This window comes from Oerskovia sp. NPDC060338 (assembly GCF_042726295.1).
GTDB classification, from domain to species: domain Bacteria; phylum Actinomycetota; class Actinomycetes; order Actinomycetales; family Cellulomonadaceae; genus Oerskovia; species Oerskovia merdavium.
The window spans coordinates 1-56,949 of the sequence record NZ_JBHXCQ010000019.1 but is presented as its reverse complement, the minus strand read 5'-3'; the positions used below and the strand labels follow the sequence as shown (position 1 = coordinate 56,949).

Sequence of the window (56,949 nt, the reverse complement as noted above, 5' to 3'; positions counted from 1 at the left end):
GTCTTCGCGAACTACCCCATGGCTCTGGCCGCAGGCCTCGGCCTCAACGCGGTCGTCGCGTTCACGATCGCCACGATCCCCGACGTCACGTGGGCCGACGCGATGGGCATCGTGGTCATCGAGGGCCTCATCATCCTCGTGCTCGTCCTCACGGGCTTCCGGGAGGCCGTGTTCCGCGCCGTCCCGGTCGAGCTCAAGACCGCGATCAGCGTCGGTATCGGCCTGTTCATCGCGCTCGTCGGCCTGGTCAACGCGGGCTTCGTCGCCTCGGGCGGCGGGACGCCGCTCCAGCTCGGTGCGACCGGGTCGCTCGCGGGCTGGCCCATCCTCGTCTTCGTGGTGGGCCTGGTCCTCATGATCGTCCTGTGGGTCCGCAAGGTCCGGGGCGCGATCCTCATCTCGATCCTCGCTGCGACGGTTCTCGCGGTGGTCATCCAGGCGATCGCGGGCGTCGGCACCAAGGGCGCCGGTGCGGCGAACGGCTGGAGCCTGAACGCCCCGGCCCTCGACGGCAGCCCGGTCTCCGTGCCGGACTTCGGCCTGCTCGGCCAGTTCTCGCTGCTGGGCTCGATCGAGAAGGTCGGCGTCGTCACGGTCGTGCTGCTCGTCTTCTCGCTGCTCCTCGCGGACTTCTTCGACACCATGGGCACCATGGTCGCCGTGGGGTCGGAGGGCGGCCTGCTCGACGAGACGGGCAACCCGCCCAAGTCGCGCGCGATCCTCGTCGTCGACTCGATCGCGGCCGCTGCCGGCGGCGCTGCGAGCGTCTCGTCCAACACGAGCTACGTGGAGTCGACGACCGGCGTGGGCGAGGGGGCTCGCACGGGCCTCTCGGCCGTCGTGACCGGTATCGCCTTCCTCCTGGCGACCTTCCTGTCGCCGCTCGTCGCCCTGGTCCCGAGCGAGGCGGCGGCGCCCGCCCTGGTCCTCGTCGGCTTCCTCATGATGACCCAGATCACGGGCATCAAGTGGAACAACGTCGAGGTCGCGATCCCCGCGTTCCTCACGATCGCGCTCATGCCGTTCACGTACTCGATCACGGCCGGGATCGGTGCGGGCTTCCTGGCGTTCGTGGTCATCAAGCTGGCGCTGGGCAAGGTCAAGGCGATCCACCCGCTCATGTGGGTGGCCGCGGCAGCGTTCGTCATCTACTTCACCCTCGACCCGATCAGCGACGCCCTGGGCGTCTGACGTACGCTCGCTGGCGATGACCTCGCCGATCCTGCACCTGACGCCCACGCTCCAGTCCTACGACTGGGGTTCGAGGAGTGCCCTGCACTCCCTGCTGGGGCTGGAGCAGGACGGAGGTCCCCTCGCCGAGATGTGGATGGGCGCACACCCGAAGGGCCCGTCGTCTGCTTCGGCCGACGGCGGGCCTTCGGCGTCCTTGGCGGACCTGATCCACTCCGACCCGGTCGCGATGCTCGGGCAGCGTGTGCTGGACGAGTACGGTCCCCGTCTGCCGTACCTGCTCAAGGTGCTCGCGGCGGACCGCGCGCTGTCGCTGCAGGTCCACCCGCAGCCGCACCGTGCGCGGGCCGGGTTCAACCGTGAGAACCGGGCGGGCATCCCCCGGGGGTCGGCGGAGCGCAGCTTCCACGACGACCAGCACAAGCCGGAGATGGTCGTCGCGATCAGCCGCTTCGAGGGGCTCTCGGGGTTCCGTCGACCGGCACGGGTGCTGGAGCTGCTCGACGGGCTCCGGGGGGACCTGGTCGCCCGGATGCGGGCAGCGCTCGCGGCGCGCCCTTCCGCGGCCGGGTTGCAGGAGGCGTTCACGCTCGCGCTGCACGCGAGGACCCTGCCCGACGTCGCAGCGGACCTGGCCGTGACCGTCGCCGACGTGGCTTCTCGTCTGGGCGCCGGCACCACGTCGCCGCGCGCCGACGCGACGGTGGTGGCTCTCGCGGAGCAGCACCCGGGGGATCCCGGGGCGATCGTGTCGATGATGCTCAACCGCGTCACGCTCGAACCGGGGGAGTCGATGTTCGTGCCGGCAGGGCACGTGCACGCGTACCTGTCGGGGTGCGCGGTCGAGGTCATGTCGAGCTCGGACAACGTGCTGCGCGCCGGACTCACCACCAAGCGGGTCGACGTCGAGGCGCTGCTGGCGTGCGTCGTGTACTCGCCGGGGCCCGCCGCGCGCCCACGGGTCCGGCCGCTCGGGACGGGGCGCGGGGCCGGACGTCGTGGCGCGCTCGCTGAGGGGGGCGGGCTGCTCGAGTACCGGGCGGCGATCCCGGAGTTCGCGCTCGTCATGGGTGAGCTGTCGGCCGACGACGGAGCCGTGACGGTGCGGGCCGAGGGCCCCCGGATCGTCCTCGTCCTCGATGGGCAGATCGAGACGCTTTGTCCTGCTGTCGGTAGCGACCGGTCGGGTGAATCTCTGCGGGCAGTGGTGCGTGCGGGAGAGTCGGTCTTCGTCCCGCACGCTGCAGGAATCCTGGCGTTGCGTGGGTCGGGCCTGACGGTCGTCGCCTACGTGCCCTGAGGTCGTCGTCCGCGACGCGCGCGCACTCTGTCGACGCATGGACGGTCCGTGATCTCGCTCACGATCCATTTCATTACTTAAGGTAATGAGTTAGGGTAAAGAGATGCCTGCTGCGGAACCGACCACGCCCTCGTCCCCCACGAAGGCGCAGTGTCGGCCCGCGACGCTCGGCGGCGACCTGCGTGTCGCCCTGACCCGCGTCTCGCGCGCACTGCGCTCGCAGCGCGGCGGCGCCGACCTCCCCGAGGGCCAGTTCGGGGTCCTGACCGTGCTCCACAAGCACGGCGGCATGACCCCCGGTGCGCTGGCCACGCACGAGCGCATCCGGCCGCCCTCCATGACGCGCACGGTCAACGCGCTCGTCGAGCTCGGCCTGGTCCACAAGGTCGAGCACCCCACTGACGGGCGCCAGGTCGTCGTCGCGCTGACCGACGCCGGCGTGCTCGAGGTCAAGGAGACCCGGCGCCGCCGCGACGCGTGGCTCACCCAGCAGCTGACCACCTTGACCCGCGAAGAAAGAGAGACCTTGGCCCGCGCCAGTGACCTGTTGACCCGGATCGCCGCACGATGAGCGCGACGTTCTCCTCCCTCAAGTACTACAACTACCGCCTGTGGTTCGGCTCCGCCCTCGTCGCGAACGTCGGGACCTGGATGCAGCGCATCGCCCAGGACTGGCTCGTCCTGACGGTGCTCACTGCGAACTCCGGCGTCGCCGTCGGTGTCATCACGGCCCTGCAGTTCGCGCCCGTCCTCGCGCTCTCCGCATGGGCGGGCGTCCTGGCGGACCGTCTGCCGCGCCGCAAGATGCTCATGGCCACGCAGGGCGCCTCGGGCCTCCTCGCGCTCGGGCTCGGCGCCCTGGTGCTCTCGGGGCACGTCGAGCTGTGGCACGTCTACGGGTTCGCGCTCGCGCTCGGGTGCGTGTCCGCGCTCGACGGCCCTGTGCGTCAGACCTTCGTCGCCGAGATGGTGCCGAGCGACAAGCTCTCGAACGCCGTCGGCCTCAACAGCGCGTCGTTCAACGCGGCCCGTCTGATCGGCCCCGGCGTCGCGGGCCTGCTGATCGCCGCGGTGGGCACGGGCTGGGTGTTCATCATCAACGGCATCAGCTTCGGCGCGACCATCTTCGCGCTGTCCCGCATGCGCACGCGCGAGATGCACAAGCTGCCCAGCGCGTCGCGCGAGAAGGGGCAGATCCGCGAGGGCATCCGCTACGTGCGGGGGCGCTCCGACATCATCGTCATCATGGTGGTGCTGAGCGTCGTGTCGACGTTCGGGCTCAACTTCCAGCTCACGTCGGCCATGATGGCGCGCGTCGAGTTCGGCATGGGCGCGGGCGAGTACGGGATGCTCGGGTCGATCCTCGCGATCGGCTCGCTGACCGGCGCGCTCATGGCAGCACGCCGCGAACGGCCGCGCGTGCGGCTCGTGATCGGGTCGGCGTTCGGCTTCGCGGTCGCCACGGGGGTCATGGCGCTCATGCCGAGCTACACGACGTTCGCGCTCGCGTGCATCCCCGTCGGCTTCGCGTCGCTGACCATGATGACGGCGGCCAACACGACCATCCAGATGACGACCGATCCCGTGATGCGCGGGCGCGTCATGTCCCTGTACATGATCGTGTTCCTCGGGGCGACGCCCGTCGGCGCGCCGATCGTCGGCTGGATCGCGGAGGCCTACGGGCCTCGCTGGGCGATCGGGATCGGCTCCATCACGGCGCTGCTGGTCTCGGTGGGGGCGGCGATCTGGGCCATGCGGAACTGGAAGTTCACGGTCAGCTACCGTGTGACGCAGCGCCCGCACCTCCTGGTGACCTACCCCGTGGGCGGTGCGGCCCGGCGTGCGAGCCGCAGCGACACGCGCGGGCAGCTGGGCCTCGACGACGCGCAGGACGTGGCCGAGGCGGCCTGACCTCGCTCGGCCGCAGGCCGAGCGGACGCGTCGAGCAGACGCGCCGAGCGGGCGCACACGCAGAAGCGGCCCGCCCCGGGAGCCCGGGGCGGGCCGCTTCGTGTCTCAGGTCTCAGGCCAGCGCGTCGACCACGAAGTCGATGCTCTGCGTGAGCAGCTCGACGTCCGTGGGCTCGATCGCGGGGAACATCCCGATGCGCAGCTGGTTGCGGCCCAGCTTGCGGTACGGGAACACGTCGAGGATGCCGTTGGCACGCAGCGCCGCGATGACCTGGGTCGCGTCGATCGACTCGTCCAGGTCGATGGTCCCGACGACGGTGGACCGGTCCTCGGGGCGCGTCACGAACGGCGTGGCCCACTCGCGCGACTCGGCCCACGCGTAGAGCGTGCGTGCCGAGGTCGCCGAGCGGGCGCTCGACCACGCGAGGCCGCCCTGCTCGTTGAGCCAGTCGACCTGCTCGGCGAACGTCACGAGCGTCGAGACCGACGGCGTGTTGAGCGTCTGGTCCTGGCGCGAGTTCGTCAGTGCGGCCTGGAGCGAGAGGAACTCGGGGACCCACCGGTCGCCGGACTCGATCTCCTCGAGGCGCGCGACGGCGTCGGGCGACAGGATCGCGACCCAGAGCCCGCCGTCGGACCCGAAGACCTTCTGCGGCGCGAAGTAGTAGACGTCGGTCTCGGCGAGGTCGACCGGGAGGGCGCCCGCGCCCGACGTCGCGTCCACGAGGGTCAGCGCACCCTGCTCGCGCGACCCCTGGACGCGGCGCACGGGGGCCATGGCCCCCGTCGAGGTCTCGTTGTGGGGCCAGGCGTAGACGTCGACGCCGTCCGCGAGCTGCGGAACCGCGACCGACCCCGGGGGAGCGGTGATGACCTGCGAGGGCTCGAGGAACGGTGCGCGCGTGGTCGCTGTCGCGAACTTGGCGCCGAACTCGCCGAACGCGGCGTGCTGGGCGCGCTCGCGCACCAGGCACAGCGTCGCGACGTCCCAGAATGCCGACGAGCCGCCGTTGCCGAGCACGACCTCGTACCCCTCGGGGGCGTCGAACAGGTCCGTGAGGCCCGAGCGGATCCGGCGGACCAGGGACTTGACCGGCGCCTGGCGGTGGGACGTGCCGAGCACGGACGTGCCGGCCTCGACGAGCGCGCGCACCTGTGCGTCGCGGACCTTGGAGGGGCCGCAGCCGAAGCGGCCGTCGCTGGGCAGCAGGTGCGGGGGGACGGTGATCTGGGTGGGCTCAGGCACAGGGCAACGATAGTCCGGCCTGGCGCGAACACCGTCGGGCGTCCACAATGTCGGTGGCTCGGACCTAAACTAGGGTCAGCGGCCCGCCGGTGCGGCAGGTGCCCCCAAGCCCTCAAGCGACAGGAGCGCGACGTGACCGACCTGATCGACACCACCGAGATGTATCTGAAGACCATCTACGAGCTCGACGAGGAGGGCATCGTCCCCCTGCGTGCGCGCATCGCAGAGCGACTCGGACACTCGGGACCCACCGTCTCCCAGACGGTGGCCCGCATGGAGCGGGACGGTCTCGTCGTCGTGACGGGGGACCGTCACCTCGAGCTCACCCCGGACGGCCACTCCAAGGCCCAGCGCGTCATGCGCAAGCACCGCCTCGCGGAGCGCCTGCTGACGGACGTCATCAAGCTCGACTGGGAGTTCGTGCACGTCGAGGCCTGCCGGTGGGAGCACGTCATGAGCGAGCTCGTCGAGAAGCGCCTCATCGGCCTGCTCGACCACCCGCACTACGACCCGTACGGCAACCCCATCCCGGGGCTCTCGGAGCTGGGTGAGGACATCCAGGAGATCGAGTACCTCGACGGCGTGGTCTCCCTGCCCGCGTACGTGGCCGCCGCGGACCGTGCGGGGCGCGAGCCCGGCGGGCTGCGCGTCGTCGTGCAGCGCATCGCGGAGCCGCTCCAGACGGACACGGACCTGCTGGCCCGCATCGCGGCCGCGGGCATCCTGCCGCGTCAGGAGGTCACGGTCACGCCGGAGGCGGGGTCGTTCACGGTGTCCGCGGAAGGCGCGGAGACGGTCCTCGACCTGCCCGACGACGTCGCTCGCCACATCTTCGTCACCGCGCCCTGAGCGCAGCGCACGCCGCGTCCTACCACCGCCCCGCACTCCCGTCGTGGGGTGCGGGGCGGGGTGCGTCCGGGCCGTTCGCGGGGTGCCCGGGGCAACGATCCTGTGGTGGTTCGTCCTGCTATACCAGGCTTTTCCAGGGCGTCGTGACGGGAACGTGACATTCACCCGGAGGTCGTGTACGTTCGGTTCTGCTTCACGGATGAATCGTCCGTCGAGGCCCTCACGCGGAACGCCGAACCCTGTCACCGCGAGAGGAGCACCACGACCCGATGACAGGGACGGGGGACCCAAATTCGGGTACCGGAAACGGTGCCCTTGGGGTGAAGCCAGACGGACCTCGGTCCTGACGGCCGGGTGATTCTCCCACCCGAACCCGACAGCTGACCTCGCAGGCGTCCAGGAGAGGTATCCAGTGAACGCAGTCACGACCGGCGCACGCCACCGTGCAGCGCGACGCCCGCTTTCCACACTTGCTTCGGCGGCGACGGCTTCCTCCGTCGGCCGCCGCACCGCTGTCGTCGCTGCCTCGTCGGGACTGATCGTCTCGATGCTCGGCGCGATGCCCGCCACCGCTGCGCCCGTCGACCACGACACGGCCAAGCTCAACACCGTCGACCTGAACGCACTCACGACGCAGGCCCGCGCCGCGCTCGAGTCCGCTCCGTCCGTCACGGTCGCCGCTGAGGCCGGCTTCACGATCGAGAGCGCGGCCGTCGCCGTGACCCCCGCTCCTGAGCCCGAGCCCGAGCCGGTCGTCGAGCGTGCCACGCAGGCCACCTCGCGTTCCGCGGCCCGCACCGCGACCACCTCTGCCACGACCTCCACGACCGAGAAGGCGGCTTCGGTCTCCGTCCCGGCCTCGGCCAACGGCAGCGCGATCGTCTCGATCGCCAGCCGCTACGTGGGCGTCCCGTACGTCTACGGGGGCACCACCCCGGACGGCTTCGACTGCTCCGGCTTCACGAGCTACGTCTTCGCACAGGTCGGCATCACGCTGCCTCGCCAGTCGAGCGCCCAGGGCAACGTCGGCACCAAGGTGTCGCGCGCCGACGCCCAGCCCGGCGACCTGATCTGGACCCCCGGCCACATCTCGATCTACGCCGGTGACAACATGCAGATCGACGCGCCGCGCCCCGGCAAGACGATCCAGTTCCGTCAGATCTGGCAGTCGAACCCCACGTTCATCCGCGTCGCCTGAGAACCCGCAAGGTCCTCTGAGCGGCTCGCTCGCACAGAACCCCGTCGCCCCGCCTCGTGCGGGACGGCGGGGTTCTGTCGTCGGCCCCGGTGGTCAGCACCGGCGGAGTGCTGCGAGGCCCCTCCTGCGCCAGGAGGCGACCGTCTCGGGAGCTGTTCCGGCGCCGGGGACACGGAGGAGGGCGGGCATCAGGGGTGCTGACACCGCGATGACGCACGACAGGAACGAACCCTGTGCCTCGGTGGACTTTGCCTGTTCTTTCGATAGGTTTGTCTCAGGATGGTGCTTCGCCATCGGGAGGAGATGAAACCATGACTCGTGCAGAGATCGTGCTCGTCGGGGTCGACGGTTCGGCGCCCAGCCTGCACGCCCTGGACTGGGCTGCTGCGTACGCGCGACAGGTCGGCTGGCCCCTGCACGTCGTGTGTTCGTACTCGCTCCCGTCGTTCACCGCGGCCTCGCTCGACGGCGGCTACGCGGCCCTGGACGACACCGCGATCCAGGAGGGCGCCAAGGCCGTCCTGGCCGAGGCCACCCAGCGTGCCGAGGCGGCGGGCGTCAGGACGACCGCCGCGATAGCGACCGGTGACGCAGCAGGCGTCCTGGTCGAGCTCTCCAAGGACTACGGCCTCGTGGTCGTCGGGACACGGGGCCGTGGTGGGTTCACCGAGCGTCTGCTCGGCACCGTCTCGTCGGCGCTGCCTGCGCACTCGCGGTGCCCCACGGTCGTCGTCCCGCTCAAGTCGGGCGGGGACGACGGTGACCTCCCGGCGATCCAGCCGCTCAAGCGGATCGTGGTCGGCGTCGACGGCTCGCCGTCCGCGGACATCGCGCTGCGGCACGCCATCAGGCAGGCCAGGGCGTGGGACGCCGAGCTCGTCGCGGTCGCCGGGGTGCCCGTGGGGGCCGGTGCGGGGCTGCTCGCGTGGCTGCCGGCCTCGATCGACCACCAGCAGGTCCTCGACGACATCACCGAGGGCCTCAACGTCATCGTGGACCGGCACGAGGCCGAGAACCCCGACGTCCCCATCAAGCGGATCGTCCTCGACGGCACGGGCGCCGAGCTCCTCACGGAGTTCTCGACGGCCTCGGACCTCGTCGTGGTCGGGTCGCGCGGGCGCGGAGGGTTCACGGGCCTGCTCCTGGGATCGACGAGCCAGGCCGTCCTGCACCACTCGGCCTGCCCGGTCATGGTCGTGACCAAGCGCTGCGAGGACGAGAAGCCCCCCGCGGCGAAGGACGCGACGACGGACTGAGGTCGCCCGCCCCCATGAGCACGCTCGAGCGGGCGTGACCCTCGAGGTCACGCCCGCTCTGACGTGCCGACGGTCTGGCGGGATCAGTTGCGGGTGCGGTACAGGTGCATCGTGATCGGCGCGAAGACGGCCGTGAGCAGTACCGAGGCCAGCAGCACCCAGCCGATCTGGTCGAACGTCGCGGTGCCCGCCATGAGTGCGCGGACCGCAGTCGCGAGGTGGCTCACGGGGTTGATCTCGGCCCAGGCGCGCAGCGCGGAGGGCATGGTGTCCGGGTTGACGAAGATGTTCGACGCGAAGGTCAACGGCATGAGGACCAGCATCGAGACGCCCATGACCGCGTTGGGGGTGCGCATCACGAGCCCCAGGATCGTGAAGATCCAGCTGATCGCGAACGCGAAGACCAGCAGCAGGGCCACGGCCAGCAGGACGCCGACCACCCCGCCGGCGGGCCGGAACCCGATCGCGAGTCCCAGACCCACCGTGATGGCCGACGCGATCGTGTACCTGACCGTGTCTCCCATGAGCGCGCCGACGATCGGGGCGGGACGCCAGATCGGCAATGACCGGGACGTGCTTGATCTTGAGAAGTGCCCGCCACGCGAACGTCAGGGTGTTGGCGAGCGGCGAGGGTCGGGTCGGGTGCTGGTCGATCGCGATGGCCTCGCGCAGGGTCTGTGCCTCCGGGGTGGTGATCACCTCGGTCTGGGTCGCGGCCATCAGGCCACCTCCTCAGCGTCGTTCGCCGTGTCGCGGTCGTTCGCCGTGCCGCGGTCGTTCGCCGTGCCGCGGTCGTTCCTGATGCCGCTGCCGTTCGCAGGGTCGTCCTGGTCCTCCTCGTCGACCGGCTGGCCCGTGAGTGCCAGGAACACCTCGTCGAGGCTCGGCTGCCCGAGCGTGAACTCCGGTACCCCGATGCCCGCGTCCGCGAGTGCGGGCAGGAGCTGTGCTGCCAGGTCCGCGCCGTCGTCGGGCACGCGCGCCGAGAACGCGTACGGGTCCGGCGCGAGCACGACCTCCGCGCGCAGCACGCGCTCGACGATCTCCGCGGCCCGGAGCCGGTCGCCCGAGTCCGCGAGCCGCAGGCTCACCGACCCCTCGCCGACCGAGCGCTTGAGCTCGGTCGCGGTGCCCTCGGCGATGACCTTGCCGTGGTCGATCACGGCGATGCGGTCCGCGAGCTGGTCGGCCTCCTCGAGGTACTGGGTCGTGAGCAGCACGGTCGCGCCGTCGGCCACGAGCACGCGCACGATGTCCCACACCTGGTTGCGGCTGCGCGGGTCGAGCCCCGTGGTCGGTTCGTCGAGGAACAGCACCCGCGGGCTCATGACGAGGCTCGCCGCGAGGTCGATGCGGCGGCGCATGCCGCCCGAGTACGTCTTGACGGGCCGGTTCGCGGCCTCGGCGATGCCGAACGCCTCCATGAGGTCCATGCCCCGGCGCCTGGCTGCGGGCTTCGAGAACCCGTAGAGGCGCGCGATGACGATGAGGTTCTCCGCGCCGGTCAGGTCCTCGTCGACCGACGCGTACTGGCCCGTGAGGCCCACGAGCGAGCGGACGGCGTCGGGCTGGGCCAGGACGTCGTGCCCCAGGACGTGGGCCGTGCCTGCGTCGGGGCGCAGGAGGGTCGTGAGCATGCGGACGGCCGTGGTCTTGCCCGCGCCGTTGGGACCGAGGACCCCGTAGACCGTGCCGGTCGGTACGGCGAGGTCGATCCCGTCGACGGCCCGGGTCTCCTTGAAGTGCTTGACGAGGCCATGGGCCTCGATCGCGAGATCTGGTGCGCTGGTCATACGTGCTCCCTGTGTCGTGGGTGGTGCACGGGTCTGTCCAGGGTCGACCTGCGGCGGCGCGAGAACTCATCGGTGCCGCTCGGCCGAGATCTCCATCATGCGACGACGGGCGGCCCCGGACCAGGGGTCCGGGGCCGCCCGTCGGGTGCGGTGCAGGTCAGGCGTCCGCTGCGGCCTTCTCCGCCGCGGCGAGCAGGACGCACGTCGCGACGCCGTCGATCGCGACGCGGACCTCGTCGAGCGGGGGCAGCGTCGGGGCCAGACGGATGTTGGCGTCCTGCGGGTCCTTGCCGTACGGGAACGTGGCACCCGCGGGTGTCAGGGCGATGCCCGCCTCCTTGGCGAGCTGGACCACGCGCGCCGCGGTGCCCGGCACGACGTCGAGCGACACGAAGTACCCGCCGAGCGGCGCGGTCCAGGACGCGACGCCGTCCGTGCCGAGGCGCTCGCGCAGGATCGTGTCGACCGCCTCGAACTTGGGTGCGATCACGTCGCGATGCTTGCGCATGTGGGCGCGCACGCCCTCCGCGTCGCCGAAGAACTCGGCGTGCCGGAGCTGGTTGACCTTGTCCGGGCCGATCGACTGGGCTGCGAGGTGCTTCTTGTACCAGGAGATGTTGGCCGGAGAAGAGCCCAGGAACGCGACCCCCGCACCGGGGAACGTGATCTTGGAGGTCGAGGCGTAGAGCAGCACACGGTCCGGGTTGCCGGCCTCTGCGGCCAGGGCCAGCGCGGGCGCGGACTCGGTCTCGACGTCCGTGAGGTGGTGCACCGCGTACGCGTTGTCCCACATGATGCGGAAGTCGGGGGCTGCGGCCGGCATCGAGACGAGACGCTGGGCGACCTCGCGCGAGACGACCGAGCCGTCCGGGTTCGCGTAGGTGGGCACGACCCACATGCCCTTGATGCTCGGGTCGTCCGCGACGAGCGCGGCGACGGCCTCGGCGTCGGGACCGTCGGGCGTCATGGGGACGGTCACCATCTCGATGCCGAACGCCTCGCACAGCGTGAAGTGGCGGTCGTAGCCCGGGACCGGGCACACGAACCGGACCTTCTCCTCGCGCGACCAGGGGCGCTCGGAGCCGGGCAGGCTGAACAGCATCGCGAACGCGAGCGTGTCGTGCATGAGCGTGAGGCTCGCGTTGCCGCCCGCGAGGAGCTGGTCGACGGGGACGTCGAGCAGCTCGGCGAAGATGCGGCGGATCTGCGGCAGGCCGTCGAGCCCGCCGTAGTTGCGCACGTCGGTGCCGTCGGCGTCGGTGACCGTTCCTGCGCCCGGCAGTGCCAGGAGGGCGTCGGAGAGGTCGAGCTGCTCGGCGGAGGGCTTGCCGCGCGTCAGGTCGAGCTTCAGGCCGAGGGACTGCAGGTCAGCGTAGGCCTGCTGCCACTCGGCGAGGCGGGTGGAGGTGTCAGAGGCAGGAGTGGTCACCCTCCGGACTCTACCGATCTGCGGCGAGCTGCGTCAGGGCGTCACGCAGAGCGGCCATCCCGAGGTCGAGGTCTGGACGTTCGATCACGAGCGGGGGCGCCAGCCGGATGGTCGAGCCGTGCGTGTCCTTGGCCAGGACGCCGCGCGCGAGCAGGGCTTCGCACAGGTCGCGGCCCGTCCCGCGGGCCGGGTCGAGGTCGATCCCGGCCCACAGCCCCACGCCCCGCACTCCGGTCAGCAGCCCCTCGTCGACGAGGCCCGCGAGGCGTTCGTGCAGGTGCTCGCCCAGGTCGCGGGTGCGGGCCTGGAGCTCGCCCGTCTCGAGGAGCCCGACGACCGCGAGGCCGACGGCGCACGCGAGCGGGTTGCCGCCGAACGTCGACCCGTGCGTCCCGGGCGTCAGCACGTCGAGGATCTCGTGCCTCCCGACGACCGCCGAGACCGGTACGACGCCGCCGCCCAGGGCCTTGCCGAGCGTCACGAGGTCCGGCTTCACGTCCCACAGCTCGCACGCGAGCGTGGTCCCGGTCCTGCCCAGGCCGGACTGGATCTCGTCCGCGATCAGCAGGACGTCTCGCTCGTCGCACACGCGGCGCAGCGCGGGCCAGTAGTCGTCCGGGGGCACGACGACGCCCGACTCTCCCTGGATCGGCTCCATGAGGACGGCGACCGTGGTCTCGTCGATCGCGTCCGCGACGGCGCGCGCGTCGCCGTACGGCACGAGGCGGAAACCAGGTGTGAACGGGTCGTACCCGTCGCGCGCGTCGGGGTCGTCGGAGAACGACACGATGGTCGTGGTCCGTCCGTGGAAGTTCCCGTGCCCGACGACGATGCTCGCCCGCCCGGCCGGCACGCCCTTGACCTCGTAGCCCCACTTGCGGGCGATCTTGATCGCGGTCTCGACGGCCTCGGCGCCCGTGTTCATGGGCACCATCACGGCGCTGCCGCCGTCGCCGGGACGGCCCCCGTCACCTGCTCGCCCGGCCGACGTGCCCGGGGCGGCGCCCTGGACGAGCGGCCCGACCAGGCGCGTGAGCCGGTCCGCGAACGGGTGCAGCAGGTCGTGGTCGAACGCGCGCGACGTGAGCGTGACGCGCCCGAGCTGCTCGGTCGCGGCAGCGATCAGCCCGGGGTGGCGGTGCCCGAAGTTCAGGGCCGAGTACCCCGCGAGCAGGTCGAGGTAGCGGCGGCCCGCGACGTCGGTGACCCAGGCGCCGTCGCCCGTCGCGATCGTCACGGGCAACGGGTGGTAGTTGTGCGCGAGCGAGTCGTGGCGTCGGCTTCCGGTGCCCGACGGCGCTGCTCCCGTCGTGCGGGCCGGTGCGGCGTCGGCGGTGGTGCCCGGGCTGGGTGCGGGGGCGGGGACCGCCTGGCTCTGGGCGCTCACGGCCGGATCTCCAGGGTGCAGCACTTGGACCCGCCGCCACCGCGCAGCAGCTCCGATGTGTCGACCCCGATGGTCTCGTAGCCCCGCTCGGCCAGCGCCGCGGCGAAGCGGGTCGCCGCCGGGGTGTGGATCACGTGCAGCCCGTCGCTCACGGCGTTGAGGCCCAGGACCAGCGCGTCGTCCTCGGTCGCGTGATGGGCGTCGGGGTAGCGCTCGGCCAGGAGCTCCTGGGACGCGGGGGAGAAGGCCGGCGGGTAGTAGGCGACGTCGACCGGCGCCTCGGCGCGAGCACGCGTGAGGTGCGCCGCGTCGCGCGAGGGAGCCGCGCCGTCGGGCAGGGGGGAGAGGAGAGGTGGCGGCGTGCCGTCCGGCACGACGCGCGCAGTGCCCGCGCCGCTGCTGCCCTCGCTGCCGCGCAGGACCACGAGCGCGGTGTCGAGGTGGTAGAAGCGCGGGTCGACGAGCTCGAGCGTGAGGACCTCGCGGCCCCACAGGTCGGCCGCCTCCTGGTGGGCGCTGACCTCGGTGCGGAATCCCGTCCCGGCCAGGACGACGTCGCCCGCGACGAGCAGGTCTCCCTCGCCCTCGTTGACGTGGTCGGCCGAGTGGGTCACGTAGCCGCGGTCCGCGAACCATTTGAGGTACGCGGGCCCCTCGGGGGCGCGTTCGGGGTGCCGGAAGAGCGCCGAGTAGACCAGGCCGTCGACGACGGTCGCGCCGTTGGCCGCGTAGACCATGTCGGGCAGGCCGGGTTCCGGCTCGATGAGGTCGACCTGGTGCCCGAGGTCGAGGTACACGTCGCGCAGGCGCTCCCACTGGGAGACGGCGAGCGCGGTGTCGACGGGGCGGGCGCGGTCCATCCAGGGGTTGATCTCGTAGCTGACCGTGAAGTACGTGGGGCGGCACATCAGGAAGTACCGCGGGGTCTGCGTGGGACCCGGGGTGCTGGTCGTCATCTGCGCCTCTGTCGTGGTCTCGGTGGGCGTGGGACGTGCGACGGTGCGGGGTGTGCGTCGTTGCACGGTGACTGCTGCGGTCCCGGGTCGCGAGCCGGTCCGGGGCCTTCAGGTCACTGTACGACCTGGACGGTGTCTTGGGTGGTCGGCCGGCGGCCGGCAGCTGTCTCGACACTCGATCGAGATCAGGGGTTGACTATCGATACGTCAGCGATATATCTTTAACTCATCGACGCAGAGGGTGCGGAACAGCGCACCGCGTCGAGGACCCGGATGTCAGGCCGAGGGCCCGTCGCAGAACCGACGAGAACCCGCCGGCACCCGCCACCCGAGCCCAGCGCTCGGGCCGCCCCGCAGAGGGGCTCCACAGACAGAACAGACTCATCACAGGAGACACCACATGCGTACCCCCCACCAGCACCCAGAATCTTCCCGTCCGCCCCGCGACCGTTCCGGCCGCGCAGGCGCATTCGACTCCTTCGAGGGCCGACCCCGTCGCCGACGCGACGACTTCCCCGAGTCCGGAGATGGCTTCGGCCCGGACTTCGGCGCCGACTTCGGCGGGCCCCGCGGTCGCCGTGGCGGCCGACCCGACGGCTCCGGCCGCGGTGAGCCCGGTCGCGGACCCGAGGGGTCGGGCCGACCGGGGCGTGGCCCCGACGGCCACCACGGTCACCCGGGTCACCACGACCATCACGAGCACGGCGGATCCGACGAGCGCTTCGACGACCGGTTCGAAGGACGCGGGCCCCGCGGGCACCGTGGCGGACCCGGTGGTGGCCCTCGCGGGCACCGCGGCCCTGGCGGCCGTGGCCCCGGCGGTCGTGCCGGGCGCGGTGACATCCGCGCCGCGGTCCTGCTCCTCCTGACCGAGGCGCCCATGCACGGGTACCAGATCATCCAGGAGATCGGCGAGCGCACCTCGGGTGCGTGGCGTCCGAGCCCCGGCGCGATCTACCCGGCACTGAGCCTGCTCGAGGACGAGGGCCTCGTGACCATCACGGCCGAGGGCGGGCGCAAGCTCGCGAGCCTCACCGACGACGGTCGCACCTACGTCACCGAGCACGCCGACGAGCTCGGCTCTCCCTGGCAGGACGCGGCCGACGGCGGCGTCCGCCCGGCGCGGCAGCTCCGAGGTTCGCTCCAGCAGGTCGCCGAGGCGCTCCGGCAGGTCGCCCGGTCGGGCTCGGACGAGCAGGTGGCCCAGGCCGTCGCGCTCCTCGAGCGCACGCGCCGCGAGCTCTACCTGATCCTCGCGGGACCGTCGGAGACGCCGGTCGCCGCAGCGACGGGTTCGGGGGCTCCGTCCGACGCCGACCCCACGATCGCCGACGCGGCCGAGGACGGCAGCCCGGAGCCCACCGACGGCACCGAGGACGCGCCGCAGGCGTGAAGCTCGGCAGGTCGTGACCGTCGCCGAGCATGCGCTTGGCGTCAGGAACCCGCTGGTTCCGAACGACGACCGCATGGTCGACGAACGACGACCGCATGGTCGACGAACGACGACCGCATGGTCGGCTCGGCGACGAGCCGATGACCGACCGGTGACCCACCGGTCACCCAGGCCCCTGGGGGCGTGCAGGCATGATGCCGGCGCGGACCCCAGGGGCCGTTCGTCGTGCACGGCAGCGGGGCCACGCCCGCCGCCGAGCATGCGCTTGGCGTCAGGAATCGGCTGGTTCCGCGCGACGACCGCATGCTCGACGAACGACGACCGCATGGTCGGCAGGGGGGCACACGGCTCTCGGCGCCGGCCGAGGGGCGACGGGGCCGAGAGCCGACGGGGCCGAGGGGCGACGGGGTGCCGGCGTCAGAGCCCGCGCGCGACGATCCGGTCCAGACGGCGCAGCGACAGCCGGATCATGAGGTCCAGCACGCGCGCGGCGAGCGGGGCGGTCACGGCCCGAGGCAGAGGGCCCGCGAGGTACACGTCCTCCCACCACGTCACGGCGCAGCGCGCGACGGGCTCGCGCGGGGTCGCCGCGGGCAGGTGATGGGCCGCGAGCGGCACGACGACGATCCCCGCCTCCCCGAGCAGCGCGGGCCCGAGCTTCAGGTACGTCGCGTGCCCGGCCCGGCCGTCAGGGCCAGGCGGCTCCCACGCCGTGATCCGCATGCGGTCGGGGAAGCCCGGGGCGCCCTGCGGTGCGAACGGTCCGGAGACCATGGTGAACTCGGCGCCCACCCCTGGTCTCCAGGCCGTCGCCGGGAGCGGGGAACCGTCCGGGCCGTGGAAGGTCCCGCGGCTCAGCGGGACCCAGCGCGGGTGGGTGCGTACGTCCGCGACCAGGGCGAAGGCCCGCTCGGCACTGAGGGGCAGGACGTGCGTGAGCTCGACGCGCCCCGGCCCGGCTGCGGTGCGGCCAGGGCTCGGGCCGTCGCTCGTGCCCGGTCCTGCGGACGGCCCGTCCGAGGTGCTCCCGTCGTCCGCGTCGGCCTGCCCGCTCCGATCGCCCGCTGCCGTCACGAAGACTTCTTGGACCGGCGCCAGCGCACCGACCGGATGCCGCGCGGCGCACCGTCGGTGCCGGCCTCGCCACGGCGGGCTGCCGCCCGTTCGGCCGCCTCGTCGACGACTCCCGGCCCGGTGCCGGGCACGGGGGCGTCGACCAGGCTGAGCCGGTCGGCAGGTGCGGGGACGAGCAGAGGGGGAGCGGCGCCGTCGGGCACCTCGATGACCTCCAGGACAGGCCGGAACGCCGGGGGCGGCGGGCCGAAAGCCCGCCGGGACTGGCTGATCACGGTCTTGCCGAGGGCCCGCGCGCCCGCGACGCCCACGACCGCGCCCACACCGAACGGCACGAGCCGCCCGATCGCGAGGCCGCCGTGCTTGACCATCTGTGTTCGCATGAACTTGTTCGTCAGGGCCTTGTTGACCTGCTTGAGCGTGCTCGACGGCATGCTCGTCATGAGCACCTTGCCCCACGCGAGCGCCGACCCGCCCGACGCCTTCTCGACCGCCTGGGACCCCTTGTCCCCGAGGACCGAGGCCATGAGGAGGGCGCGGCGGCGCGCTGCGTCGTCGACCTCGAAGCCGTACACGTCCGCGACCGCGAGCGAGAACGCGGCCGACGACCCGAAGAACGTCGCGACGTCGCTCGCGGTCAGCGCGATGCCCACACCCGTCCCGACGGCCGGGAACGCCGCGGCGGCACCCACCGCGCCGCCCGCGGTCCCGATGACCATGAGGTACTCGCGCTCGAGGATCCCGATGATCTGCGCGGGCGACGAGTGCGGGTTGCGGCGGCGCAGGCCGTCCACGTGCGCGTGGATGACCGACGACGGGATGGTGACGGCCTTGTCCAGGGCCGCGTCGAGCAGCGGCGTGCTGCGCAGGTCGCCCCAGTCCTCGGTGGGCTGGCCCTCGGGCGCGTCCTGGACCGCGGTCAGGTGCCCGTACTGCGGCTCCGGCCGGACGCTGTCCGACGTTCCCCAGACGGCCACCTGGGACTCGGTGTCCTTCTTCTTGCGACCCATCGGACGACTCCCTCCTGTGGCGGCTGCTGCCCCTCGTGCCCCGGACCGCGGTGCCACGTGTCGACTACTCGCCGACCGCACCCACGACCGGGCCGAAGGTGTGCTCCACTGTCGCACCGTTCTTGACGGTACGCCCCACGGTGCACGTGGTCTCGATCGCGCGGTCCGCGACCTTGAGGAGGCGCTCGCGCGCGTCGTCCTCGAGACCCGACAGATCGATCTCGAAGTGCTCCGTGATGGCCGTGTACCGGTCCTCGGCCATGTCCTTGGCGCCGTCGACGCGGATCGTCACCTGGTAGTCGTCACCCAGCCGGCGCGCGAACGGTGCGTCGCTGCTCATGCCCGCGCACGCGGCGAGCGCGATCTTGAGGAGCTCGCCCGGCGTGAAGACGGCCCCTTCGCTCGCCGGGCCGATCGACACGCTCGCGCCACGAGCGGAGAAGCCGGTGTACGTGCGGGTGCCGGTGCGCTCGACCCACAGTGCGTCCGCCGGTGACGGGGACGACGCGGGGATCTCTTCGGCCGTGGCTGCGGTGTTCGTCATGCTGCTGATCTTCCCATCCTCGGGGTCGGCCCGGTCGGGGCGACCGGTTCCCGGACCAACGTCGTCGGGGGACCGCGCATTCCCTGGACGAGTCGCCGGAGTCACAGCCCGGACGAGGCCGAAGGGCGCGCCGTCCCGGGACGGGCTCCCTAGACTTGCCCCCGTGGAGAACACCGGCACGCCCAAGATCCCGACGCCCTACGAGGACCTCCTCCGGCTCGTCCTGGAGACCGGGACGCACAAGTCCGACCGCACGGGGACGGGGACGCGCAGCGTGTTCGGCCACCAGATGCGCTTCGACCTGTCGCAGGGCTTCCCGCTCGTGACGACCAAGCGCGTGCACCTGAAGTCGATCGTCTACGAGCTGCTGTGGTTCCTGCGCGGCGACTCGAACGTCCGCTGGCTCCAGGAGCACGGCGTCAAGATCTGGGACGAGTGGGCCGACGAGGACGGCGAGCTGGGCCCCGTCTACGGCGTCCAGTGGCGCTCGTGGCCCACGCCGGACGGGCAGCACGTCGACCAGATCAGCCAGGTCCTCGAGACGCTGCGCACCAACCCGGACTCGCGTCGCATGATCGTCTCGGCGTGGAATGTGGGAGAGCTCGGGGGCATGGCGCTGCCACCCTGTCACATGATGTTCCAGTTCTACGTGGCCGACGGCAAGCTCTCGTGCCAGCTCTACCAGCGCAGCGCGGACCTGTTCCTGGGCGTCCCGTTCAACATCGCGTCGTACGCGCTGCTCACGCACATGGTTGCGGCGCAGTCCGGCCTGGAGGTCGGCGACTTCGTGTGGACGGGCGGCGACTGCCACATCTACGACAACCACGTCGAGCAGGTGCGCGAGCAGCTGAGCCGCGAGGCCTACCCGGCGCCCACCCTGCGCCTGGCCCCGCGCGACTCCTTGTTCGACTACACGTACGAGGACGTCGAGGTCGTGGGCTACCAGCACCACCCGACGATCAAGGCACCGGTGGCGGTGTGAGCCGTCCGGCCGTCGGACTGGTCTGGGCCCAGGCGCACGATGCCGCGGGCCGCCCGGTGATCGGCGCGGGTGGCGTCATGCCGTGGCACCTGCCAGAGGACCTCGCGCACTTCCGCCGCGTCACCACGGGCCACCCGGTCGTCATGGGGCGCGTCACGTGGGACTCGCTGCCTCCGCGCTTCCGCCCCCTGCCGGGGCGCGTCAACGTGGTCGTGACGCGCCAGGAGGGCTGGGTGCCCGACGACGCCGCTCACCCGGGCGCCACCGCCACCGGCGTCGTGGTCGCCTCGTCGGTCGAGGAGGGGCTCGCGCTCGCGTCGGCTGCTGCCGAGGAGTCGGGCTCGGGGCAGGTCTGGGTCATGGGGGGCGCGCAGGTGTACGCCGCGACCCTGCCGCTCGCGGACCGCTGCGTCGTGACCGAGATCGACCTCGAGGTCGACGGCGACGCGTTCGCGCCGGCGCTCGCGGCAGGTCCGGCGGGTGGCTGGGAGCTCTTGGCCGGCGGCCCGGGCGCACCGGACGACGGCTGGCAGACCTCGGCAGCAGGTGTTCGGTTCCGGATGCTCACGTACGCGCGGCGGCGCTAGCGCACGGTCGAAGGCGCCTGCGCGTGCGCTCGCGCGCACCCTGGTCGATCCTTGTCCTGCACGGGCGGCGCGACGACGGCCGCCCGACGTGACCTGCGACCACGGAGGCCCCGCATGACGACCGAGACCACGCTCGCCGAGTCCTTCGACGGCCGACGCTTCACCTACCGCGTCCCGCGGGTGTCGAGCATCGGCCCGGGAGACTTCGTGACCATCGGCGTCGCGTTCCCCGAGACCGCGGAGCACCCCGGCGAGGCCCTCGTCATGGGGCAGGTCCTGACGCGGGCGACCAAGGCGGGGGACGCCGTCGGGCACGGGCGGATCCTCGGGGAGCTCCGCCCGGACGGCACGGTCGTCACGTCGGGAGGCGACCCGTTCACCTCGCAGGACCTCGCCCCCGCCGGGGCGGGCGTGCTCGAGGCGCTCCAGGCGCGCGAGCGCGCGACCCTGCGGATCGGCGACCTCCACCACAGCCGGGGCAACGTCGACGCGCTGCTCCAGCCGCACCGGTTCAACCGGCACACGTTCCTGTGCGGGCAGTCGGGCTCGGGCAAGACGTACGCGCTCGGCGTCCTCCTCGAACAGCTCCTCATCGACACCGACCTGCCCATGGTCATCCTCGACCCGAACTCGGACTTCGTGCGGATCGGCGAGCTGCTCGAGTCCGCATCGCCCGGGGACGCCGAACGGCTGCGCGAGCTCGACGTGCGCGTCCTGCGCAACGACGGCGAGCACCACCCCGTCACCGCGCGGCTCACCGCGATGGAGGCAGCGAGCCAGGCGGCGGTGCTCCAGCTCGACCCCTTGACCGACCGTGGCGAGTACAACACGTTCCTGCGGATGCTCGAGAGCGCGACCGGCCCCGCTGGGGGTGCGGGCGTCGTCGGTGCACCCGGGCCGACGGCAGGGCCGCCCAGCATCGCGACCGAGGGGATGCTGAACCCGCACTCGATCCCGTCGGCCCTGCGCGCCACGGGCGAGGCCGACGCGCTGCGGCTCGCGCAGCGGGTCGAGAACCTGGGGATCCTCGACTGGGACGTGTGGGCGGGGGTCGGGCAGTCCGTGAGCGAGGTGCTCGACGAGGGCCCGCGCGCGGTCGTGGTCGACCTCGGCAGCCTGCACACGCACGAGGAGCAGCTCGCGGTCTCGCTCGCGCTGCTCGACGACCTGTGGGCCGACCGTGCCACGCGCAAGCCCCGCCTGATCGTGATCGACGAGGCGCACAACGTGGTCTCGGCCGAGCCCACGACCCAGCTCCAGCGGCTCACGACCGAGCGCGTGATCCAGATCGCCGCCGAGGGGCGCAAGTTCGGGCTGTGGCTGCTGCTCTCGACGCAGCGGCCCTCCAAGATCCACCCGAACGTGCTCTCGCAGTGCGACAACGTGATCGTCATGCGCATGAGCTCGCCCGCGGACCTGCTCGAGCTCGAGGCCGTCTTCGGGTTCGCGCCGCCCGAGCTGCTCGCGGCGACCCCTTTCTTCAACCAGGGTGAGGCGCTCATCGCGGGCGGTTTCGTGCCCGCGCCCGCGATCATCCAGATGGGCGCCCGGCGCACGGTCGAGGGAGGTTCCGACGTGCCCGTGCCGATGCCGGGCTAGACGCCCGCGCCCACCTGTGCGGTACCGGTCCGAGCCGGCCCGACCGCCCGGCCCGTCCGCGCGCCCGCAGCACCCGGTAGCCGCGCGACGACCGTCAGCCCGCCGCCCTCGCGCGGTTCGGCCGTGACCTCGCCGTCGTGCGCGGTCGCGACCGAGCGGACGATCGACAGGCCCAGCCCCACACCGCCGCGCACGTACCCGCCGCGCCGGTCAGCGACGGCCCCGTCGCGCCCGAGCCGCCGGAACGGCTCGAACAGCGCCTCGACCTCGTACGACGGGACGACGGGTCCCGTGTTGGACACCGCGACCTCGACGGTTCCGTCGGGGCCTGGGCGCGTCGCGACCGCGACCCGGCCGCCGGGCTCGTTGTAGCGCACGGCGTTGTCGACGAGGTTCTGGACCAGGCGCTCGAGCAGCACGGCGTCGCCGAGCAGGGGCGTCGGCGCCGTGTCGAGGCGCAGGTCGACGCCGGCGTCGCGCGCCGAGACCCCGGTGGTCGCGACGGCCTGCGCGGCGACCTCGGCGAGGTCCACGGTCTCGGTGACGATCGGGGCGCGGTCCGCGGCGGCGAGCGTGAGGAGCCCCTCGATCAGCCGTTCCTGGCGGGCGTTGACCGCGAGCAGCGTCGCGCCGAGGTGGCGCGTGTCCTGGTGCGTCGCCGGGTCGTCGAGCGCGACCTCGAGGACCGTGCGGCTGATGGTCAGGGGGGTGCGCAGCTCGTGCGAGGCGTTGGCGACGAAGCGCCGCTGCCCGTCGAAGGACCGGTCGAGGCGTTCGAGCATCGCGTCGAACGTGTCGGCGAGGTCCTTGAGCTCGTCGTCGGGCCCGGAGTGCGCGATGCGCTCGTGGAGGTTGGTGTCCGCGACGCGGCGGGCCGTGGCCGTGATCCGGTGCAGCGGTGCGAGCACGCGCGAGGACATGACCCAGCCGAAGCCCACCGCGAGGACCCCGATCCCGAGCAGCGCCACGACGGACCACGTGAGGACCGTGCGCAGCGTCTGGTCGCGGGCTTCCTGGTTGTTGAGCTGGACGACGTCGCGCAGGTCGGTGAAGGACCCGGTGCTGGACGTCACGGTCGCGGCGAGGGCCAGGTCCTCGACGGGGCTGAACGGGAGGGCCTCGCCCGTGACCAGCGCGGCCGTCGAGGCCGGGTCCAGGGTCGCGTACAGGCTGGGGTCGGAGGCTTCGACGGCGCCGACCGCGATGCCCACCGAGTCGAGCGGCTGCCGGTCGATCGCCGCGGCGAGCAGGGCGTACAGGACGGCGATGAGCACGGCTCCTGCGACGGCGAACGCCGCGGCGTAGACGGCCGTGAGGCGTGCTCGCAGCGTGGGGCGCAGCACGGGACGGGGGAGGGACCTCATGCGACCCGGTACCCGACGCCCGTGACGGTCTCCACCAGCGAGGCGTCCTCGAGCTTGCGGCGCAGCTGCTTGATCGTGAACCGCACCACGCCCGTGAACGGGTCGATGTTCTCGTCCCACACCTTCTCGAGCAGGTGCTCGGCGGACACGGGGCGCCCGTCGGCGCGCAGCAGCTCCTCGAGCACGCCGAACTCCTTGCGCGACAGGTGCACGAACCGCCCCTCGCGGTAGACCTCGTGCCGGCTGGTGTCGAGGCGCAGGCCCGAGCGTTCGAGCACGGGCGGCGCGGCGGGGCGTGCGCGCCGCCCGAGGGCTCGCACGCGGGCGCTGAGCTCGGCGAACGCGAAGGGCTTGACGAGGTAGTCGTCGGCGCCCAGGTCGAGGCCGTTCACCCGGTCCAGCACACCACCCGACGCCGTGAGCATGAGGATGCGTGCGTCGCCGCCCGAGGCCACGATCGCCCGGCACACGTCGTCGCCGTGGACGCCGGGCAGGTCCCGGTCGAGCACGACGACGTCGTACGCGTTCACGTCGATCCGCGCCAGGGCCTCGTGCCCGTCGAGCGTGACGTCGACCGCCATCGCGAGCCGTCGCAGTCCCGTCGCGACGGCCTCCGCGATCAGCTCCTCGTCCTCCACCACCAGTACTCGCACCTGAGGAGCATGCCGGTGGGCACTGTGAGATCTCTGTGAGGTCGCGGCTCACGGCAGCCTCACGGGCCGCCCGCTGAACTGTTCGAGCACCCCGTCCCCGAGGCCCGTGCGGCCCGGGGACCGACCACGACGTGAGGACGCACCATGACCATCCACCAGACCCCGGCGCCTACCACGGGGCGCAGCAGAGTCCGCTCGCGTCACAGCGCGGCGTCGGTCGCGTTCGTCGTCGCGCTCCTGTCGGTCACGCTCTCGGCATGCGCGCCCGACGACGCCCCGGGCGTCGCGAGCGCGGGTGGCGGCAAGGGCGAGACCAGCCAGGCGAAGGACGGGAAGTCGTACGAGGACATGACCGACGCCGAGCGCGACGACCTGTCCCGCAAGTTCGCGGGCTGCATGCGGGACAACGGTGTGGACATGCCCGACCCGGACTCCGAGGGCGGTGTCGCGATCACCTCGGAGGCCAGCGGCGACATGGAGGAGATGGACAAGGCCTTCGAAGCCTGCAAGGACTTCCTGCCCAACGGCGGTGAGCCGGTGAAGCCGAGCGCCGAGGACCTCGAGTCGCAGCGCGAGTTCGCGAAGTGCATGCGCGAGAACGGGGTGGACATGCCCGACCCGGACCCGAACGGGGGCATGACCGAGGCGCTCCAGGTACCCGAGGACCTCGACGCGTTCGACACGGCGCTCGAGGCGTGCAACGGCGAGGGCGGCGCGAGCCTCTCGGTCGGCGGCGCGGTCACGGAGAGCGGCGAGTGAGCCGCCGGAAGCACGTCGCCCCGGGCGGCGACCCCCTGGACACCGGGAGGACGGCGACGGGCGAGGCCGCCCCGCGACGGAGGCGTCGCCGCGGGGCGATCGTCGGCGGGGTTGCCGGCGCCGTCGTGATCGGCGCCGGGGCCGTCCTGGTCCTGGGCGGGTTCGGCCGGGGTGGCGAACCCGCCCCCCAGGCGTCCGGACCGGGATCGACCGCGACCGTGACCCGGCAGACGCTCGTCGAGCGGAGCACGGTCAAGGGCGCGCTGGGGTACGGCGAGGCCGTCGTCCAGGGACACCAGGGCGCGGGCGGCGACGGCGGGGGAGGAGGCGGGACGGTGACCTGGCTGCCCGGGGTGGGCGACGTCGTCGACCGCGGGGGCGTCCTCTTCAAGGTCGACGAGCACCCCACGGTCCTGCTGCTCGGCAGCCTGCCGATGTATCGCGACCTGGGCGTCGGTGCCGAGGGTGACGACGTGCGCCAGCTCGAGGAGAACCTCGCGGCGCTCGGGTACACGGGCTTCACCGTCGACACCAAGTTCACGGCAGCGACCGCCAAGGCCGTCGAGAAGTGGCAGAAGGACCGCGGGCTCGAGAAGACCGGGGGAGTCGGCCCGGCCGACGTGCTCGTGGTGCCCGGCCCGGTGCGGGTCGACGCGCTCAAGGTGCGCGTCGGGGCGCCGGCTGCGGCGGAGATCCTCACGACGACGGGGGTCGAGCGGGCGATCTCGGTCGACCTCGACCTCGCCGACCGTGGGCTGGCCGTCGAGGGCGGCGCCGTGAGCGTCGCGCTCCCCGGAGGGGGGACGGCCGACGGCGTGGTCTCCGCCGTCGGGAGCCCCAAGATCGTCAAGGACGAGAGCGGGATGCCCGGGGCGTCCGACACCACGGTGATCCCCGTGACCGTGACGCTCGCGGACGGGACCGAGGCCGACGCAGGCTCGGTCAAGGTCACGTTCGTCAAGGCCGAACGGCCCGACGTGCTCACCGTGCCCGTCGCTGCGCTCCTCGCGCTGGCCGAGGGGGGGTACGGCGTCGAGGTCGTCGAGGGCGGCTCGACCCGCATCGTCGCCGTGACCACCGGGCTCTTCGCCGACGGGAACGTCGAGGTCACGGGCGACCTGGCCGAGGGCGACGTCGTCGGGATGCCGTCGTGAGCGCCGCGACCGTCGCGCTCGCGCCGTCCGCGACCGTCCCCGGGGCGGGCGCCTCGGGAGGCGGCGTACCCGTCGTCACGCTGCACCAGGTGTCGCGCGTCTTCCCCGGTGGGGTCGCCGCGCTGCGGGACGTCCACCTCGACGTCGACCGGGGCGAGCTGCTCGCGATCGTCGGGCCCTCGGGCTCGGGCAAGTCGACCATGCTCAACGTGATCGGCACCCTCGACCGGCCCACCTCGGGGCACGTCATGATCGACGGCTTCCTCGTCGAGGACCTCGACGACCGCGAGGTGTCCGCGCTGCGCGCGAGCCGCATCGGGTTCGTGTTCCAGCACTTCCACCTGGCCGTGGGCGTCTCGGCGCTCGACAACGTGGCCGACGGTCTCCTGTACCGGGGGGTCGGGCGGCGCGAGCGGCGTCGTCGGGCCGCGGAAGCGCTTGAGCGGGTGGGGCTGGGTCACCGGCTGACCCACCGGCCGCACGAGCTGTCGGGAGGGGAGAAGCAGCGCGTCGCGATCGCCCGTGCGGTCGTCGGGGATCCGCCGCTCCTGCTCGCCGACGAACCCACCGGAGCGCTCGACACGACCGCCGGGGCCGGTGTCATGGACGTGCTGCGCGCGCTCAACGCCGCCGGGACGACCGTCGTCATCATCACGCACGACCGCGAGCTCGCGGCCTCGCTGCCCCGACAGGTCGCGATGCGGGACGGTGAGATCGTCGCGGACGTCTCGGGACCGGTGGATGCGGGCAGGGGGACGGTCTTCGACGCGTCGGTGGAGGCGGTCCCGGACGGGATGGCCGACGGGGTGGCCGACGGCGTGGCCGGCGGCCACCCGACCGGCGCGTCGACCGAGGGGGAGCCGTGCTGACCGTGCTGCGCCCCGCCCGGCTCGGGCCGCCGGACGTCCTGCGTGTCGGCGCGACCGGGCTCCGGACCCGCCCGCTGCGGGCCGTCCTGTCGGCGCTGGGCATCGCGATCGGTATCGCGGCCATGGTCGCGGTCGTCGGGATCTCGAGCTCGTCGCGCGCCGAGCTCGACCGGACGCTCTCGGCGCTCGGGACCAACCTGCTGCGGGTCGCACCAGGCACCGACCTGTTCGGGGAGGCGGCCAGCCTGCCGCCCGAGTCGGTCGACATGGTGCGGCGGATCGCGCCCGTCGAGACCGCGACGTCGGTCGCGCTGCTCAAGGCCAAGGCATACCGGACGGACCTGATCCCGGCCGGCGAGTCGGGAGGGATCGGTGTGTACGCGACCGACCTCGACCTGCTCGAGTCGATCGGGGGGAGCGTGGCCCAGGGGGAGTGGCTCTCGGAGGCGACCGCGCAGTACCCGGCCGTCGTCCTGGGGCACGCGACCGCCGAGCGGCTCGGGATCTCCGCACCGGACCCGGCGATCAAGGTCTGGATCGGCGGCCAGTGGTTCACGGTCGTCGGGATCCTCGACCCCGTGCCGCTGGCACCCGAGATAGACCTCGGGGCGCTCGTCGGCCGTGAGGCCGCGGCGCAGTACCTCGACTGGGACGAGCTGCCGACGACGATCTACACGCGTACGCGTGAGGACGCGGTCGAGCAGGTCCGCAGCGTGCTCGGGCCCACGGCCAACCCGCAGGCGCCCAACGAGGTCGACGTCTCGCGCCCCTCCGACGCGCTCGCGGCCCAGCAGGCCACGGACGAGGCGTTCACGGGCCTGCTCGTCGGGCTCGGTGCGGTCGCGCTGCTCGTGGGCGGGATCGGGGTCGCCAACACCATGGTGATCTCGGTGCTCGAACGACGGGCGGAGATCGGCCTGCGTCGCTCCCTCGGGGCGACGCGTGGACAGATCCGCGGGCAGTTCCTCGTCGAGTCCCTGGTGTTCTCCCTCATGGGCGGGGCTGCGGGGGTCCTGATCGGCGTCGGCATCACGGCCGGGTACGCCACGTCGCAGGGCTGGCCGGTCGCCGTGCCGCCCCTCGTCGCGGCGGGCGGGCTCGTCGCGACGCTCGCCATCGGGGCCGTCGCCGGCCTCTACCCCGCGGTGCGGGCAGCGCGCATGGCGCCGACCGAGGCGCTCGCGGCCGTGTGACCGCGCAGGTGGGGTGCCGGGCCTCGGGTCCGGCACCCCACCGCGGGTGGGACGGGCTGCCGGGGGATGCCCCTGGCTCGGGGTGGGCGCGGTTGGGACAGTCCGGGGCCGGGACGCTAGGCTGTCGGGCGTCCCACCGGGCCCGATCCTCCGTGTTCGCGCCCACGCGCCTGTAGCTCAGGGGATAGAGCACCGCTCTCCTAAAGCGGGTGTCGCCAGTTCGAATCTGGCCAGGCGCACCTGGTAAAACCGCAGGTCACAGGCACAAAACGTTGACACCCCCGCTCTGAAACCTCCCCCGCGAGGGGAGAAAACTGCAACGCTCTGACCTGCACTTATACAAACTTGTTACTCCTGGACCTCCCCCGGGGAGCCAAGCGCGGCCGTTACGCCCCGGTTAGATCTCTTTTGACCAGGTTTCACGGCGGCCTGCGGCACGCAGGGCGCCGAACCCACGGGGCTAGTCAGAACCGGACTGGAGGACGCCGGGGGATGGTCCGGAACACGTCCTCCACGCGCAGCCACACCATCTGCTCGTTCGCCCAGGTCGGTCCCCGGCACTCGGAGCCACTGCTCGCACCTCCGCTCATGAGTTGCGATCCGTTTCCGTCGCCAACAAATCTCGGCCCACGCCAGGGGCGCTTGCTTGTTGGACAGCGCTTGGGAGGTTCTGGTAGGCGAGCGCCGCCGGTCGTGGCGCGGACTTCCTACGAAGACCAGGGTTGGGGTCGAGTGCTAGGGCGCCAGTTCATCCCACAAGCTCTCGGCCTGGTGTGCCTGTTGGTGATAGGTGGCCTACACGGTCGTGATATGGCGGTTGATGAGCGCTGCCATGCGGAGCCGGTCGATGTCGTCGGGCAGGGTGTTGGGCCCGCGACCACTCGGCCGGGACAAGTTGTTGGCGCGCAGCGTGTGCAGGATCTGGGCGGTGTCGCGTCGTGTCGCTTTGAGGGGTGGGGTCTACAGCAGCCACGGAATGTCAGGGTGAGCCTCGCGGATCTCCAGCAGCGAGCTCAGGTCTACGAGGTCCTTGGGTGCGTAGCGGTTCTTCCAAGCGTGCGCCTTCAAGATGGTGGCGGCCTCCAGGCCGGGGATGCGTGTGGTGTACTCGATGATGTCGCCTGTGGTGAGTGTGACTGTCATCGCGAGCTCCAGTGCTGGCTGGGCCAGCGCGAAGACGAGCTCGGGGAGGGTGTCGACCTGTCCCACACCGGGAACTTCTTGCTGCTGCATGCCGGGCTTTGTGCTGTGGCGGGAGAGCAGCAGGTTCACCTCGATCCGGTGCTCTTGGTCGAGCGGTTTGAAGAAGAGGTTGCCGCCCTGCTGGGTGAAGTCGTCGGCCTTGAGGCGCTTGGCTATCACACGGACGATCTCGATGTCGTTGACGGCCGTGTCGGCATCGACGGTCGCTCGCGCCCGTGCCTCAGGAGTTGGGTATGCCAGGCCGAGGAGGCGGACCATCGTGCCCCCGACGATTCGGTACTCGCCGTCATCGGCCATCGCGTCGGCGACGGCCGTCTGGCCGAGGAAGCTCAGGTCGTCAGCCTTGCTCATGGAGTGGACCTGGATGGGCAGCGGTGTTTTGCCTATCGTGGACGGGTCAATTCCATGGTCGCTCATGTGTCCCCTTCAATGTCAGGGACGCCAGGTGGTCTGCCGCTTCGTTGCTGTCGATCTCGCCACTGGTCTTGAGGTCCCAGTACACGATCGCGGGGTCTGCCAGCGGCAGCGGCGGAGGTTTGCGTGTGGTTGCGCGCAGGTGCGTGAGCCGCCACAGGCTGGGATCTGCCGGGACGCACGTCACGAGCGTCGCCTCCCGCAGCGGGGCTGGCACGAATCCGTCGTTCTCTAGGTCCACGGGCCCGGTCAGATACAAACGTCCACGCGCAGGGAGTTTCCAAGGAGCCAACAGGTCGGCGGCGACGTCACCGCTAACCAAAACTGGCACATCCACCAGGTCTGCGGCCTCTACTGCGGTCGACACTTGGCGCACGACCGGGTCCAGGCTGTACCAGCCCAGCTCGACCCCGCCAGGTCCGGCGTAATCGGTGAACCAGTACTGGAGGAGCTCGGCACGGTTCGTCGCGGCGAATCCCTCACTCGTCTCGGTGACGAGTCCGGACAGGTGTCGCACCGCATTGGAGACGGACTGTTGGGTGGTATTGACGGTGTGCGCGATGACTGGCTGACGTGAAGGCTCGGTCGCCAGCAGCAGGTAACGCTCGACCGCCCACCGTGTCCAGGCGGTGCGGGCAGTGCGAGGGCGGGCCGGTGGCAGCGCGGCTTGGCTGTCGATGAGTGCAAAGTCGTGCCCGGCGTGGATCAGTCGCGGTGGGTGAGCGGTCAGGATATCTAGCCGGCCAGCCAGAGCCTCCTGGACAACACTGTCGGTTGCCGTTTCTGCGACCAGCAAGCGTAGCCGGTCCTCGTCCGGGAGCTTGCGCACCACGTGCGCGCTGAGGTGGGTCAACGGCGGAGTCGGTTCGACGGTGAACTTGCGCCCGCCCGGCTCACGCAGCGACCATCGGGCTCCGCGCCCTCCCTCGTCGATGCTGAAGCCGAACTCGCGCAGGAGTTCACCTACATCGATTCCCACCGGGCCTCCAACAAATCTCAACCCATCTCGTGGGTACTGACTTGTTGGACAGACTATGGTCCAAACTGGTATCTGCGCAATCTGATCGCGACAGGCCGGTGGGCCGACAACGAGCCTCGCTGGGGTGCATCTGTGCCGAGCGTGGGCGTGTTGCACGAGTTGTACCGCGCGCACGCAGTTCTTCCGGGTGTTCCTCGCTGCAGCCGTGGCTCTCGTCAAGCCGATCCTGAGCGCGGGAACGCGCGAGGGGCAGGGGTGCGTATCTTGAAGAACCTCCCCCGGGGAGCCATACCTTGCTGCTACGTCCCGGTTAGACATCTTTTGACCAGGTATCCGGGCGGCCCGCAGCGCACGGGCCGCCGAACCCCACGGGGCTAGTCAGAACCGGGCTGGAGGACGCCGGGGGATCGTGCGGAACACGTCCTCCACGCGCAGCCACACCACAAACTCGGACTGACGCACCCCACGGGTGTGCCCATGACGTGGGTGTCGGTCCACCTGACCGCCCTTGCGGACAGCAACACATCGTGCGCTCCACAGCAAGCCCCCCGAACCACGAACCTGTGGTGCGCCGATCAACGAGACACCACACAGTTCACCCGCGTCGGCGAGCCCCGATCCGCTCCTTCGATGACATCCTCACGGCATGGAAGGTGCGCGCTGACCACCATTCCAAGCAGATCTAACCCTTCGGACCTTCGATCGGTTACATAGGAGGCCAAGTGACGAACCTCGTACGACTGACGATGGGTGGCCTCAGAGGCTTTGCCCAGGAGCAGAGCCTCGAGTTCGCGCAGCCCAACGACGCCCCGGGAAGCGGGCTGACCCTGCTGGTCGGTGCCAACAACTCCGGTAAGTCGACGATCATCGAGAGCCTGCGAGCGTTCAGCCAGCACCCACCCCCATCGTTCTCCCAAGGCCGACGGAACCGTGCCTTCGGCGACCGGGTGACGATACAACTGGAGGGCGAAGACGGGGAGCCCGCCCTGAGGCTGGAATCCGTCCGACCCGGTGGCAGTGAAGTCACGACCGAAGGGACGATCGAGCGCGGCAGCCTCTTCGTCGTGCAGTCACGCCGCAGTTTCGCGCACCTGTTCGGCAGCTACTCGGGCGCACCCGGAGACCGGGGCTCCTATCTCCACGGATACCAGGCCGCAGACCTTCGCCAGCCGACCCTCGACAGTTTCGCGCTGCGATTGTTCACCATCGACCGTGACAAGGGTCGCAGGTCGAAGTTCCAAGAGATGATGTCCAGAGTCATCGACCGGCCCCCGGAGTGGACGATCGACCAGTCGGACAATGGGCAGTACTTCCTCAAGTACCGGTGGCCCAGCCACGGCGGGCTCGACAGCGACCATTCGAGCGAGGGGCTCGGGGACGGCCTGACGAGCCTCCTGTCGATCATCGACGCCCTGTACGACTCAGAGCCATCGACCATGATCGTGATCGACGAGCCCGAGTTGTCTTTGCACCCGGAGTACCAGCGTCGGCTCGCCGCGCTCCTTGTCGACCTGTCAGCAGACAGACAGATCGTCTGTGCAACGCACTCCCCATACTTCATCTCGTGGGAGGCAATCAGTAACGGTGCCCGTGTCGTTCGGATGCGCCGCTCACCAGACGGCTGCCAGGTACGCGCCGCTTCGCGCGACTCGCTCCGGTCGGTTGCTAGATCGGTGCGCGACAGAAACAACCCGCACACTCTGGGTCTTCAGGCGAACGAGGTGTTCTTCCTGCACGACAGGGTGATCCTCGTCGAGGGGCAGGAGGACGTGGTCTTCTTTGACATCGTGATGAAGGAACTAGGCGTCGAGCTGCCTGGTTCGTTCTTCGGCTGGGGTGTTGGCGGGGCCGGGAAGATGGGCGCGTTCGCGAAGCTGCTGCGCGATCTTGGCTATGAGTTCGTCGTCGGTATCTTGGACAACGACAAGACGGAGGAGCGTGACAAGCTTGAGGCGCTCTTCCCCGAGTGCCGCTTCGAGTGCATCCCAGCGGCGGACATCCGAACCAAGGCGGCCCAACCTCATCGTGAAGAGAAGGTCGGGTTGCTAGACGGCGAGAGTCGCATCCGTGACGAGCACATGGCGGCCACCGCGGGCCTGTTCCGTCGGAGCAAGGCATACCTCGAGAACGCGGCAGAATAGTCCCGCTCGCAGCACCGTTCTTTGGTACCGGTCGAAGTTCGTCAGACCATGGTGGCTTGCACTGCAGGGCCGCCTAGCCCCCTGTATTGGTCATCTTGTCGAACAGAGCCCAACCGCCGGGGCTCCAGTGGTAGATGGCCCCTGTGTTCCAAGCAGACATGAGCCACAGGTGCGTGAGCCCGCCAGGCAGGTCGGGTGGGACGGTGGGCAACGGTGGGTTGTTGCGCATGAGGAGGTCGGTGGCGGTGAACGGGCCTGACGAGAACCCGGGGAGGATCACGAACAGGTGCGTCTCGGGCAGGCCAGACTTGGTGAGCTTGTCGATGTTGTGCGCCTGCCCCGGTTCGCGCACCCAGCTGTCGAACCACTCGACAAGCCCGTCACCGGTGTCGGCGACGATTCCGCCGGTGAACTCGCGCCCCCGCTCGACCGTGAGGTAGATACTGCCCGGGAAGCTGGTACCGCTTTGGTGGGTGCCCATGACTCCTAGCCGACGGAGCCTTTCCGTCGCGTCCGTGTCGTGGGGGTCGTTCTCGAGACGGCGCAGCAGCCCTGGTGCTTCCTTCCGCAGGGTCTTGATGCTGCACCCGGGGCGGAGGGTGAGCAGGCAGCCACCGGCCAGTCCGTCCTCGATCCACCGCTCCTGATCGCCGTTTGCGACGTTCCAGGTCTCGATGGCCTTCTGGTCGGCTGCGGCGGTGACCTCGCACGCACCGAACACGACACCACCCCTTATGAGGTTCAGGTCGTGCATCGCGTTCTTGCTGCCGTCGTCGTGCGGCTGGGCGGTGACACCTCCGAGAGCTGCCTCGATGCATGCCTTGGCCCAGACCTCTTCTGGACGCAGTTCTGCCATGAACCGCATCATGCCCCATGTTCTTCGCATGGGTCGCCCAGTCTGAGCCGATTCTGGTCCGCGTTCTGAGATCAGTTCGGCGTGCTTGCACGACTGGGGGAGGAGCAGGTTGTCCAGCCAGCAGGTCCCGAGGACGTACCCGGGGACGGCTCAGAGTCTGCTCCCAGGCTTCATGCCCTGTCGTGTGTTGGTCGTCGCCCCGTCTGTAGACAGGTGGAGCTCTCCGGTGTTGGCCTGGAATGCCACCCGGTAGCCGCTGCCCAGGGTTGTGATCGAAGGGCTGGTCCCTGCGGCCATGCCCTGGTGCGGGTTCCAGGTCGTGGAGCCGTCGGTGACGTGGAGGTCACCGGTGTTGGCCTGGAACGCCACCCAGCGATTCTCGACCGACGACGATCCCAGGTCTTTGAAGTGGATGAACCTGCCGACCTCGCTCTTGTTCGCGACCCGGAGCTTCGACGGGCCGGACCAGTTGGACTCGGACAGCCACACCTGGTCACCCTCGACATAGTCGACATACGCGACATGCCCTGCGCTGCTCACCCCCTTCTCATACTGGTTCCACTGGGCGATGGCACCGGGTGCAGGGGTGGAGTCGACCGTGAACCCCTTGCCTTTCGCCAGGGCGTTGGTGTCCCAGCCACCAGCGTTACCAAGGTTCCCCGGGTTGGGCACACCGTTGGATGCTAGCCGGTAGGCCGCGTAGTTGGTGCAGTTGCTGCCGTTGTTCACCGGGTACCCCCACGTGGAGGTCCCGTCGTACCCGGAGAACGCCAAGCACCCCCACCCGCTGAGAGAGCACGCCCAGGAGGCGGCGGACGGTGCCGCTGTGGCTGGTGAGGCAAGGACCGGGGACAGCAGCAGTGCAACCGCAGTGAGCAGGGACAGGGACAGGGTGCGGCGCGGCGGGGGCTGCCTTGTTCTTGGCCATGCTCTACTCGTCGGCAGGCGAGGTCCCGATCCTTAGCGCGCCTTGTCCCCGGCAGAGGTGACTCCTAGACGCCCGCTCCACGACAGCGGGTGTCTCGCGGGGGTGCTGGATGTCGTTTGCGGACACATGCCGAACATGCTGTTCCGTGATGGTTCGCCGTTTACGGGTGCTTGATACTGTTCAGGACTTTCGCCCTGCGCAAAAACCGGTCAGACCATGCCGAACTGGGGCAACCTGAAGGGTTTCTGGACCTCCCCCAGACCTCCCCCGCCGCTATAGCGGACCTGGGTTGACCTGCGAAGACGCCCGCTCTATGCCGGCCCTCCTAAAGCGGGTGTCGCCAGTTCGAATCTGGCCAGGCGCACCACCGTTCCCGAGGCGCCATGCTCCGGTCCGCGCGGGTCTACCGCTCGTCGTGCCGCTCGACCGACGCCCTCGTCGCTTCCGGCGCCGGGCCCCGCGCCACCACCCGCCCGGCGAACTCCTCGACCGCGGCGACGACCGCGTCGAACCTGATCGAGTGGAACAGGTCGAACCCGTGCTGTGCCCCGGGCAGCTCGGCGTACACGACCGGCGACGACGAGACCTCCCGCAGGTGCCGCACGAACCGGCGCGCTCCCTCGACCGGCACCAGGGTGTCCTGGTCGCCGTGCACGACGAGGAACGGGGGAGCGTCGGGCCGCACGTAGTCGTCCGGCGACGAGTCGACGGCCAGGTCGCGGCCGCTGCCGTAGTACTCGCCGAAGTAGCCGTAGAGGCAGACCGCCCCGACCACGGACGTGTCGGTGCGCTCGAACCCGGGCTGGAACCGCGCGTCTCCCGGGGTGAGTGCCGCGAGCGCCGCGAGGTGTGCGCCGGCCGAGCTGCCCGCGACGACGACACGAGCGGTGTCGGCCCCGTGCTCGGCGCCGTGCTCCCGGACCCAGGCCAGCACCTGCTTGGCGTCGACCAGGTGGCCGGGGAAGTTCGTCGTCGGGCGCAGTCCGTAGTTCGCGCTCACGCACACCCAGCCGTGGCTCGCGAGGCGCGAGAGCATCGCGCGGGCCTCGAGCTCCTTGCGCCCGCTCACGTACCCGCCGCCGTGGAAGTACACGAGGGTCGGCCCGTCGGGCGGGCGGGACCGGGGGCCGTACACGTCGAGCCGGTGCTGCGCGCCGTCGCCGTACGGCAGGTCGCGCAAGCGCTCGACGTCGCGTCGCCGCACCGCGAACGGGGCCAGCAGGATCCGGCGCCAGGGCAGCCCGCGCGTCGTGACGGCTCCCGGCGCGGTCGCGAGGCCCGCGACGAGCGTGCGGTCGAGCGCGGGCACAGCGCGCAGGCCACGTCGTGCGACCACGACGAGTCCGGCCGCGGTCAGGACGGCCAGCGCGAGCCCGACCCGGCCGGCGGGCGTCGCGCCGTCGCCGTCGACGACCGCGATCACCGACAGGGCCGTCAGCGCGGCCAGCATCACGAAGGGTTGCTCGTTGACCAGGACGCTCAACCGGAAGCTCAGGCGTCCGAGCCCGGCCGGGTGCCGGGCGGGCACGAGCGAGGTCGTCGTGCAGCACGCGAGCAGCAGTACCGGGACGAGGTACCCGATCGCCATGGCTCGCTCCTTCGCCGCCCGCCCGTGGACGCGTCGTCGTCCGCGTCTTCCGGTCTACACCGGTGGGCTTGGCTGCGCGCGGCGTGCGGGGGACGGTGCGCGTCGCCGGGGCGCCGAAAACCCGCAGGCTGCGCGGAAGGAATGCCGAGGCGTGGCAGGCTGGTCGCGCGTGCGCCGGGCAGTCCGGAGGGACCTTCGAGAATGGTGCAGCCGAGCACGGTGCGCGGTGATCGACGGATAGATGGTTGAACGGTGAACCACATTCCTCGGTCGGCTCTCCTGGCGGAGCCGACGCCGTGCGAGTGGTCGTGCTTCCCCTGGCTCGCACGTGTCGCTGTTCCACCGGTATTCCGGTCGAAGGGGCCGGCGCCTCGGAGCACATCCCGTGGTCGGGCGCCCTCCGTCTCTATCACCGTCCCGGCCCAGGTCCCTCTGGCCTCGGCAGACGCGCCCGCGCAGGACGTGGGTCCACGCGTTCGGACGTCCGTCGAGGAGTGGGCCGCGTGGACGGATTCCCGACGGCGGAGATCCGGCACGTATTCTCGGCGGTCCGTCTCCTCACCATTGTCACGGGAGTGGCGAGCCGTCCGCCCATGACTGTACGACGCGTCGTCTCGAGGAATTCATGAAAGACCGTCGGATCCTCTTCTCGGTACCGTTCGACGGGATTGTCGTCGCGCGCCGCAGGTTATTGTGCCGAGTATTCGAGGGAGGGACGTCCATCTGCTGATCGCGCGCTGTCCGCGAGACGCCGCACCCGCACGTGCAGCGGGCGCCGCGCACCTAGGCTGGAGGCGCCTCGGGGATGGCCGGGGCCACTGCCGGAAGGGCCGCACGCATGAGCGACGTTCTGCACGACGACCAGATCCTCGACCCGCTGACCGTGAAGGGCTTCCGGCACAGCCGGCAGTGGGTGTTCGGCACCATGCTGTTCTCGGCGCTCGTCAGCCTGACCGCCTCGTTCGTCCTGTCCTACGACGCGGTGCTCCTCGCGGCGAACCCGACGGCCGAGCTCTCGTGCAACGTCAACGAGGTCCTGTCCTGCGGTGCCGTGGGGGTCGCGTGGCAGTCGTCGTTGTTCGGCTTCCCCAACGCGTTCCTCGGGCTGATCGCCGAACCCGTGGTCATCACGATCGCGGTCGCGAGCCTCGGCGGGGTGCGGTTCCCGCGCTGGTTCATGTTCTCGGCACAGGTCGTCTACACGCTGGGCCTGATCTTCGCGTACTGGCTCTTCTACCAGTCCATGTTCGTGATCGGCGCGCTGTGCCCCTGGTGCCTGCTGGTCACGCTCTCGACGACGCTCGTCTTCATGACGCTGCTGCACTGGAACATCCTGGAGAACAACCTCTACCTCCCGGCCCGGGCCCAGGAACGCGCCCTGTCGTTCGTGCGCTCGGACGCGGACGTCTTCCTCACGGCGGCCTGGATCGTCCTGATGATCGCCGGGGTCCTGCTCAAGCACGGGTCCAAGCTCTTCGGCTGAGGCCCGCGCAGGGCGGGGAGCGACCTCCTGCCCGACGGCGCCACCCACCCTCGCGGCCACGCCCCACCCGGGGCGTGGCCGCCTGTGCGTCGGCACGCGATGTGGCACCGAATGCCACGTTGACGGCCGTCCAGGAAGAATCCGCCACGACGAACTGGACGGTCGTCCACTTTCACCCGGTGTCCCTCCCGCACAGGTTTGACGAACGGTAGAAGACCTTGCAGAATCATCTCTGACGGTGCGTATCGCCTGCCCCCTGCGCGGTGCGCACCGTCCTCACACTTTCTCGGCCCGTTCTCGGTGCGCAATGACGCTCACAGCGAGTTCACAGGAGCCGGACTTCTTCCCGATCAATGGCCCTGGTGGCCCGTCTCGTCGCCCCGAGCAACCCGAAACTGCCGCTCACGGCGTGCCGGTGCCGGTTCCGTCACCCGTGACGGTTAGCGTTCCAGAGTGAACGCAGCCGCCCGCACCTCATCTGCCCACGAGTCCGTGGCCGATCCCGCTCGGCCGCTCACCGACCAGACAGCGCCCGACGGCGCATCAGCCGGTGTCTCGCCGAACGGAACCGACGGCACGCCCGTCGTGTCGCCACCTGTGCTCGTCGAGCCCCCCACGACCGCCGAGCTCGTCGAGGACGCGGTCCGGTCCTGGCGAGCCTCGCTCGTCGAGCTCGCGGGTGGTTCCTCGCTCGCAGACATCGGGCTCCTGGGTGACGCAGTCATCGACCTCACCGCCGCCCACCCGTCAGGGGTCGCACAGCTCTTCGCCGGTCGTCCGACCCGGTTGTCCAACCTCTTCCGTGAGGGCGCGTCGCTGCCCGCTGCGCGCCGCAGGGCTCGCGCCGTGGTCGTCCGGTCGCAGGAGCACGCCCAGCGCTACGGCGTCGCCCCGACCTACCTCGCGATCGGCGTCACGACCTGGACCGAGGAAGAGCCCTCCCGGCTCCCCACCGACGACGTCGCGGCGCTCGCACACGTCGCCGGCTCGACGCACGGCCGGACCATCGACGGTGCGACCGGCCTGCCGGCCGACCCCGCGGACCCGGCCCACGACCCGTCGGCGACCGACCCGGCCCAGACCGCCCAGGGCGACCACGACGCCACCGCGAGCACGACGCGCGGGGCGAGCGGCGCCGTCGGGCCCGACGGCGGCACCGCGAGCCCGGCCGGCGAGGCCCCCGCGCCCGACCCGAGCCTCCCGCGCACCGTGCGCGCCCCGGTCCTGCTGCGACCGCTCACGCTCACCCCGCGCGGCGACAGCGAGACCGACTACGACCTCACGCTCGAACCGACCGTCGAGATCAATCCCCTGCTCGCTCGCACGCTGCGCGCCCACGGCGGGCTGATCGACCCCGTGACGCTCGCTCGCAGCGCGTTCACGCCCGCAGGCTTCGACCCCTCGGACGCGCTCGCGCGGATCACGGCCGTGGGCCGGGCGGTGCTCGGCGACTTCGAGATGACCCAGCGCGTGCTCGTCGGGACCTTCGTCCACCCCGGCCAGGTGCTCGTCGACGACCTCGACGAGCTGGCCTCCGGGCTCGAGCGGCACGAGGTCGTCGCGGCGCTCGCCGGCTCCGACGAGGCCGTGACCGCGCTCGAGCGCGAGCTCCCGACCCCGCGCGTGGGGGACGCGGACCCCACCCAGGAGCGCGGCGTGGGCGACCTCGACCCCGCCCAGCGCCACGTGATCGACACCCTCGCGACCGGCAGCCACCTGTTCGTCGACGCTCCTGCAGGGTCCGACGTCGCGGGCACGCTCGCGGCCGTCGTGGCCGAGGCGGCAGCCAGCGGGCGGAGCATCCTGTACGTCCCCGGGCACCGCCGGGCGGCCGACTCGCTGACCCACCGGCTCGAGACGCTCGGCCTGGACGGTCTGATCCTCGACATCGAGCCCGAGCCGACGTGGCGGGCCACGGCCTCGCACCGCCTCCTCTCGGCCATGGCCGCGGAGGCCGAGGTCGTGGACACCGACGCGGTCGCCCGCGTGCGCGACGGGCTGCTGGGAGCACGCGCCCAGCTCTCGGGCTACGTCGAGTCGTTGCACCTGGTGCGCGAGCCCTGGGGGGTGTCCGCGTACGCGGCCCTGCAGGCGCTCGCTCGCCTCACCGCGCAGCGCCCTGCGCCCGCGACGACCGTCCGCCTCGGACCCGAGGTCACGCTCCGCATCGGTGCCGAGCGCCGTGGCGAGCTCGCGGGGCGCCTCGAGGGCGCGGCCGACGTCGGCGCGTTCACGCTCCGTTCGACGTCCACCCCCTGGTTCGGCGCGGACATCACGAGCACCGAGGGCGCCCAGGACGCGCTGGTCCGGGTCGAGCGGCTCACGGGCCGGACCCTGCCCGAGCTCCGCGAGCAGGTCGAGTCGGTCGCCCGGACCACGGGCCTGACACCCGCCACGTCGGTCCGCCAGTGGGGCGAGCAGCTCACGATGCTCGGCGGGATGCGCGGCACCCTCGACGCTTTCCAGCCCCTGATCTTCGAACGCACCGCGACCGACCTCGTCGAGGCCACCGGCACGCGCCAGTGGCGTGCGGACAACGGGATCGACATGGGGTGGGCCCACCGGCGGCGGCTGCGCAAGCAGGCCAAGGACATGCTCCGACCCGGGGTCCGGGTCGCCGACCTCCACGCGGCCCTCGTCGAGGTCCAGGCACAACGTGCGGTCTGGCAGGCGCAGTGCCCCCGCGGTGGCTGGCCCACCCTCCCGGAGGGACTTGCTGCGATCGAGGACACGTTCGAGGCGGTGCGTCTCGACCTCGAGTATCTCGACCCCGTCCTGTCCACGACTCCCGTCGGCTCGGACCTGATGGACCTCCCGCTCCCCGAGCTCGCGGCACGTCTCGCGAGCCTGAGCGAGGAGAAGGACGCGCTCGGGCACCTGCCGGCGCGCACGGCGGCACTCCGGTCGCTGCGTGACGAGGGGCTCGGCGATCTCCTCGACGACCTCTCGGCCCGCCGGGTCGAGAAGGAGCTCGTCGGTCCTGAGCTGGACCTCGCGTGGTGGAGTTCGGTGTTCGAGCAGATCCTCGCGCAGGACCCTGCGCTGGCCGGGCAGGACGGTGCGGGCCTCGAGGCTCTCGCCGGCCGGTTCCGCGAGCTCGACCGGACCCACATCACGGCGCTCTCGGCCCCTGTGCGGGTCGCGGTGCGGGAGCACCTCGGCGGTGCGATGCGTGATCACCGGTCCGAGGCAGAGGCCTTGTTCACCGAGCTCCTCGAGGGGCGGCTCACGAGCCTGCGCGACGCGCACGAGCTCTACCCCGAGGTCCTGCGCCGGTTGCGCCCCTGCGTGGTGGCGTCGCCCACGCTCGTGCCGCACCTGTTCACCCCGGCGCGCACGGTCGACCTCGTGATCCTCGACGCCGTGCAGCACCTGCCTGTCGAGCTCGTGCTGTCGGCGCTCGCCCGTGGCCGTCAGGTCGTCGTCGTCGGGGACCCGCGTGCGGCGTCCGGGTCGACGGTCAAGGAGCTCGCCGCGGTCCTGCCCACGGTCGCGCTGTCGGCAGGGGGCGCGCGACGCGACCCGTACCTCACGGCCTTCCTGGTCGCGCACGGGTACGCGGGCGTGCTCCGCCCGAGCCCCCTGCCGCGGGCCGAACCGCTGGTCCACCTCGACCTGGTCGACGGTGCCGGGATGCCGGACCCGACGTCGGGCGCGGTCGAGAGCACGCAGGCCGAGGTCGACCGGGTCGTGGAGATCGCGATCGAGCACGCCATGACGCGCCCCGAGGAGTCGCTCGCGATCGTCACGGTGAGCGCGGTGCACGCCGACCGGATCCGGGACGCGCTGCTCGCCGAGGTCCGGCAGAACCCGGCCCTCGCCGCGTTCTTCTCGGGTGCGCGGGCCGAGCCGGTCGTGGTGGCCGAGGTCTCGGGGGTCGCGGGGCTCGCGCGCGACGCGATCGTCCTGTCGGTCGGCTACGGCCGCACCCCGCACGGGCGGGTCCTGCACCGGTTCGGTGTGCTGAACGCGGCGGGCGGGGACGCGATGCTCCTCGACACGCTGGGGTCGGCGCGTCGTCGTCTGCACGTGGTCACGTGCTTCACCGCGGCCGACCTCGATCCCGAGAGGCTGCGTGGGCACGGTGCGAAGCTCCTCGCCGAGGTCCTCGACCTGGCCGAGCAGCGCAACGGTCGCGCGGACCAGGTCACCCTGGGCAACGGTGTGGACGTCGGGGGGAACCCGGACCGCCTCGTGATCGACCTGGCCGAGCGCCTGTGGCGTGCGGGCCTCGTGGTCGAGACCGACTACGGCGTGGCCGGCGGCGACCGGATCCCGCTGGTCGTGGGGCACCCTGACATCCCGGGCGAGCTTCTCGTGGCCGTCCTGACCGACGACGACGCGTACGTCGCCGAGCGCAGCGTCCGTGTCCGCGACCGGCAGATCGCAGAGCGGCTCGAGACCGCGGGATGGGTCGTGGCGCAGGTGTGGTCCGCTGCGGCGTTCCTCGACCCGGCCAAGGAGGCCGAGCGCATCCGCCGCGTCGTCCAGGCGGTGCGCGACGCGCGGCTGCCCGAGCGGGGCGGGATCGCGCAGACGGGTGGCGGCGACCGGATCGTGGTGGTGCCCGTGGTCGCGGACGACGAGTTCGGCACGGACTGAGAGTCTCGTTCCCGGCCGTCCGGCCGCAGCGGCCCGCTGCCTGGAGGCAGGGGGTGCGGCGCTGAGAGAATGAGTGCGTGCTCCCCGACGATCCAGTCTCCCGTCCTGATGCCTCGGTCCCTGCGAAGGGCGCAGCGGACGACGTTCCTGCGGTGGGCGCCACGAGCGGGAAGCCGCCGCGGCGCCGTTCGCGCCGGGTCGTGCGGCGGGGCACCGAGCAGGCGGGGGTCGCGGGCCTGGGGTCCGACGACGACGCCGTGACCTGGGGTGACGCCCGCCCGGGGGCTGCCGAGAGCAGCCACGACGCCGAGCTGCTGCGGGACGTCCCACCGCACTGGTCCTGAGTCGCCCGCTGCTCGCGGGCTGCCCGGTCGGGCCGGCGCTCTTGCGTGCCGCGCCGGTAGGTCGGTGTTGCCAGGGGGCGGTGTTGTTTCTGCGTAGCCGCCACGATTGTGGCGGCTACGCAGAACCAACACCTTCCTCTACCCGCAGGTGAGGTGGGCGGCACGCGGCCGCCCCGAGGGCGCGAGCACGAACCTCAGCGGATGCTGGGCCCGTCGACCGGACCGGAACCCGGGCCGGCTCCGCGTGCGTTCTGCGCCGCGAGCAGGTCGCGGATCTCCTGGAGGACCAGGACGTCCTCGGCCGGTGCCTCGGGTTCGGCCTGCTCACCCGTCTTGCGCATGGACGCGAGCTTGTTCATGGGCAGGACGATCACGAAGTAGAGCGCCGCGGCGACGATCAGGAACTGCAGCAGCGCGTTCAGGATGCCCCCGACCGAGAGCACCGATGGGTCGACGCCGTCGTGAGCGCCTCGCAGGGTGATGTCCCAGAGCTCGGAGATGTCGGGCTTGCCGAAGATCGCTCCGATGATCGGGTTGATGAGGAAGTCGACGATCGCCGTGACGACCTGCGAGAAGGCGGCTCCGATGACGACACCGACCGCCAGGTCGATCGCGTTGCCGCGGAGCACGAACTCCTTGAAGCCGTTGAACACGTTCTTCATGCCGGGGTCCTTTCGAGAGGGGGGCGCAGACCCGGTCTGCGCGCCGAGCTCTCGGCGGCGTCCGGTCGGCGGATTTGTACCGTCGCGATCCTTCCATGCTCAGGCGGTCGCGCATCTGGGCGTCTCGGCCCACCCTCTGTCCAGGCGCTGCCGTCGACGGTGCACGACGACTGCAGCCGCCGCCGGGCGTCACCACCGCCGCAGACCGGCGGCCCCGGCAGGGTGTCACTACTGCACCAGGACGGCCGAGAGCCCGCCCCACTGGCCGAGTCCCGCGAGCGACGCAGCCTCGTCGGGCAGCACGGCAACGAGCGTCACGCCGTCCTCGGCCGGGTCGCCGCCGAGCAGCCCGCCCGCGGCCTCCGTGGTGGGAGCCCCCGCCAGCACGAGCGCGCGGCGCGCGACGTACGTGCCGGGCGCCCCGTCCGAGGGATCGTCGGCACCGGACCCCGCGACGAGGAGGTCCACCCGGTCTCCGGGGCCCAGCAGGGCCGACACCGCCGGGTCCGCCAGCCGGACGGGTGCGACGACCGTCCCGGTGGGAGCCGAGGCTGCGAGGTTGCCCGCGGCCACGAGCGACGGGGTGACGGGCTGTGCGCGCACGAGTGCGACGGACGTCGTGCGCCCGACGGCGTCGCTCACCCTGGTCAGGGAGACCTGCGGTGCGAGCGACGACACGACGTCCTCGACCCGGAGGTCTCGTGCGGTCAGCACGACCCCGGCCCCCACGTCCCGTGCGGCGACCACCACGGGGCTGGTCTCGGGGGGTGGCGGGCTCACCCTGCCCACGACGACCGCGGCCGCGAGGCCGCACCCCACGGCGACCACGACGGGACGCGACCTCCAGGCGAGGGCGTGCAGGCGCCGTCGGGCAGCTGAGGACCGCGGACGGACCGAGCGCCGGGAGCGCTCCGAGGCAGGAGACATGGCGCGACCGTAGAGCGTCCGCGGGGCGTCCCGCGTCAACGCGGACCTAGCTGTTGACGGGTTGCGCCGCTGGCGGTCTGTGGACGGCCAGGAGGCGCGTCAGCTCGCGGAAGAGCCCGACGAACCAGACGAACCGCTCGACGACGACGTGCCCGTCGAGCCGCTCGACGACGAGCCGCTGCTCGACGAGTCAGACGACTTGGACCCCGTGGAGGGCGTGGTCGACGAGTTGCCGGCGCCCATGCTGGACGACTTCGAGGACCGCGAGTCCGTCCGGTAGAAGCCCGACCCCTTGAAGGTCACCCCGACCGACGAGAAGACCTTGCGCAGGCGTCCGCCGCACTCCGGGCACACCGTCAGAGCATCGTCGGTGAACGCCTGGTGGATGTCGAAGGCGTGGCCGCAGGCAGTGCACGTGTACGCGTAGGTGGGCACGGTCTCTCCTCAAGAGGTCGCGGGGGGAGTGCGGTCGTCACGGGCCGGGCGCGAGCCTGGACCGGGCGTCCGACGCCCGCTCGGAGGCAGGGCCGGACTGGCACTCGGGGCTTCTGAGTGCTAATCATACGCCTGGCCCGCCCGGGGTAGTCTCGCACCGTGTCTGCTGAAGTCCCTGCCGGAGTCCACGGCGACCCGTCGCCGCCCGCCCACCTGTCCCGACGGGGAGGTTCTCGAGCCCGCCGGGCCACGATCGCGATCGCCGCGCTGCTGGTCGTGCTGCTGGTCGGGGTGTCGATCTTCACGTTCGTGACCGTCCGCCGCCCTCTCCCGCAGACCGACGGCACCCTCACGGTCCCCGGCCTGGACGGCGAGGTCAGCGTGCTCCGCGACGCGCAGGGCGTGCCGCAGATCTACGCGGACACACCCGAGGACCTGTTCCGCGCGCAGGGCTACGTCCAGGCGCAGGACCGCTTCTTCGAGATGGACTACCGCCGCCACGTCACCTCGGGCCGCCTGGCAGAGCTGGTCGGGGACAGCAAGGAGGCGATCGACGCGGACAAGGTCACGCGCACCTTCGGCTGGCGCCTCGTCGCCGAGGAGGAGTGGAAGATCATCGCGCCGGAGACCAAGGCGTACCTCCAGGCCTACGCGGACGGCGTGAACGCCTACCTCGAGGACCGCGACCCGAGCGAGATCGCGCTCGAGTACACCGTGCTCGGCACGAGCGTGAGCGTCGCCGACCCCGAGCCGTGGGACCCGATCGACTCGCTCGCCTGGCTCAAGGCCATGGCCTGGGACCTGCGCGGCAACTACGACGACGAGCTCGAGCGCGCCATCGCCTACGGCAGCTTCGCCGGCACGGCGACGGGCACCGAGGACCCCGCCCGCGTCGCACAGGACGTCGCCCGGGTCGCGACGCTCTTCCCGGCCTACGTCTCGGACACGAACCTTCCCATCCTCGACCCCGCCGAGGTCCCGACGGCCACCGCTCCGGCAGAGGTCGACGTCGAGGACGTCGAGCAGACCAGCTACATGCCGACCCTCGGGGGCGGCGAGCTCCAGTCCGCGGTCGGCGCTGCGGACCGTGCGCTCGCGGCCGTCCCCGTCCTCGTCGGGCGCGGCGAGGGGACGGGCTCCAACTCGTGGGCCGTCTCCGGCGAGTACACCGAGAGCGGCAAGCCGCTCCTCGCGAACGACCCGCACCTCGCGCTCCAGGCCCCCGGCGTCTGGGCCCAGGTCGGGCTCCACTGCAACACCGTGAGCTCCTCGTGCGGGTTCGACGTCGCGGGCTTCTCGTTCGCCGGCTTCCCGGGCGTCATCATCGGCCACAACGCCGACGTCGCCTGGGGCCTGACCAACATGGGCGCGGACGTCACCGACTTCTTCATCGAGCGCGTCCGCGACGAGACGTACCTGCGGGGCGACGACTGGGTGCCGCTCGAGACCCGCACGGAGACCATCAAGGTCAACGGGGGCCAGGACGTCGAGCTCGAGGTCTCGTCGACGCTCCACGGCCCGATCGTCTCGACCGTGCTGCCGCTCGACAGGGTCGCGGAGGCCCCGACCGAAGGCACCCCGCTCGGGGACTACGAGGTCGCGCTCCAGTGGACCGCGCTCGAGCCCGGCCGTACGGCCGACGCGGTCTTCGCGTTCGACCTCGCGGCGAGCGCCGACGACATGCGCGAGGCCGCCGCGCTCTTCGAGGTGCCCGCGCAGAACGTCGTCTTCGCGACGACCGACGGCCACATCGGCTACCAGGCCCCGGGCAAGATCCCGGTGCGTCGGGTCGTCGAGGGACCGGTGCCCTCGGACGGCACCTGGCCCCGACCGGGCTGGGACGAGCGCTTCGACTGGACGGGCTACGTGCCCGCCGAGCAGATGCCCGGGGTCGTCGACCCCGAGGAGGGGTTCATCGTCGCGGCGAACCAGGCCGTGCTGCCCGCCGGGACCACCCCGTTCCTCACGACCGACTGGGACTACGGCTACCGCTCGCAGCGCATCCGGACGCTCCTGCAGTCCGAGATCGACTCGGGCCGCAAGATCGACGTCGAGATGATGAACACCATCCAGAACGACGACTGGAGCCCGTTCGCCGATGCCCTGCTCCCGTCCCTGCTCGACCAGGACATCGAGAACAGCAAGGGCGTCCGCAACGACTTCGCCGCCGAGGGACAGGACCTGCTGACCGACTGGGACCGCTCGATGGACATGGACTCCGCGGCGGCGGCCTACTTCGCGGCCGTGTGGCGCAACCTGCTCGAGATCACGTTCTGGGACGACCTGCCCGAGGCCATCCGCCCCGCGGGCGGCAGCCGGTGGCTCGCGGTGGTCCAGAACATGCTCCTGGACGAGACCAACGCGTTCTGGGACGACCGGCAGACCGTGAGCGTCGTGGAGACCCGTGACGAGGTCCTCAACCAGGCGCTCGTCTCGGCTCGCCTCGACCTCACGACCGAGCTGTCCAAGAAGACGACGGACTGGGAGTGGGGCAAGCTGCACACGCTGTCCCTGGGGCACCTCGTCCTGGACAACGACGCCGTCCCGGGCTTCGTCCGGTCGTACATGAACCCGCGCACGGTGAGCATGCCGGGCGGGTCCTCGATCGTCAACGCCACCTCGTGGGACGCCGCGTCGGGGAACTTCGAGGTCACCTCGGGGCCGTCGATGCGCATGGTCGTCGACCTCGACGACCTGGACTCCTCGACCTGGGTCACCGTGACGGGCGCCTCGGGTCACCCGGCCTCGAAGCACTACGAGGACCAGCTGGGCACCTGGGCCGCGGGCGAGACGTACGCGTGGCCGTTCTCGGTCTCGGCCGTGGCGGCCCAGACGAAGGACGAGCTCCGCCTCGTCCCGTGACGGGCGCTCCGCCGTCGGGCACCTCCTGCCCGACGGCGCCACGCACCCGCCCGCCCGGCTCACCCGGGCGGATCATCGCCTGAGCACGACGAAGGGGCCGGACCGAGCGCATCGCGCCCGGTCCGGCCCCTTCGTCGTCGAGGAGTCGTGAGGTCAGTCCTGGACGAGCCAGCGCCAGCCCTGCGGGGTCGCGACGCCGTCGATCGTCCGGTCGTGCTTCTCGAGGGGGAGGGGACGCTCGTCGGCGTCGTAGACCTCGTCGGGGAACACCACGGCGATGACCTTGGTGCCGGGGCGCATGTGCTCCAGGGCGCGGTCGTACCAGCCGCCACCCTGACCCAGCCGGACACCGCGCGTGTCGACCGCGAGGGCCGGGGCGATGACGACGTCGGCGTCGACGAGCGCTGCCGCACCCAGGGCGGGTCCGCTCGGCTCGGGCGGGCGGCCGGGCGCACGCTCACGCAGGTCGTGCGAGCCCGCGTACTCGGCCCAGTCCCGCTGCAGGCCCGCGCCCAGCACGGGGAGCAGGACGCGGACGCCGCGTGCGGCGAGCCGGTCGAGCATCGCGGTCGTGCCGGGCTCCGTGGGGCGTGCGGCGTAGGTCGCGACGCAGCGCGCCGTCAGGACCTCGGGGATGGTCTCGATCACGTCCGCGATCGCGAGGGCCGCTTCGTCGCGGCGCCTCTCGCTGCGCGTGGATCGGGCGGTGCGGATGGCTTTTCGGAGGATCTCCTTCGCGTCCTCGGGTTCGATGCTTCCGTGCAAGGGGTAGGGCTGAACCGGGCCACTCATGCGCCTATTGTCGCAAAGGTTCGGGCAAGAAGTGTCCGGGGTCCCGTCGTCGGTCGGAAAGGGTCCGGAACGCGGGCGTTCGCACGGACAGGTGAGGGCGGCGGCGGGCGGGAGCGGGTGTCCCGCGTGGTGCGCGACCCGGCCGGCGGCGCTATTGTCGGTGCGCCAGATCGTGATACACCCTGTCCACCGGGCCTCACGTCAGTGATCCTGGTGCTCGGAGGCAGGACGTCTCGGGCTCTGCTGCCGGGAACGGATGATCGATGGGCGCACGACGATGACGAACAAGATCGCACGAGCATGGAGCATGTCGAAGCCCTGGCCGGTCACGCTGCGCGAGGACGCGGTGGACGGCAGCGTGGTGCTGCGCCCGCTGCACCGTCGCGACGGCCATGACTGGATGACGCTGCGGGCCCGCAACGCGTCGTGGCTCGAGCGCTGGGAGGCGACCTCGCCCCGTCCCGGCACGGGAGCCGGTGGCCCGCCGACGTTCGGCGAGTACGCGCGCATCCTCGCCGCCCAGGCGCGCGCCGGCACGTCGTTGCCGTTCGCGGTCGAGCTCGACGGCGAGCTGGTCGGCCAGCTCACGGTCTCGAGCATCACCTACGGGTCGCTCTGCTCGGCGAGCATCGGCTACTGGGTCGGGGAGCACGTCGCGGGACGCGGGGTGATCCCGACCGCGGTCGCGATGGCCACGGACTACTGCTTCCAGGTGCTGGGCCTGCACCGCATCGAGATCAACATCCGCCCGGAGAACGGCCCCAGCATCCGGGTCGTCGAGAAGCTCGGGCTGCGCGACGAGGGGCTGCGCGAGAGGTACCTGCACATCCAGGGCCAGTGGTGCGACCACCGGACGTTCGCGATCACGGCCGAGGAGGTTCCCGACGGCCTGCTCGCGCGGTGGCAGGAGACGCGGCGCGCGGCCTCCTAGCGCACGGACGCGACCGCGAAAAGGACCGACACGCCGTCCGGCGTCCGGTCGAGCACGAGACGCCTCGCCTACGGTCGGGATGTGGATTCGACGACGGGCTCAGGAGGCGTGGCGGTCCTTGCGCTGTTCGTCCTGTGGTTCGCCTACTACGTCCCGCACCGGGTCAAGCAGCGCCAGCAGCTGCAGGACGCCCGGGTCGAGGACAGGTTCTCGGGGTCCTTGCGGGTCCTCGCGGTCGTCTCGGGACGTCGGCGCGGGGCACCGGGGGAGGGCGCGGAGCACGCGTCGTCGGGCGAGGGGCGTTCGCTGCTCCTCGGTCCGGTCCCGGTCAGCGAGCCGGACGTCGCCCTGATGTCGAGGGCGTCCGACGCGTCCGGGTCGACGTCACGCGTCCTGCAGGTCACGACCGGGGTCACCACCGACCGCCGGCCATCGTCGGAGGAGGAGCCGCAGACCATGGAGACAGACGTCCGCGCGAGCGATCCTCGCCCGAGCATCCCGCCGCGCCGCCAGCCGGCCGGTGGAGGGTTCGACGACCCCTTCCCCCCGCGCAAGGTCGCGTCACCGTCGCGGATCGCGATGCTGGAACGCCGCGCCAAGGCCGCGCGTCGCCGGCTGGCGCTCACGGTCGTGCTGCTCCTCGCGAGCGTGGGGGCGTGGGTGGCCTTCGGGTACGGGCTCGTGCCGTGGTACGCCGCAGCTGGCCCGACGGCGGTCCTCGGCCTGGTCCTCGTCCTCGGCCGCCAGGCGGCGCTCGCCGGGAAGCGGGCCGACGCCCTGTGGCACGCTGACCGCCGCACGGCTGCGCGCGACGCTGCCCGGGCCGCACGGGGACCCGTGGCGGGCAGCCCGGTCGCGCCCCGCAACGTCCACCCCTCGCGCGTGACGGGCCACGCCGTCCGCTCGTCGCAGACGAGCACCCAGATGATCCCGCGTGTGACCGCCGAGGACCTGGCCCGTGGCGCCGCGCGCGGCCGGGACCAGCGCCCGGCGACCGGGTCGACCGCGCGGGTCGAGTCCTCGACGGAGCCCGACCAAGCACGGCCCCGGACGGGCGCGAGCGGCGGCGACCTGTTCGACGACCGCGACCGGTCGGTGGGCTCGGAGGGCTCTGCGGCCGGCGACGCTCCCCGTGCGGCGACGGCACCCGGCACCCCTGCTGACGTCGGTACGACCGCGACGCACCTCTCCACGGCGTCCGCACCGACCCCGGTCGTGCCCGCGGGCCGTCCGGAGACCCCCGAGGCCGAGATCGGCGGGGCCTGGGACCCGGTGCCCGTGCCGCGACCGACGTACACCATGAAGCCCACGGCTCAGGAGACGGGCGTGCCGCCCGTCCAGGTGGCCGTCCCGACCGCCCCGCTCGCCCAGCCGACCCAGGACCAGGCGTGGTCCGAGGTGTCGGAGGGGACGCCGTCGGGCGTCGGGGCTCCTCAGGGCGACCAGCCGGTGCCGGTGCCCGCGCCCGGCGACGAGAAGAAGCCCCGGACCGAGACGCTGGGCCTGGACCTCAACGAGATCCTGGCCCGCCGACGCGTCTCTGGACAGTAGCTCCTGGGCCGTTCGCCCTGCCGAGGGGAGCGGATTTGTCGAAGAGCGCAGGTCAGGTGTTAATGTTGACCTCGTTCTGGGGCTATGGCGCAGTTGGTAGCGCGTCTCGTTCGCAATGAGAAGGTCGGGGGTTCGAATCCCCCTAGCTCCACCAGGCACAAGGCCCGGAACCTCACGGTTCCGGGCCTTCGTCGTTGCTGGGGAGCACCGGGCGGTCACCCGACGAGAAGCTGCGCAGGAAGACCGACCGCGGCCCACGTGCCCCGCTCGGGTACTGTCGCGGGATGACCGAGCCGCTCCTTCCTGACTCCCTCGCGCTCGCCATCGGGTGCCACCACGACGGACCCGGCCTGGCGGACCTCTCGCGTGCACGCCTGCCCTCCATGCCTCACCTGCACGACGAGGAGCTCTGGAGCACGACCTACCGGTTCGGTCCGGGCTTCCACCCGCGGGACCGGTACTTCCCGGTCCTGCGCGAGCAGGGCGAGAGCTCGGACGTCGGTGACGAGCGTGTCGTCGCGTTCGCCTGGGTCGACGCGGCGCTCGACGAGCAGGCCGGCGTCGCCGAGCCGTGGTGGTGCCTCAACGCGATCGCGGTCTCGGGCGAACGCTCGGGCGCAGGGCTGGGTTCGTACCTGGTCCGCAAGGTCGTCGAGCAGGCGCGGGCCGCAGGGGTCTCGACGCTCTACGGCCAGACACCGCCCGAGGCCGCGGGCTTCTGGGAACGGCTCGGGTTCCGCGTCGGGGGCGTCGACGAGATGCTCGCGTCGGACCGGCTCGTGACCCTCGCCGACGGGCGGACGCTGCGCCCGGTCGTGACGCCCGAGCCGGGGCACCGGTTCTTCGTGCTCAACGGCCTGCAGGGCCAGACCGACGCCCCGAGGCTGTTTCCCGCCCAGTACGAGTCCTGACGCACAGCCCAGGCTGATCCGCTCCTCGGCGGGTGACACCGGGTAGCGTCGGGCGGCATGGAACCTCAGCCCGCTCCCGTGTTCGTCGCCGGCCCCGCGTCGTGGAACGAGCTCGTCTACGTCGACGCCCTCCCCGAGCCCCGCTCGCAGACGCTCTTCGCGCAGCGCCACCTGGCCACCGTGGGTGGCACGTCGGCGGGCAAGGCGCTCAACCTGCGCGCCCTGGGGCGAACGGTCACGCTCCGCACGGTCCTGGGGTCCGACGACGCCGCTCCCCGCGTCGAGGACGTCCTGCGGGCCGCGGGGGTCACGCTCCTCGTGGAACCGGACCCGGACGGCCGGACCGAGCGGCACCTCAACCTCATGGGCGCGGCGGGCGAGCGGTTGTCGATCTACCTCCAGGCGCCGGGCGACGTGCCGCGCGGGGAGACGTGGGGCGCCGCGGTCGCGGCGCTGGGCGATGCTCCGGCGGTCGTGATCGACCTCGCGGTCCCGGCGCTGCCGCTGCTGCGTGAGGCGCGACGCCTGGGCAAGGACGTGTGGTGCGACGTGCACGACTACGACGGGGAGGCCGCGTTCCACCGCGAGTTCCTCGACGCCGCGACGTTCCTCTTCCTCAGCTCCGACCGGTTGCCGGGATACCGCGCGTTCATGAAGGAGCGGGTCGCGGCGGGCGCACGCCTCGTGGTCTGCACGCACGGGGCCAGGGGAGCAAGCGCGCTCACGGCCGACGGCGAGTGGTTCGACGTGCCGGCCGTCCCTGTCGAGCACGTCGTGGACACCAACGGGGCCGGCGACGCGTTCTTCGCGGGCTTCCTCGACGCGCACCTGTCGGGCGCCACGGTCGCCGAGGCCCTGTCCGCCGGTGCGGTCCGCGGCGCGCTGTGCGTGCAGAGCCCCGACCTCGCGCCGACGGCCTGAGAGAAGTCCGTCAGGACCCGGCGGGTGCGACGCACTCGATCGCGCGTCCGTCGACGACATGGGTCCCGACCCCGAGCTCCGCGCACTCGCCCATGAGCCAGACGAGGGTCGCAGCCCAGATCACGACGGCCACGATGACGAGGAACGAGACCGCGATCGCGGCCACGGCCCACCAGTTGTTCTGGCGCGCCCGGCGTGACCTGACCAGTCCCACGATCCCCAGGACGAGCCCGACCAGCGACAGAGGGATCGACAGCACGAGCGCGACGACGCCCAGAGTCTTGCCGGGGTTGGTGGTGATCGGCTCGGTCTCGGTCACGGGGGTCCTCACGGTCGGTGTCGGGTCGGCGTTCGCCGGGCGGGGTGCCCGGGCCCGGCCCGACCTGCGGCTGCTACGGGCCGACTGCGGTCGACGGTGTCGTCCGGACGGTCGGCACCGTCCAGTATCGCCGAGTCGGCCGGGCGCCCGGACAGAGGGCCCGTCGGTGGCCGCCCTCGAACGCACCGTGGGCCCCGACCGGCGAACGGCGGGGCCCACGGGCGTGGTGCGACGAGGTCAGGAGCAGGTGTACGTGATGCCGTTCTCTTCCCAGACCCCGGGGCCGAGCTCGGAGCACTTCTCGATGAGCTCCATCGCGCCGATGCCGGCGATGATGCCGAAGATGATGGTGCCGACGAGCAGCACCGCACCCACGATGATGCCGGCGAGCGCGATCCCGTTCTTGTAGCCGGCCTTCTTGGACTTGTTGAGCGCGACGATGCTCAGGATCAGGCCGATGAGCGACGTGCAGCCGATGATCGAGAGCACGAGCCCGACGATGCCGAGCGTCTTGCCCGGGTCCTGGGCCGGGGCGCCGGGGACGCCGCCCGGCGTGTACGGCGCCTGCGGGGCGCCGGCACCGTAGGGGGCCTGGGGGGCGCCGGGCGCCGGTGCGCCGTACTGCGGGGCCTGCGGGGCGCCGTACTGGGGAGCCTGGGGTGCCTGACCGGCAGCAGGGTCCTGGGGGCCGCCGGTGTACGGGTTCGGCTGACCGGACGGGTTCTGCTCGGGCTGCTCGGGGTAGGACATGTCACTCCTCGTGGTGCGGTCGATGATCGCCGACAGTATGTCGTGCGCGGGGACCCGCGACAATGGTGAGGACACCCCGTGTCGGGGGTGGCGCCGTCGTGCCCCCTGGGGTGGGCGGGCCGTCCCTGACGTCCACGACTCGCCCACGACTCGGCGCGACAGACCAGGTAGGCGATGATAGAGACGTGAATTCACGGAAGGTCCGAATCGTCGCTCTTGCCGCCTCTGTCCTGGTGGCGACCCCGCTGCTGGCCGGATGTGGGGAGGAGGGCGGTCCAGCGAGCACGGCCGAGGCCCCCGACGGCGGACTGCGCGTCGTCGCAGCCGACGAGGTCGCACCCGTCGTCGTCCTCGGCTCGAGCGACCCCGCCGAGCTCACGCTCACCGCGAGCCAGGCGTTCTTCGCCTCCGCGCCGGTCGTGATCCTGGCAGACGCGGAGGACGAGACCGCACAGGCGGCCGCGGCCGCTGCCGCGCTCCCGCTCCACGCTCCCGTCCTGCTCACCGGCGGGGCCATCGCCGACAGCGGTCTCGCCAAGGAGATCGCGCGGCTCGGCGCGGTCACGGCCGTCGTCGTGACGCCCGACCCGGCCCCGCGGGTCGACGCGTCGGGCTCGTCCGGTACCTCCGGCGCGGCGGGGGTCGCCGCGGTCTCGTCCGTGTCCTCGTCCGAGGACCTCGAGGAGGAGGCGCGCGAGACGGCCCGGGCGATCGACCCGGACCTGCAGACGGTGCTCCTCGGGGCCGGGGCGCTCGTCGAGACCCAGGACGGCGGGACGGAGATCGACGACCGGGACCTCGCGGAGGTCCAGGAACAGCTCCCCGAGACCGAGTCTCCGCGCCTCCTGACCGAGGTGCTCGCGCTGGTCGACCAGACACCGGGCCAGGCGGCGGCGCTCGCCACGGCACAGGCCGCCGGCGTGGTCCCGCTCGCGGTGCCCGGCGGCGACCCCCGGGCCTCGAGCGTCTCCGTCCAGGCCATGGCGCAGGCCAAGGCGCTCGCGGTCGTCGGGATCGGCGAGTCGTTCGGGACGGTCGAACAGCTGACCGCCCGGGTCCGGTCGGCCGAGACGGGCGTCGAGCTCACGGGTGGCGGGCAGCTCGTTACTGCGGGCAAGCGCTACGTCGTCCTGCCGGGGACGACCGTCCCGGCGACCCCGGCCAAGATCACCGACGCCGTCGCGCGGACCGCGGCGCGCGCCGAGCCGTACGTCGCGGTCGCGGGGGAGTCGGGCGAGACCGACACGACCGTGACCGTCCCGACCCTGGAGCTGGTCGTCACGGAGGCGTCCGGGGCGGCGGGCAAGGACGGGAACTACTCGACCGAGCTCACGGTCGAGGCCGTGCGCCCCGCGGTCGAGGCGGCCCTCGGTGCGGGCCAGCACGTGCTCCTCGAGTTCCAGCCGGGGAAGGCGACGTTCGTCGAGCAGGTCCGGCAGTACGCGGAGCTGCTGTCCCTGCCCGGCGTCGGGGTCTCGCTCGACCTCGACGCGCGCCGGGCGAGCGGCGCGGTCAAGAAGGACGGCGTGGTCCCCGCGCAGGAGGTCGACGCGGTCGTCGACTACCTCGCCGGGGTCGTGGAGGGCAAGGCCCTGCCGCAGAAGATGCTCGTGGTGCACGTCTCGCGGCCGGGTGCGCTGACCGAGGCGCAGTCCCTGCCGACGACCGAGGACGCCGTGGCCGTGGTGCTGCACTCGGACGTCGCGGGGTCGTTCGCCGCGCGCGAGAGGGCGTGGAACGAGCTCACCGAGGCCGTCCCGGCGGCGTCGTGGTGGGGCTGGACGGACGCGGTGGGCGATCCGACCGCGGGCCCCGTCACTGCGGGCGACGCGGCTCGCTCGCCGCTCGTCGTCGTCGTGGAGTAGGGCTCCGGCGCCCGCACGGGGGTCGCTTGTTCGGGCCTGCCGGGGCAGTTACGGTATGTCGACCAGAACAGACGAATCGATTCGACACGGTCGGATCGAGATACCACGACGACGAGGTTCCCCCGATGGTCGCCATCATCCCCCAGCCCCTGCACGTCGAGTCCCCGGTGGACGGCGGCGCGCTCCCGCTCGAGGGTGCCGTCCTCGTGGCCGGGCCCACCGAGGCCGAGCAGCGGGTCGCGGCCCACGCCGCGGACCTCCTGACGCGTGCCGCGGGCACGCAGGTCACCGTCGTGGGCTCCGTGCCCGACGGCGTCCCCTCCATCACGCTGCGGCTCGCCGACGCCGCAGGCCCCGCGGGCTCGGACAGCCCCGAGCGCTACACGCTCGAGGTGAGCGGCTCGGGCGCCGTCCTGACGGCCGCTGCACCGGTCGGTCTGTTCGACGCTGTCCAGACGCTCCGCCAGCTCGTGACCGAGGGCGAGCACGGCCCCGAGGTGAGCGCCGTCGTCGTGCACGACGCCCCGCGCTACGCATGGCGCGGCCTCTCGTTCGACGTGGCCCGCAACTTCTTCCCCGTGCAGCAGATCGAGCTCGTGATCGACGTCCTCGCGGCCTACAAGCTCAACGTCCTGCACCTGCACCTGACCGACGACCAGGGCTGGCGCATCGAGACGCCGTCGCGGCCCGAGCTCGCGAAGCTCGCGTCCGAGACCTCGACGAGCGGCAGGGCCGGCGGGCACCTCAGCCTCGCCGACTTCCGCCACCTGCAGGACTACGCCGCGGACCGCTTCGTCACGGTCGTCCCCGAGATCGACCTCCCCGGGCACACCAACGCCGCGACCTCGGTCTACGGCGAGCTGCGGGCCGACGGTCAGCGCACCGCGCCGTACGAGGGCATCGAGGTCGGCTTCTCGCAGCTCACGTACGACCTGCCCGCGACCGAGCCGTTCCTGCGCGAGGTCCTCGCGGACGTCGCCGCGATCACCGACGGCGAATACCTCCACGTGGGCGGCGACGAGGCGCTCACGCTGGGCGCCGAGGAGTACGGGCAGTTCATCGTCCTGCTCGAGCAGATCGTGGCCGACACGGGGAAGAAGGCCATCACCTGGCAGGAGGCGGCCCAGGCCGGGACGCGCCCGGACACGCTCCTGCAGTACTGGGACAACCGCGTCGACAGCGCACCCTTCCTCGCAGCAGCGGCTCGCGGCTCGCGCTTCATCATGTCCCCGGGCAACCGCGCCTACCTGGACATGAAGTACACCGCCGAGTACCCCCTGGGCCAGGACTGGGCAGGACTCATCGAGCTGCGCACCGCGTACGACTGGGACCCGGCCGAGGTCATCGAGGGTCTGCCCGCGGACCAGATCGAGGGCGTCGAGGCCGCGGTGTGGACCGAGACGCTCTCGACCCAGGAGGAGCTCTTCCTCATGCTCCTGCCGCGCCTGTCCGCGGTCGCCGAGGTCGCGTGGACCGCGCCCGAGCGCAAGGACTGGGACGACTACCGCGCCCGAGTCGTGGCAGAGGCCGCGACGTGGCGTCGCGAGGGCTTGTCGTTCCACGAGACGCCGCAGGTCGACTGGGCGTAGCCCGCTCGCCCTCCGGTGCCGAGCATGCGGTCGTGGGGGGGGGGGCGCCGGGGGGGGGGGGGGGCCCCCCCCCCCCCCCCCCCACACCCCCCCCCCCCCCCCCCCCCCCCCCCCCCCCCCCCCCAAAAAAAAAAAAAAAAAAAAAACCCCCCCCCCGAGCCCCCCCCCCCCCAGGGGGGCCCCCCCCCCCCCCCCCCCC

At 71.8% G+C, this 56,949-nt stretch carries 48 protein-coding genes, 3 tRNA genes and 1 riboswitch (1 of these 52 only partly in view); of the genes, 29 read left to right on the top strand and 22 right to left on the bottom strand.

What is annotated here, in order from left to right; translation table 11 throughout:
- From ACFWGN_RS20190 to ACFWGN_RS20175, 4 genes are all read left to right on the top strand, one after another.
- Window positions 1-1,191 carry the 3' portion of an NCS2 family permease gene (locus ACFWGN_RS20190; RefSeq protein ID WP_377619431.1) on the top strand. Its footprint begins 279 nt before the window's first position, so the window shows 1,191 of its 1,470 coding nt (coding positions 280-1,470); its start codon lies off the left edge, out of view; the stop codon is at window positions 1,189-1,191.
- A 16-nt stretch (window positions 1,192-1,207) separates the two neighbouring features.
- On the top strand, window positions 1,208-2,491 hold the full coding sequence (gene manA, locus ACFWGN_RS20185) for a mannose-6-phosphate isomerase, class I (RefSeq protein ID WP_377619429.1): 1,284 nt from the start codon (window positions 1,208-1,210) through the stop codon (window positions 2,489-2,491).
- Window positions 2,492-2,594: 103 nt separating this feature from the next.
- Window positions 2,595-3,062, top strand: a complete 468-nt coding sequence (locus tag ACFWGN_RS20180) for a MarR family winged helix-turn-helix transcriptional regulator (RefSeq protein ID WP_377619427.1) — start codon at window positions 2,595-2,597, stop codon at window positions 3,060-3,062.
- Window positions 3,059-4,402, top strand: a complete 1,344-nt coding sequence (locus tag ACFWGN_RS20175; protein WP_377619425.1) for an MFS transporter — start codon at window positions 3,059-3,061, stop codon at window positions 4,400-4,402. Before ACFWGN_RS20180 ends, ACFWGN_RS20175 begins: the two co-directional genes overlap by 4 nt.
- A 112-nt stretch (window positions 4,403-4,514) precedes the next feature.
- On the opposite strand, the gene serC is transcribed toward ACFWGN_RS20175, so the two are convergent.
- On the bottom strand, window positions 4,515-5,648 hold the full coding sequence (serC, locus tag ACFWGN_RS20170) for a phosphoserine transaminase (RefSeq protein WP_377619423.1): 1,134 nt from the start codon (window positions 5,646-5,648) through the stop codon (window positions 4,515-4,517).
- 132 nt (window positions 5,649-5,780) lie between these two features.
- On the opposite strand from serC, the gene ACFWGN_RS20165 reads away from it, so the two are divergent.
- The 3 genes from ACFWGN_RS20165 to ACFWGN_RS20155 all read left to right on the top strand — a co-directional run bounded on the left by ACFWGN_RS20165 (window position 5,781) and on the right by ACFWGN_RS20155 (window position 8,951).
- Window positions 5,781-6,497 (top strand): metal-dependent transcriptional regulator, encoded by a 717-nt coding sequence (locus ACFWGN_RS20165; protein WP_191800538.1) that lies wholly within the window; start codon window positions 5,781-5,783, stop codon window positions 6,495-6,497.
- Window positions 6,498-6,717: 220 nt separating this feature from the next.
- Window positions 6,718-6,907: riboswitch (cyclic di-AMP (ydaO/yuaA leader) on the top strand.
- Between the two features lie 149 nt (window positions 6,908-7,056).
- The gene (locus tag ACFWGN_RS20160; protein WP_377619421.1) at window positions 7,057-7,695 is read left to right on the top strand and encodes a C40 family peptidase; all 639 of its coding nucleotides are present in this window, start codon (window positions 7,057-7,059) and stop codon (window positions 7,693-7,695) included.
- Between the two features lie 311 nt (window positions 7,696-8,006).
- Window positions 8,007-8,951, top strand: a complete 945-nt coding sequence (locus ACFWGN_RS20155; protein WP_377619419.1) for a universal stress protein — start codon at window positions 8,007-8,009, stop codon at window positions 8,949-8,951.
- Between the two features lie 83 nt (window positions 8,952-9,034).
- Here ACFWGN_RS20155 and ACFWGN_RS20150 read toward each other — a convergent pair whose 3' ends face one another.
- From ACFWGN_RS20150 to ACFWGN_RS20130, 5 genes are all read right to left on the bottom strand, one after another.
- Window positions 9,035-9,475, bottom strand: coding sequence for an ABC transporter permease (locus tag ACFWGN_RS20150; protein ID WP_377619417.1), 441 nt, complete (start codon window positions 9,473-9,475; stop codon window positions 9,035-9,037).
- A gap of 195 nt (window positions 9,476-9,670) precedes the next feature.
- Complete coding sequence (locus ACFWGN_RS20145; RefSeq protein ID WP_377619416.1) at window positions 9,671-10,744, bottom strand: ATP-binding cassette domain-containing protein; 1,074 nt, start codon at window positions 10,742-10,744, stop codon at window positions 9,671-9,673.
- A 157-nt stretch (window positions 10,745-10,901) separates the two neighbouring features.
- Window positions 10,902-12,173 (bottom strand): aminotransferase class I/II-fold pyridoxal phosphate-dependent enzyme, encoded by a 1,272-nt coding sequence (locus ACFWGN_RS20140; protein WP_377619415.1) that lies wholly within the window; start codon window positions 12,171-12,173, stop codon window positions 10,902-10,904.
- Between the two features lie 10 nt (window positions 12,174-12,183).
- Window positions 12,184-13,560, bottom strand: coding sequence for an aspartate aminotransferase family protein (locus tag ACFWGN_RS20135; protein WP_377619413.1), 1,377 nt, complete (start codon window positions 13,558-13,560; stop codon window positions 12,184-12,186).
- Window positions 13,557-14,516: a dimethylarginine dimethylaminohydrolase family protein gene (locus tag ACFWGN_RS20130; protein ID WP_377619411.1), complete on the bottom strand. Its 960-nt coding sequence runs from the start codon at window positions 14,514-14,516 to the stop codon at window positions 13,557-13,559. The genes ACFWGN_RS20135 and ACFWGN_RS20130 overlap by 4 nt, the downstream gene beginning before the upstream one ends.
- A gap of 400 nt (window positions 14,517-14,916) precedes the next feature.
- On the opposite strand from ACFWGN_RS20130, the gene ACFWGN_RS20125 reads away from it, so the two are divergent.
- The gene (locus tag ACFWGN_RS20125; protein ID WP_377619409.1) at window positions 14,917-15,909 is read left to right on the top strand and encodes a PadR family transcriptional regulator; all 993 of its coding nucleotides are present in this window, start codon (window positions 14,917-14,919) and stop codon (window positions 15,907-15,909) included.
- A 417-nt stretch (window positions 15,910-16,326) separates the two neighbouring features.
- Here ACFWGN_RS20125 and ACFWGN_RS20120 read toward each other — a convergent pair whose 3' ends face one another.
- From ACFWGN_RS20120 to ACFWGN_RS20110, 3 genes are all read right to left on the bottom strand, one after another.
- On the bottom strand, window positions 16,327-16,983 hold the full coding sequence (locus ACFWGN_RS20120) for a hypothetical protein (protein ID WP_377619408.1): 657 nt from the start codon (window positions 16,981-16,983) through the stop codon (window positions 16,327-16,329).
- On the bottom strand, window positions 16,980-17,993 hold the full coding sequence (locus tag ACFWGN_RS20115) for a hypothetical protein (RefSeq protein ID WP_377619407.1): 1,014 nt from the start codon (window positions 17,991-17,993) through the stop codon (window positions 16,980-16,982). Before ACFWGN_RS20115 ends, ACFWGN_RS20120 begins: the two co-directional genes overlap by 4 nt.
- Before the next feature lie 64 nt (window positions 17,994-18,057).
- Entirely contained in the window at window positions 18,058-18,537 is a 480-nt protein-coding gene (locus ACFWGN_RS20110; protein WP_377619406.1) for an OsmC family protein, read from the bottom strand.
- Window positions 18,538-18,700: 163 nt separating this feature from the next.
- Between ACFWGN_RS20110 and ACFWGN_RS20105 the strand changes: the two genes are divergently transcribed.
- The 3 genes from ACFWGN_RS20105 to ACFWGN_RS20095 all read left to right on the top strand — a co-directional run bounded on the left by ACFWGN_RS20105 (window position 18,701) and on the right by ACFWGN_RS20095 (window position 21,705).
- Window positions 18,701-19,519: a thymidylate synthase gene (locus ACFWGN_RS20105; protein WP_377619405.1), complete on the top strand. Its 819-nt coding sequence runs from the start codon at window positions 18,701-18,703 to the stop codon at window positions 19,517-19,519.
- A complete protein-coding gene (locus tag ACFWGN_RS20100) occupies window positions 19,516-20,106 on the top strand; it encodes a dihydrofolate reductase (RefSeq protein WP_377619403.1) in 591 nt (196 codons plus the stop codon). The genes ACFWGN_RS20105 and ACFWGN_RS20100 overlap by 4 nt, the downstream gene beginning before the upstream one ends.
- A gap of 114 nt (window positions 20,107-20,220) precedes the next feature.
- Window positions 20,221-21,705, top strand: coding sequence for an ATP-binding protein (locus tag ACFWGN_RS20095; protein ID WP_377619401.1), 1,485 nt, complete (start codon window positions 20,221-20,223; stop codon window positions 21,703-21,705).
- On the opposite strand, the gene ACFWGN_RS20090 is transcribed toward ACFWGN_RS20095, so the two are convergent.
- Window positions 21,702-23,069, bottom strand: a complete 1,368-nt coding sequence (locus ACFWGN_RS20090; protein ID WP_377619399.1) for a sensor histidine kinase — start codon at window positions 23,067-23,069, stop codon at window positions 21,702-21,704. The two genes, ACFWGN_RS20095 and ACFWGN_RS20090, sit on opposite strands and share 4 nt — an antisense overlap.
- Entirely contained in the window at window positions 23,066-23,722 is a 657-nt protein-coding gene (locus ACFWGN_RS20085) for a response regulator transcription factor (RefSeq protein ID WP_377619397.1), read from the bottom strand. Before ACFWGN_RS20085 ends, ACFWGN_RS20090 begins: the two co-directional genes overlap by 4 nt.
- A 144-nt stretch (window positions 23,723-23,866) precedes the next feature.
- On the opposite strand from ACFWGN_RS20085, the gene ACFWGN_RS20080 reads away from it, so the two are divergent.
- From ACFWGN_RS20080 to ACFWGN_RS20060, 5 genes are all read left to right on the top strand, one after another.
- Window positions 23,867-24,481, top strand: coding sequence for a hypothetical protein (locus ACFWGN_RS20080; protein ID WP_377619395.1), 615 nt, complete (start codon window positions 23,867-23,869; stop codon window positions 24,479-24,481).
- On the top strand, window positions 24,478-25,635 hold the full coding sequence (locus ACFWGN_RS20075; protein ID WP_377619394.1) for a peptidoglycan-binding protein: 1,158 nt from the start codon (window positions 24,478-24,480) through the stop codon (window positions 25,633-25,635). Before ACFWGN_RS20080 ends, ACFWGN_RS20075 begins: the two co-directional genes overlap by 4 nt.
- Entirely contained in the window at window positions 25,632-26,504 is an 873-nt protein-coding gene (locus tag ACFWGN_RS20070) for an ABC transporter ATP-binding protein (RefSeq protein ID WP_377619392.1), read from the top strand. The genes ACFWGN_RS20075 and ACFWGN_RS20070 overlap by 4 nt, the downstream gene beginning before the upstream one ends.
- Window positions 26,498-27,697, top strand: coding sequence for an ABC transporter permease (locus ACFWGN_RS20065; protein ID WP_377619390.1), 1,200 nt, complete (start codon window positions 26,498-26,500; stop codon window positions 27,695-27,697). Before ACFWGN_RS20070 ends, ACFWGN_RS20065 begins: the two co-directional genes overlap by 7 nt.
- Before the next feature lie 166 nt (window positions 27,698-27,863).
- Window positions 27,864-27,936, top strand: a tRNA-Arg gene (locus ACFWGN_RS20060).
- Window positions 27,937-28,657: 721 nt separating this feature from the next.
- Here the strand turns inward: ACFWGN_RS20060 and ACFWGN_RS20055 are convergent.
- Together ACFWGN_RS20055 and ACFWGN_RS20050 are read right to left on the bottom strand one after the other, a co-directional pair.
- A complete protein-coding gene (locus ACFWGN_RS20055) occupies window positions 28,658-29,251 on the bottom strand; it encodes a hypothetical protein (RefSeq protein ID WP_377619388.1) in 594 nt (197 codons plus the stop codon).
- 46 nt (window positions 29,252-29,297) lie between these two features.
- Window positions 29,298-30,293 (bottom strand): hypothetical protein, encoded by a 996-nt coding sequence (locus tag ACFWGN_RS20050; RefSeq protein WP_377619387.1) that lies wholly within the window; start codon window positions 30,291-30,293, stop codon window positions 29,298-29,300.
- Between the two features lie 722 nt (window positions 30,294-31,015).
- Here ACFWGN_RS20050 and ACFWGN_RS20045 point away from each other — a divergent pair.
- The gene (locus ACFWGN_RS20045) at window positions 31,016-32,434 is read left to right on the top strand and encodes an ATP-dependent endonuclease (protein WP_377619385.1); all 1,419 of its coding nucleotides are present in this window, start codon (window positions 31,016-31,018) and stop codon (window positions 32,432-32,434) included.
- A gap of 73 nt (window positions 32,435-32,507) precedes the next feature.
- Here ACFWGN_RS20045 and ACFWGN_RS20040 read toward each other — a convergent pair whose 3' ends face one another.
- Window positions 32,508-33,302, bottom strand: coding sequence for a hypothetical protein (locus ACFWGN_RS20040; protein WP_377619384.1), 795 nt, complete (start codon window positions 33,300-33,302; stop codon window positions 32,508-32,510).
- 138 nt (window positions 33,303-33,440) lie between these two features.
- Window positions 33,441-34,019: a CHAP domain-containing protein gene (locus tag ACFWGN_RS20035; RefSeq protein ID WP_377619382.1), complete on the bottom strand. Its 579-nt coding sequence runs from the start codon at window positions 34,017-34,019 to the stop codon at window positions 33,441-33,443.
- 477 nt (window positions 34,020-34,496) lie between these two features.
- Here ACFWGN_RS20035 and ACFWGN_RS20030 point away from each other — a divergent pair.
- Window positions 34,497-34,585, top strand: a tRNA-OTHER gene (locus ACFWGN_RS20030).
- Between the two features lie 36 nt (window positions 34,586-34,621).
- On the opposite strand, the gene ACFWGN_RS20025 is transcribed toward ACFWGN_RS20030, so the two are convergent.
- Window positions 34,622-35,806, bottom strand: a complete 1,185-nt coding sequence (locus ACFWGN_RS20025) for an alpha/beta hydrolase (RefSeq protein WP_377619380.1) — start codon at window positions 35,804-35,806, stop codon at window positions 34,622-34,624.
- 838 nt (window positions 35,807-36,644) lie between these two features.
- Between ACFWGN_RS20025 and ACFWGN_RS20020 the strand changes: the two genes are divergently transcribed.
- The 3 genes from ACFWGN_RS20020 to ACFWGN_RS20010 all read left to right on the top strand — a co-directional run bounded on the left by ACFWGN_RS20020 (window position 36,645) and on the right by ACFWGN_RS20010 (window position 42,235).
- Window positions 36,645-37,289 carry a vitamin K epoxide reductase family protein gene (locus tag ACFWGN_RS20020; protein WP_377619378.1) on the top strand — a complete coding sequence of 215 codons (645 nt, stop codon included), beginning with the start codon at window positions 36,645-36,647 and terminating at the stop codon, window positions 37,287-37,289.
- Between the two features lie 453 nt (window positions 37,290-37,742).
- Window positions 37,743-41,891: a hypothetical protein gene (locus ACFWGN_RS20015; protein WP_377619377.1), complete on the top strand. Its 4,149-nt coding sequence runs from the start codon at window positions 37,743-37,745 to the stop codon at window positions 41,889-41,891.
- Between the two features lie 77 nt (window positions 41,892-41,968).
- Entirely contained in the window at window positions 41,969-42,235 is a 267-nt protein-coding gene (locus ACFWGN_RS20010) for a hypothetical protein (protein ID WP_377619376.1), read from the top strand.
- Between the two features lie 194 nt (window positions 42,236-42,429).
- Here ACFWGN_RS20010 and mscL read toward each other — a convergent pair whose 3' ends face one another.
- The 3 genes from mscL to ACFWGN_RS19995 form a co-directional block, all read right to left on the bottom strand.
- Window positions 42,430-42,897: a large conductance mechanosensitive channel protein MscL gene (gene mscL, locus ACFWGN_RS20005; protein ID WP_377619375.1), complete on the bottom strand. Its 468-nt coding sequence runs from the start codon at window positions 42,895-42,897 to the stop codon at window positions 42,430-42,432.
- 228 nt (window positions 42,898-43,125) lie between these two features.
- Window positions 43,126-43,824 carry an SAF domain-containing protein gene (locus ACFWGN_RS20000; RefSeq protein WP_377619373.1) on the bottom strand — a complete coding sequence of 233 codons (699 nt, stop codon included), beginning with the start codon at window positions 43,822-43,824 and terminating at the stop codon, window positions 43,126-43,128.
- 99 nt (window positions 43,825-43,923) lie between these two features.
- Entirely contained in the window at window positions 43,924-44,259 is a 336-nt protein-coding gene (locus tag ACFWGN_RS19995) for an FmdB family zinc ribbon protein (RefSeq protein WP_377619371.1), read from the bottom strand.
- A 159-nt stretch (window positions 44,260-44,418) separates the two neighbouring features.
- On the opposite strand from ACFWGN_RS19995, the gene ACFWGN_RS19990 reads away from it, so the two are divergent.
- Window positions 44,419-47,121 carry a penicillin acylase family protein gene (locus ACFWGN_RS19990; protein ID WP_377619369.1) on the top strand — a complete coding sequence of 901 codons (2,703 nt, stop codon included), beginning with the start codon at window positions 44,419-44,421 and terminating at the stop codon, window positions 47,119-47,121.
- 153 nt (window positions 47,122-47,274) lie between these two features.
- Here ACFWGN_RS19990 and ACFWGN_RS19985 read toward each other — a convergent pair whose 3' ends face one another.
- Window positions 47,275-47,913 (bottom strand): 5-formyltetrahydrofolate cyclo-ligase, encoded by a 639-nt coding sequence (locus ACFWGN_RS19985; protein WP_191800489.1) that lies wholly within the window; start codon window positions 47,911-47,913, stop codon window positions 47,275-47,277.
- A 307-nt stretch (window positions 47,914-48,220) separates the two neighbouring features.
- Between ACFWGN_RS19985 and ACFWGN_RS19980 the strand changes: the two genes are divergently transcribed.
- The 5 genes from ACFWGN_RS19980 (at window position 48,221) to ACFWGN_RS19960 (ending at window position 52,227) form a co-directional block, all read left to right on the top strand.
- A complete protein-coding gene (locus tag ACFWGN_RS19980; protein ID WP_377619367.1) occupies window positions 48,221-48,844 on the top strand; it encodes a GNAT family N-acetyltransferase in 624 nt (207 codons plus the stop codon).
- Between the two features lie 81 nt (window positions 48,845-48,925).
- A complete protein-coding gene (locus tag ACFWGN_RS19975) occupies window positions 48,926-50,395 on the top strand; it encodes a hypothetical protein (protein WP_377619365.1) in 1,470 nt (489 codons plus the stop codon).
- Window positions 50,396-50,473: 78 nt separating this feature from the next.
- Window positions 50,474-50,549 (top strand) — tRNA-Ala (locus ACFWGN_RS19970).
- A 130-nt stretch (window positions 50,550-50,679) separates the two neighbouring features.
- Window positions 50,680-51,306, top strand: a complete 627-nt coding sequence (locus ACFWGN_RS19965) for a GNAT family N-acetyltransferase (RefSeq protein WP_377619363.1) — start codon at window positions 50,680-50,682, stop codon at window positions 51,304-51,306.
- A 57-nt stretch (window positions 51,307-51,363) separates the two neighbouring features.
- On the top strand, window positions 51,364-52,227 hold the full coding sequence (locus ACFWGN_RS19960) for a carbohydrate kinase family protein (protein WP_377619361.1): 864 nt from the start codon (window positions 51,364-51,366) through the stop codon (window positions 52,225-52,227).
- Between the two features lie 10 nt (window positions 52,228-52,237).
- Here the strand turns inward: ACFWGN_RS19960 and ACFWGN_RS19955 are convergent, their stop codons facing one another.
- Window positions 52,238-52,546: a hypothetical protein gene (locus tag ACFWGN_RS19955; RefSeq protein ID WP_377619360.1), complete on the bottom strand. Its 309-nt coding sequence runs from the start codon at window positions 52,544-52,546 to the stop codon at window positions 52,238-52,240.
- A gap of 237 nt (window positions 52,547-52,783) precedes the next feature.
- Window positions 52,784-53,296: a DUF4190 domain-containing protein gene (locus ACFWGN_RS19950; RefSeq protein WP_377619359.1), complete on the bottom strand. Its 513-nt coding sequence runs from the start codon at window positions 53,294-53,296 to the stop codon at window positions 52,784-52,786.
- Between the two features lie 185 nt (window positions 53,297-53,481).
- Between ACFWGN_RS19950 and ACFWGN_RS19945 the strand changes: the two genes are divergently transcribed.
- Together ACFWGN_RS19945 and ACFWGN_RS19940 are read left to right on the top strand one after the other, a co-directional pair.
- Window positions 53,482-55,161, top strand: coding sequence for a hypothetical protein (locus tag ACFWGN_RS19945; RefSeq protein WP_377619357.1), 1,680 nt, complete (start codon window positions 53,482-53,484; stop codon window positions 55,159-55,161).
- A 125-nt stretch (window positions 55,162-55,286) separates the two neighbouring features.
- Window positions 55,287-56,750, top strand: a complete 1,464-nt coding sequence (locus ACFWGN_RS19940) for a family 20 glycosylhydrolase (protein WP_377619354.1) — start codon at window positions 55,287-55,289, stop codon at window positions 56,748-56,750.
- The last annotated feature ends 199 nt before the right edge of the window (window positions 56,751-56,949 follow it).

Excerpts from the sequence above, each read along its gene's own strand:
- ACFWGN_RS20090 (WP_377619399.1), bottom strand. The coding sequence starts at position 23,069 with ATGAGGTCCCTCCCCCGTCCCGTGCTGCGCCCCACGCTGCGAGCACGC.
- ACFWGN_RS20160 (WP_377619421.1), top strand. The coding sequence starts at position 7,057 with ATGCCCGCCACCGCTGCGCCCGTCGACCACGACACGGCCAAGCTCAAC.
- ACFWGN_RS20150 (WP_377619417.1), bottom strand. The coding sequence starts at position 9,475 with ATGGGAGACACGGTCAGGTACACGATCGCGTCGGCCATCACGGTGGGT.
- ACFWGN_RS19960 (WP_377619361.1), top strand. The coding sequence starts at position 51,364 with ATGGAACCTCAGCCCGCTCCCGTGTTCGTCGCCGGCCCCGCGTCGTGG.
- ACFWGN_RS19965 (WP_377619363.1), top strand. The coding sequence starts at position 50,680 with ATGACCGAGCCGCTCCTTCCTGACTCCCTCGCGCTCGCCATCGGGTGC.
- ACFWGN_RS19980 (WP_377619367.1), top strand. The coding sequence starts at position 48,221 with ATGTCGAAGCCCTGGCCGGTCACGCTGCGCGAGGACGCGGTGGACGGC.
- ACFWGN_RS20095 (WP_377619401.1), top strand. The coding sequence starts at position 20,221 with ATGACGACCGAGACCACGCTCGCCGAGTCCTTCGACGGCCGACGCTTC.
- ACFWGN_RS20020 (WP_377619378.1), top strand. The coding sequence starts at position 36,645 with ATGAGCGACGTTCTGCACGACGACCAGATCCTCGACCCGCTGACCGTG.
- ACFWGN_RS20155 (WP_377619419.1), top strand. The coding sequence starts at position 8,007 with ATGACTCGTGCAGAGATCGTGCTCGTCGGGGTCGACGGTTCGGCGCCC.
- ACFWGN_RS20125 (WP_377619409.1), top strand. The coding sequence starts at position 14,917 with ATGCGTACCCCCCACCAGCACCCAGAATCTTCCCGTCCGCCCCGCGAC.
- ACFWGN_RS20115 (WP_377619407.1), bottom strand. The coding sequence starts at position 17,993 with ATGGGTCGCAAGAAGAAGGACACCGAGTCCCAGGTGGCCGTCTGGGGA.
- ACFWGN_RS19940 (WP_377619354.1), top strand. The coding sequence starts at position 55,287 with ATGGTCGCCATCATCCCCCAGCCCCTGCACGTCGAGTCCCCGGTGGAC.
- ACFWGN_RS20175 (WP_377619425.1), top strand. The coding sequence starts at position 3,059 with ATGAGCGCGACGTTCTCCTCCCTCAAGTACTACAACTACCGCCTGTGG.
- ACFWGN_RS20145 (WP_377619416.1), bottom strand. The coding sequence starts at position 10,744 with ATGACCAGCGCACCAGATCTCGCGATCGAGGCCCATGGCCTCGTCAAG.
- manA (WP_377619429.1), top strand. The coding sequence starts at position 1,208 with ATGACCTCGCCGATCCTGCACCTGACGCCCACGCTCCAGTCCTACGAC.
- ACFWGN_RS20025 (WP_377619380.1), bottom strand. The coding sequence starts at position 35,806 with ATGGCGATCGGGTACCTCGTCCCGGTACTGCTGCTCGCGTGCTGCACG.
- ACFWGN_RS19985 (WP_191800489.1), bottom strand. The coding sequence starts at position 47,913 with ATGAGTGGCCCGGTTCAGCCCTACCCCTTGCACGGAAGCATCGAACCC.
- ACFWGN_RS20080 (WP_377619395.1), top strand. The coding sequence starts at position 23,867 with ATGACCATCCACCAGACCCCGGCGCCTACCACGGGGCGCAGCAGAGTC.
- mscL (WP_377619375.1), bottom strand. The coding sequence starts at position 42,897 with ATGAAGAACGTGTTCAACGGCTTCAAGGAGTTCGTGCTCCGCGGCAAC.
- ACFWGN_RS20040 (WP_377619384.1), bottom strand. The coding sequence starts at position 33,302 with ATGATGCGGTTCATGGCAGAACTGCGTCCAGAAGAGGTCTGGGCCAAG.
- ACFWGN_RS20180 (WP_377619427.1), top strand. The coding sequence starts at position 2,595 with ATGCCTGCTGCGGAACCGACCACGCCCTCGTCCCCCACGAAGGCGCAG.
- ACFWGN_RS20130 (WP_377619411.1), bottom strand. The coding sequence starts at position 14,516 with ATGACGACCAGCACCCCGGGTCCCACGCAGACCCCGCGGTACTTCCTG.
- ACFWGN_RS20110 (WP_377619406.1), bottom strand. The coding sequence starts at position 18,537 with ATGACGAACACCGCAGCCACGGCCGAAGAGATCCCCGCGTCGTCCCCG.
- ACFWGN_RS19950 (WP_377619359.1), bottom strand. The coding sequence starts at position 53,296 with ATGTCCTACCCCGAGCAGCCCGAGCAGAACCCGTCCGGTCAGCCGAAC.
- ACFWGN_RS20055 (WP_377619388.1), bottom strand. The coding sequence starts at position 29,251 with ATGAGCAAGGCTGACGACCTGAGCTTCCTCGGCCAGACGGCCGTCGCC.
- ACFWGN_RS20000 (WP_377619373.1), bottom strand. The coding sequence starts at position 43,824 with ATGTCTCCTGCCTCGGAGCGCTCCCGGCGCTCGGTCCGTCCGCGGTCC.